A 55079-nucleotide genomic window follows, 5' to 3' on the forward strand; every position below is an offset into this window, starting at 1 on the left:
CGCATGGTCTGCCCCGCAGCGACCGCGACGACCGCAGGGAGGGCCCTGCCCGCGCCTGCACGCCAAGCGATGTGCTGCGCCCTGTCAGGCAGCCGAGCTTTCAGCAGGCGACGTAGCGTCTCACCTTCCCTTGGCAGATCCTAATCCGCCAATGAGCTGGCCTGATCCAAAGCTCTGATCTTTTGCGCAAACATAGCCGCTAGACTTGGAACATGTCGTAAAACTGTAAATATTTGGATTCTATTAAGCATTACGGGCAGCAATCAGGCGAAAATATGCAAATCGCACCGGTTGTCGGCTGCCAGCGGGGCGGCGATAAAATGGGCTTGAAAACCCGCAGAACCATGCTTTGATCTTACCAGCGTCTTCAATTTTGAAAGGGCCTTACCATGAGCAATCTGCATCAGGCCGCTTGTCATTGTGGGGCGGTGCAGTTTCAGGTCAGGCTGTGTGATGGATTTGACAGCATTCGGCGCTGCACCTGTTCCTATTGCCGGATGCGCGGCGCGGTTGCGGTCTCGGCGCGGCTGGAGGATATCAGCTTTGTGCAGGGCCAAGACAAGCTGACGCTCTATCAGTTCAACTCGAAGACCGCGAAGCACTACTTTTGCAGCTTTTGCGGCATTTACACCCATCATCAGCGCCGCTCGAACCCGCACCAATTTGGCATAAATGTCGCCTGCCTTGCAGGGGTAAGCCCGTTTGATTTTGCCGAGGTCGAGGTGAAAGACGGCGTCAATCACCCCGCCGATGGCGCGGGGGTGGCGGGTCTTGCAGGGGTGTTGCGCTTTGTTGCCACACAAGCTTAGACGGCGGCACGACGGCTGATATTGCAAAATGTCAAGGATTTCAGGGAATCCAGACCTTGGACGCGGAAAGAGGTTGCATTTTTCTGCAAAAGGCGGAAAGGCGCAGTATCTTAGGATCTTGGCTTTCGTCTTGGCCGCACTGTCCTTATATGAACGTGCCTGCATCACTTTGGTGAGTCGCGGGAAATTGTTATTTTGCGATCAAGGATCAGCTTAGAATGTCACTCCTCTCGAGCATCTTCTCGTCAGATATGGCGATCGACCTCGGCACAGCCAACACACTGGTCTATGTGCGCGGGAAGGGCATTGTTTTGAACGAGCCCTCGGTTGTGGCCTATCACACCAAAGACGGCAAAAAGCAGGTCTTGGCGGTGGGCGAGGATGCCAAGCTGATGCTGGGGCGCACCCCCGGCTCGATCGAGGCGATCCGGCCGATGCGCGACGGCGTGATTGCCGATTTCGAGGCTGCCGAAGAAATGATCAAACATTTCATCCGCAAAGTGCATCGGCGCACGACCTTTTCGAAGCCCAAGATCATCGTCTGCGTCCCGCATGGCGCCACGCCGGTTGAAAAACGCGCCATCCGCCAATCGGTGCTGTCTGCTGGCGCGCGGCGTGCAGGGCTGATTGCCGAACCGATTGCTGCGGCCATTGGCGCAGGCATGCCGATCACCGATCCAACCGGCAATATGGTGGTTGATATCGGCGGCGGCACCACCGAAGTGGCGGTTCTGTCCTTGGGCGACATCGTCTATGCCCGCTCGGTCCGCATTGGTGGCGACCGAATGGATGAGGCAATCATCAGCTATCTGCGCCGGCATCAGAACCTGTTGATCGGCGAAAGCACCGCCGAGCGGATCAAGACCAGCATCGGCACCGCGCGGATGCCCGATGATGGGCGCGGCTCGTCGATGACCATTCGCGGCCGCGATTTGCTGAACGGCGTGCCGAAGGAAACCGAGATCAATCAAGCGCAAGTCGCCGAAGCCCTGTCCGAACCCGTGCAGCAGATTTGCGACGCGGTGATGCAGGCGCTGGAAACCACCCCGCCAGATCTGGCGGCAGATATCGTTGACCGTGGCGTGATGCTAACGGGTGGCGGCGCGCTTTTGGGCGATCTGGATCTGGCGCTGCGCGAGCAGACCGGGCTTTCGATTTCGGTGGCCAACGAGCCGTTGAACTGCGTGGCCCTGGGCACCGGCAAGGCCTTGGAATACGAGCGGCAATTGCGCCATGTAATTGATTACGACAGCTAAAATTAGGCTGGGCCTTTGGATCGCTTTAGATAAAACGGGCCTTATATGGCAAAGATGCGCAGCACACCTGAAGAGTTTCACCGACCGCTGCGGCGGATTTTGGTTGCTTTGCTGGTGCTTGTGCTGCTGGCGGTATTTTTCCTGTGGCGGATTGATAGCCCAAGGGTCGAGCGGTTTCGTGCCGCCTTGATCGACCGCTTTGTGCCTTCGTTTCACTGGGCGATGGCGCCGGTGACTTGGGGGCTGGAAGTGGTGCAGGACTTTCAGTCTTATGCGCGGCTTTACGAGCAAAACCAGCAACTGCGCGAAGAATTGCGCCAGATGAAGGCGTGGAAAGAAGCCGCCCTTCAGCTGGAACAAAAGAACGCGCGTCTGCTGGATTTGAACCATGTGCGGCTGGACCCAAAGCTGACGCATGTGACGGGCGTTGTTCTGGCCGACAGCGGCAGCCCGTTTCGGCAATCGGTTTTGCTGAATGTGGGCGCGCGCGATGGCATCAAAGACGGTTGGGCGACGATGGATGGCATCGGCTTGGTCGGGCGGATTTCGGGGGTTGGGCATCAGACCAGCCGCGTGATCTTGCTGACCGACAGCAACAGCCGGATTCCGGTCACCATCCAGCCCTTGGGACAGCAATCGATTCTGACCGGCGACAATTCTGATCTGCCACCGCTGGAGTTTATCGAAGACCCAGACGCAGTGCGGCCGGGCGATCGGGTGGTCAGTTCGGGCGATGGCGGGATGTTTCCAGCCGGGCTTTTGGTGGGCACGGTAGTTTTGGGCACCGATAAGCGGCTGCGGGTGGCACTTGCGGCTGATTATCAGCGGCTGGAGTTTTTGCGGGTGCTGCGCAGCAATGCGCTGACCGCGATCATCGATCCTGGCGCGCTTTTGGCACTGCCGCCGCTGCAAGGTCCGCCCGCACCACCTGCGCCTTTACCGTCGAGCGCCGCCGAGGCGGGCAGCAATGGCTAGGGGCGATTTGCAATGATCGACGGGGCCACGCGTGAGATTTGGCTGCATCGGGTGATGTTTTTGGGCATAGCACTGGCAACTTTGTTTTGGCGCCTGCTGCCGCTGCCCTTGGCTGAGGCCGCCAGCTGTGCGCCCGAGGCCAGTTTGTGCAGGCTTTGGGTCTGGCTTGACCGCATGCCTGGCCCAGATCTGCTGCTGTGTCTGATCTTTGCTTGGACAATGCGGCGGCCCGATTATCTGCCGGTGCTGCTGATTGCGGCGGTGGTGTTTTTGGAAGATCTGCTGCTGATGCGCCCGCCGGGTCTGTGGACGCTGCTGGTGCTGATGGGGTCGGAATTTGTGCGCGGCCGCGTGGCTTTGACGCGTGAGTTAAGCTTTATGGTAGAATGGCTGTTGGTGACAGGGCTGATGTTTGCCATGATTGTGATCTATCGGCTGATCTTCGCGATGGTGCTTTTGCCGCAGGCAGGATTAGGCTTTGCTTTGGCTCAGCTGTTCTGGTCGGTGCTGTTTTATCCGGCAGTGGTCTATCTGTCGCGGGTGGTGCTGGATCTGCGCAAACCCGCGATGGGCGAAGTTGATGCCTATGGTCGGCGGCTTTAAGGAGGTTTGACCGCATGAGACGCACGCCTCGCGATACCGAAGCAAGCGCGCGCCGCGTCACGCGGCGGGCTTTGCTGATGGGTGCGGGCATGTCGGCCATGGTCGCGGCCTTGGGCGCGCGCATGCGGTTTCTGGGCGTCGATCAGGCGGCCGAGTTTCGTCTGCTGGCCGAAGAGAACCGCATCAACATCCGGCTGATCCCACCGGCGCGCGGCTTGATCCAAGATCGCAATGGCAAGTTGATCGCAGGCAATGAGCAAAACTACCGCGTCACCATCACCCGCGAAGATGCAGGCAAGACCGATGCCGAGGTCGAGGCCGTGCTGCACCGCTTAAGCCATCTTATTCCGATGACAAAAGACGATCTGGCCAGCACGATGAAAGATATCAAGCGCAACAGCGCCTTTGTGCCAATCATTGTGGCCGAGCGCTTAGATTGGCATGAATTGTCGCGCATTTCGGTCAATAGCCCTGCCCTGCCCGGTGTCTCGCCCGAGGTGGGCCTTAGCCGCGTCTATCCGCGCGACATCGATTTCGCCCATATCGTCGGCTATGTTGGCGCCGTCTCGGATAAGGATATCGCGGCGCAAGAAAGCCCTGATCCTTTGCTGCGTATCCCCAAATTTCAAATCGGCAAGATCGGGGTCGAACGCTGGATGGAGGACACGCTGCGCGGATCGGCGGGCACCAAGCGGATCGAGGTTAACGCCCTTGGTCGGGTGATGCGCGAACTGAGCCGCGAAGAAGGCGTCAAGGGTCGCGACCTGCGGCTGACCATCGACGCCGATGTGCAGAATTTCGTACAAGCCCGCTTGGGCGATGAAAGTGCGGCCTGTGTGGTGATGGATGTCACCAATGGCGATATTATTGCCGCGGTCTCGTCGCCGTCGTTTGATCCCAATCTGTTTGTGCGCGGGATCAGCCAAAAAGACTATTCCGCGCTGACCGAAAACGACCACCGCCCCTTGGCCAACAAGGTGGTGCAGGGGGCTTATCCGCCGGGCTCGACCTTCAAGATGGTCACCGCTTTGGCTGCCCTTGCCGAGGGTGCGATTGACGAAAACAGCACTGTGCGCTGCAACGGCTATTTGGAAGTTTCGGGCCGCAAGTTTTACTGCTGGAAACACTCGGGCCACGGCAAGGTGGATCTGAAAAAGTCTTTGGCCGAAAGCTGCGATGTGTTTTATTATGACACCTGCCAAAAGGTCGGCATCGACAAGATCGCCGAGATGGGCCGCAAGCTGGGCTTTGGCGCGCGCGCCGATCTGCCGATGTCGGCGATTTCCGACGGGCTGATGCCAGACCGCGATTGGAAGCAGGCGCGCTATAAAAAGGAATGGCTGATCGGCGACACCATCAACGCCTCGATCGGGCAGGGCTATGTTTTGGCAACGCCGCTGCAACTGGCGGTGATGGCCGCCCGTATCGCCAGCGGCACCGAGGTTGAACCGCGCATCATCCATTCGATCAACGATCAGCCGGTGCCAGTGCCCCCCGCCCCCAGCCTTGGGCTTGAAGGCGCCAAGCTGCGCGCGGTGCAAATGGCGATGTTCGAGGTGATGAACGGTCAGCATGGCACCGGCAAAGGGGCGCGGATTGCCGATGAGACCATGCAGATGTGCGGCAAATCTGGCACCGCACAGGTGCGCAATATCTCCTCAGCCGAGCGCGACTCGGGCGTGGTTAGCAATGACAATTTGCCATGGAAGCAGCGCGACCACGCTTTGTTTGTGGCCTTTGCCCCTGCCGACAACCCGCGCTATGCCGTTTCAGTCGTGGTCGAGCATGGCAGTTCGGGGTCAGGGGTGGCGGGGCCGATTGCGCGCGATGCCTTGCTGCGGGCGATGACGGGGGATATTCCGCCGCTCAGCGCCTATCCGCCTTCGCAGCGCGGCCGGATGGAGACTTTGCTGAACGCGCTCAAGCTGCGCCTGCCCGATGGCAGCCCGCCTGCGCCGTCAAAGGTATAGCCCGATGAGCTTTCTGGAATACCGCCTGAAACTTGCGCCAACCGGCTTTTCCAAGGTGTTTTACATCAATTGGGCGCTGATCTTGGTCCTGACGGCGATTGCGGCGATTGGCTGGCTGATGCTCTATTCCATTGCCGGCGGGCAGATGGATGTCTGGGCGCTGCCGCAGATCAAACGCTATGGCTTGGGCATGGTGATCTTGCTGGCAGTGGCGGTGGTGCCGATCTGGTTCTGGCGGTCGATGTCGGGGCTGGCCTATGCGCTTGGCATGGTGCTGTTGCTGATCGTCGAGTTCTTTGGCGTGGTCGGCATGGGCGCGCAGCGCTGGATTGATCTGGGCTTTATCCGCATTCAACCCTCCGAGCTGATGAAGGTCACTTTGGTGATGATGCTGGCGGCCTATTATGACTGGCTGCCGGATAAGAAAGTCTCCAAGCCGCTCTGGGTGCTTTTGCCGGTGCTGCTGGTGGTTGCGCCGACGATTTTGGTGCTGATGCAGCCCAATCTTGGCACATCAGTGATGCTGGTGGTGGCAGGCGGTGGGGTGATGTTTGCAGCCGGCGTGTCGCTTTGGTATTTCGCCGCCGTGATCGCCATGGTCGGCGGCACGGTCTTTGCGGTGATCTATTCCGAAGGCAGATCGTGGCAATTGCTGCATGATTACCAATACAAGCGCATTCACACCTTTTTGGACCCAAGTGCCGACCCCTTGGGTGCGGGCTATAACATCATTCAGGCCAAGATCGCGCTGGGGTCAGGCGGCTGGGGCGGCAAGGGCTTTATGCAGGGCACGCAAAGCCGGTTGAATTTTCTGCCCGAAAAGCACACCGACTTCATCTTTACCACGCTGGGCGAAGAGTTTGGCTTTGTCGGCGCCATCTCGCTTTTGGCGCTTTATACGCTGGTTTTGGTGATGCTGATTTGGGCGGCGGTGCAAAATAAGGATCGCTTCAGCCAACTGCTGATTGTTGGCGTTGCGATGAACTTTTTCCTTTATATCGCGGTGAACCTGTCGATGGTGATGGGGATGGCGCCGGTGGTCGGCGTGCCTTTGCCGCTGCTCAGCTATGGCGGATCGGCGACATTGGTGATCTTGGTGGCCTTTGGCTTGGTGCAAAGCGCGATTGTGCATCGGCCACGCTAAGACAGAACAGGAGACCCGCATGACGCTTTGCCTTTATTTCGCTGCCCCCGCCGTTTGGGACGAATACCGCGAGATTTTGCCCGCCCTGCTGGCAGAGGCCGGGATTGACGCCGAGGTGGTGACCAAGGCTCCCGAGCCTGCGGCGGTGGACTATATCCTTTACGCGCCCTCGGCCCCCTTGCAGGATTTCACCGCATTTACCCGCTGCAAAGCCGTGCTAAGCCTTTGGGCGGGGGTCGAGCGGATTGTCGGCAATGCGACGCTGACCCAGCCTTTGTGCCGGATGGTCGATACAGGTCTGACCGAGGGCATGGTGGAATGGGTGGTCGGCCATAGCCTGCGCCATCATCTGGGCATCGACCGCCATATCGTCAATCCGGGCCATCTGTGGGATCCGACCTGCCCGCCACTGGCGCGCGAGCGTCGGGTGGCGATGCTGGGGATGGGCGCGCTTGGCACCGCTTGCGCGCGCGCGCTGGCGGCGCTGAACTTTCAGGTTCAGGGCTGGAGCCGGACCGAGAAATCGGTGCCGGGCATCCCTTGTTTTCACGGCGAGGCGGGGCTGGAAGCCGTGCTGCGCGGCGGCGATATTGTGGTGACGCTGCTGCCCAAAACCCCCGAGACCGAGAACCTGCTGGACGCACGGCGGATCGGCTGGATGAAGCCGGGGGCGGTGATCTTGAACCCCGGGCGCGGCGCGCTGATTGACGATGCGGCCTTGCTGGCGGCGCTGGATGCGGGCGCCCTTGGCCATGCGACCTTGGATGTGTTTCGGGTTGAGCCTTTGCCCGCAGATCACGCCTTTTGGCACCACCCAAAGGTGACGGTGACGCCCCATATCGCCGCGGATACCCGTGCGACGGGGGCAGCAAAGGTCTTGGTCGAAAATATTCGCCGCGGCGAGGCGGGTGAGCCGTTCTTGCACCTTGTGGACCGCGCGCGCGGTTATTGAGGCGGCGCGCAGGCTGCGGCCAAGGCGGGGGGCTGTCTGCCCCCCGCGGGTTTGCGGGCGCAAACCCGTCCCCCCGAGGATATTTTTAGACAGATGAAGGGCGAAGTTAGCGGTATTTGCGAAACAGCCTGGTGCGGGCGTAGAGCGATTCCAGCCGCTGCATCCGCACGGCGGTGTCATCCCAGGTTTTGCTTTGCACCGAGGCCAGCAGGGTTTCGACCAGCACCATCAGGCTGACATTGCTGTCCCAGGCTGAGGGGGCCTCGATATGGCAGGCAAGGGTATGGCTGGCGAGGCTGGCTGCAGGCGAGACCCAGCGGTCGGTGATCAGGATGATCTCGGCACCTTGTTCGCGGGCCATCTCGGCGATTTGCAGCACGGCGTTTTCATAGCGGCGGATGTCAAAAACCAAAAGCACATCGCCCTGCTTCATATCAAGCAGCGCCGGGGCCCAGGTGGTGGCGCTGTCTGACAGAAGGGTGACTTCGGAGCGCACCACTTTCATCAGCGAGGTGAAGTAGTCGGCCAAGACATGGGTGATGCGGCCGCCCATGGCAAAGACATGGCGGTTGGGATCGGCCAGCAGCGCGCAGGCGGCATCGAATTCGGCATGGTCGATCTGGCCAAGCGTGGCTTGCAGATTGGCCATCACCGCATCGGCAAAGCGGTTCAGAATATGGGTATCGGGCACCCCCCCCGCCCAGCGGTCGTGTTTGCTGAGCGGCGAGACCAGCATCGCCTCAACCTCGCGGCGCAGGCTGGCTTGCACATCGGGATAGCCCTTATAGCCAAGCTTTTGCGCCAAGCGCACCACCGTCGGCGTCGAGACCTGCGAGGCCTTGGCCAGCAGCGTGATTGAGCCCAAGGCCGCCATCGGGTAATGTGACAAGATATGACTGGCCAATTGCCGTTCGGCGCGGGTCAGATCGGGCAGAGCGCTGCGCAATTGGTCTTCGAGGGTCAATTTTTCGGTCATGGCGGCTCCGCGTGGAACTATTGTTTCAGCACTTATACAAAAAGAAACATTCTTGACAGAATGCAAGCAAAAGAACAGCCTTGGGCAAAATAACAGGGATGACTCGCAGCCTATGAATGGCGCAGAGACCAGCTTGCGGTTTGAACCGCTGATCGAGAACGCGGCCGCGCAGGGGCGGTTTGTGTTGGTCTGCGAGCATGGCTCGAATGCCTTTCCCGAAGCTTGGGGCGATCTGGGGCTGACGGCGGCCGAGCGGGCAGCACATATCGCTTGGGATCCGGGCGCGCTGGATTTGGCGCGCGCGCTGGCGCTGCGGCTGGAGGCGGTTTTGGTGCATGCGCCGGTCAGCCGCCTGATTTACGATTGCAACCGCGCGCCCGATATGGCCGGGGCGATGCCTTTGCGCTCAGAGGTTTATACCATTCCGGGCAATGCCGCGATTTCGGCGCAAGAGCGCTTGGCGCGCACGCAGGCGGTCTACCTGCCTTGGGTGCAGGGGCTGCAGCGGGTGATTGCCGAGCGCATCGCGCTGGGGCTGCGCCCGGTGGTGGTGACGGTGCATTCCTTTACCCCGGTCTATCACGGTGTGGCGCGCGCGGTGGAGTTTGGCGTGATCCACGACGCCGATGACGCCCTTGCCCGCGCGGTGGTGGCGGTGGCTGCGCAAGAGACGCGGTTGAATGTGCAGCTGAATGCGCCCTATTCTGCCGCCGATCAGGTGACCCACAGCCTGCGGCTGCATGCGACGCCCTACGGTCTGCCCAATGTCATGCTAGAGCTGCGCAATGACCTGATCGCCACGCCAGAGCAGGTCTCGGATATGGCGGATCAATTGGCGGTGGTTTTGAACATGGGGCTGGTCGAAATTCAGCGGCAGGCCAAGGCCAGCTGAGGCGGGCGGGCGTCCGAGGGGGTGCTGCGGCATCTGTGCATTTGAAGCCCCAATTGATGGGGAAACTCAAAGGAGATCCGGATATGGCCGGTAATTTGACATTAGACGAGCTGAGTGCCGCGGTAAAAAGCGGCGAGATTGATACGGTTTTGGTCTGCGGCATCGATATGCAGGGCCGCTTGATGGGCAAGCGCTTTCATGCGGCGTTTTTCATTGATGGCGGCTGGCAAGAGACGCATTGCTGCAACTATCTGCTGACGGTGGATATGGAAATGACCACGGTGCAGGGCTATGCTTCAAGCTCGTGGCAGACCGGCTATGGCGACTATGTGCTAAAGCCCGATTTGGCGACGCTGCGGCGGATTCCTTGGCTTGAGGGCACGGCGCTGGTCTTGGGCGATACGCTGGACCATCACGGCCATGAGGTGCCCCACAGCCCGCGCGCGATCTTGAAAAAGCAGGTGGCGCGCGCCGATGCGATGGGCTTTGACGCGATGATGGCGACCGAGCTGGAGTTCTATCTGTTTGAGAACTCTTATGCCGATCTGCGCGATCAGGGCTGCCGCGATCTTAAGCCGGTTTCGGGCTATAACGAGGATTACCACATCTTCCAGACCACCAAGGAAGAGGATGTGATGCGCGCCATCCGCAACGGGCTTTATGGCGCGGGCATTCCGATTGAGAATTCCAAGGGCGAGGCCGATGCCGGTCAGGAAGAGGTGAACTACCGCTATTCCGACGCGCTTGATACTGCCGACAACCATGTAATTGTTAAGAACGGCATCAAAGAGATCGCCTTTGCCAAGGGCAAATCGGTGACATTCATGGCGAAATACGATCACCGCCGTGCGGGATCATCAAGCCATGTGCATCAAAGCCTTTGGACCAAGGACGGCAAGCCTGCCTTCTATGATCCGGCCGATAAATACGGCATGTCGGCGCTGATGAAGCATTTCGTGGCAGGCCAGCTGGCCTATGCCGAAGAGATGACGGTGTTTCTTGCGCCTTACGTCAACAGCTATAAGCGGTTTTCGATCGGGATGTTCGCGCCCACCAAGGCGGTTTGGTCGGCAGACAACCGCACTGCGGGCTTTCGGGTTTGCGGTGTCGGCAGCAAGGCGGTGCGGGTAGAATGTCGCATTCCGGGATCGGATGCGAACCCCTATCTGTCTTGTGCGGCTTTGCTTGCGGCAGGGCTTGACGGCATCGAGAAAAAGCTGGAGCTGGAGCCGGAATTGTCGGGCGATATGTACAACACCGATGGCATCCGCGAGATCCCGCATAATCTGCGCGATGCGGCGGCCAAGCTGAAAGGCTCGGCGATGTTGCGCGCGGCTTTTGGCGCGGATGTGGTCGATCATTACCACCACGCCGCGCAATGGGAGGTTTCGGAAGCCGACCGCGTGGTGACCGATTTTGAGCTACAGCGCCTGCTGGAGCGGGCGTAACACAATCGGGCGCGCAGGGGTTGCGCGCCTGTCCCAAAGCCGCGGTGCGCGATAAATGCACACCCTACGAGGTAAAAGATGACACCAATACAGCTGATATCGCCCGTTGACGGCTCGGTTTATGCCGAGCGGATGCCGCTTGCGCGTGACGCCGCCTTTGCCATGGCCGCCCGCGCCAAAGCCGCCCAACCGGCTTGGGCCGCGCGCCCCTTGGCCGAACGGATTGCCTTGGTGAAGGCCGCCGTCGCGGCCCTGAACGCCATGGCCCCGCGCGTTGTCGAAGAACTGGCCTGGCAGATGGGCCGCCCGACCCGCTTTGGCGGTGAATTTGGCGGCGTGAATGCCCGCACCGACTATATGTCAGAGATTGCAGCAGAAACTTTGGCGCCGGTGATGATTGAAGACAGCGCCGCCTTCCGCCGCTATATCGCGCGGCAGGCCTTGGGTGTGGTGTTTATCATCGCGCCTTGGAACTATCCCTATCTGACCACCATCAACACTTTGGTGCCCGCGCTGATCGCAGGCAATACCGTGGTGCTGAAACACGCCAGCCAAACCATGCTGGTCGGCGAGCGGATTGCCGAGGCCTTTCACGGCGCGGGCATTCCGCAAGATGTGTTCCAAAACGTGGTGCTGGATCACCCGACGACCGAGGCCTTGATCGGGGCGCGGGCGTTCAATTTTGTGAACTTCACAGGATCCGTCGGGGGCGGTCAGGCGATTGAACGCGCCGCCGCCGGCACCTTTACCCCGCTGGGTCTGGAACTGGGCGGCAAGGATCCGGGCTATGTCCGCGCCGACGCCGATCTGGAGGCTGCGGTAGATACGCTGATGGATGGCGCGATGTTCAACGCCGGCCAATGCTGCTGCGGCATCGAGCGGATTTATGTCCACGAAAGCCTTTACGATGCCTTTGTCGAAAAATCGGTGGCTTGGGTCAAGGCGCTGAAACTGGGCAATCCCTTTGACGCCGAAAGCACCTTGGGGCCGATGGCGAACAAGCGCTTTGCCGCCGTGGTGCGCGCCCAGATCGCCGAAGCCGTGGCCGCAGGCGCAAAAGCTCTGATCGACCCCGCGCTGTTTCCAGCCGATGACGGCGGCGCCTATCTTGCGCCGCAGATCCTGGTCAATGTCGATCACTCGATGCGGGTGATGATGGAGGAAAGCTTTGGCCCGGTGGTTGGCATCATGAAGGTCAAAGACGACGCCGAGGCTTTGGCCTTGATGAACGACAGCCCCTATGGCTTGACCGCCAGCGTCTGGACAACCGATTACGACACCGCCGCCGCTTTGGGCGAACAGATTGACACCGGCACGGTCTTTATGAACCGCGCCGATTATCTGGACCCCGCGCTGTGCTGGACCGGCTGCAAAGACACCGGCCGCGGCGGCAGCCTGTCTTATCTTGGGTTCCATTCTGTGACCCGTCCGAAATCTTATCATCTTAAGAAGGTGCAAAAATGAGCCATAGCGTTCCCAACCGGAACTGGTCTTATCCAACCGCAATCAAATTCGGCGTCGGCCGCATTGCCGAACTGGCCGAGCATTGCGCCGCTGCCGGGGTGAAAAAGCCGCTGTTTGTCACCGACAAGGCGCTGGCCTCTTTGCCGATCACCGCAGATGCCGTGGCTGTGCTGCAAACGGCGGGTCTTGGGGCTGCGGTGTTTTCCGAAGTCGACCCGAACCCGAATGAGACCAATATGGCCGATGGCATTGCCGTCTATCTGGCAGGCGGCCACGACGGCGTGATCTGCTTTGGTGGCGGCTCGGCCTTGGATCTGGGCAAGATGATCGCGCTGATGGCGCATCAGCGCGCCGATCTCTCGGTCTGGGATCTCGAGGATATCGACGATTGGTATACCCGCGCCGATGCAGATAAAATCGCCCCCATCATCGCCGTGCCCACTACGGCCGGCACTGGCTCTGAAGTGGGCCGCGCAGGGGTTTTGACCAATTCGCTGACTCATAAGAAAAAGATCATCTTCCATCCAAAATTGCTGCCGGTGGTGGTGATCTGCGATCCGGCCCTGACCGTGGGCATGCCGCGCTTTATCACCGCAGGCACCGGCATGGACGCGCTGGCGCATTGCCTCGAGGCCTATTGCTCGCCCTTTTACCACCCGATGAGCCAAGGCATCGCCTTGGAAGGCATGCGGCTGGTGTTTGAAAACCTGCCAAAGGTCTATGCCAACCCCAATGATCTGGACGCGCGCGCGCATATGATGTCTGCCGCCGCGATGGGGGCCGTGGCCTTCCAAAAGGGTCTGGGGGCGATCCACAGCCTCAGCCATCCGGTGGGCGCGGTCTATGGCACCCATCACGGCACCACCAATGCGGTGGTGATGCCGATGGTGCTAGAAATGAACCGCCCCGCGATCGAAGACCGCATCGTCAAAGCCGCAGCCTATCTGGGCTTTGAGGGCGGCTTTGCGGGCTTTCATGACCAGATCATGGAACTGCGGACCCTGCTGAACATCCCCGAAAACCTCTCGGCGATGGGGGTGCAGTTTGGCGATCTGGATATGCTGACCGAGATGGCGCTGGAAGATCCGTCTTGCGGTGGCAACCCGATTGCAATGACGCGCGAAAACACCCGCGCGCTGTTTGACGCCTGCATGTAACCCAATAAGGACCTGCGCCGATGCAACATCTGACCACAGAGATCGCAGTCATCGGCGCAGGTGTCATAGGCCTTGCCGTGGCCGAAGCCCTGCTGGCCGAGGGCCACGAGGTCACGCTGATCGACCCTGCCCCGCCCGGCATGGGGGCCTCTTATGGCAATGCAGGCACCATTGCCGATTATGCGGTGATGCCGGTGGGCACGCCCGATGTCTTGCGCAACCTGCCCTCCTTGCTGTTTGACAAGGACTCACCGCTTGCGATCCGGCGCGCGGCGCTGGCCTCGCTTGCGCCTTGGCTGCTGCGCTTTGCCCGCCAAAGCCTGCCAGCGGCGGCGGCGCGCAATGCCGCGGCAATTGCAGCCCTGGTGGCCGATGCCTGCCCGCGCTGGGAAGAGCTTGCCAGCCGGATTGGCGGCGCGCAGATTTTGCAGCGGCGCGGCTGCCTTTATATCTATGAAACCGCCCAAGGCTTTCAGGCCGCCCAAGCCGATATCGCCTTTCGCAAAACCATCGGCATCAGCGCCGAGATGATCTCGCCCCAAGCTCTGGCCGCGATGGAACCCGCCCTGCCAGATGTCGCGGGTGGCGCGACCTTCTTTCCCAAGGCCGTGTTCCTCTCTGACCCCGGACAGATGGTGCAGCTGTTGGCAGAACATGTCTTGGCACAAGCCACCTTCGTGCAGGCCGCAGCAACAGAACTGCACCGCAACGCGGGCGGCGTGCAGATCCGCGGTGCAGGCTTTCAACTGCAAGCCCGCAAAGTGGTGATCGCGGCAGGGGCGCACAGCCGCGCCTTGGCCCGCGCCGCAGGCGACCGCGTGCCCTTGGACACCGAACGCGGCTATCATCTGGAATGGGACATGCCGACCCCGCGACTGTCGCGCCCGACCTGCCCCACCTCGCGCGGCTTCTACCTTTGCCCAATGCAGGGCCGATTGCGTGTGGCAGGCACGGTGGAACTCGGCGGCCTCACCGCCCCACCCTCACCCCACCGCCTGAAAAAACTGGCCGAAGGCGCCCGGGCCATCTTCCCCGACCTCGGCGCGCCCGATCGCAGCTGGATGGGCTTTCGCCCCTCAATGCCCGACAGCCTACCTGTCATAGGCCCCAGTGCCGCAGGGGCAGAGGTGATCCACGCCTACGGCCACGGCCATATCGGCCTGACCCTTGCCCCGATCACCGCAAGCATCGTCTCAGATCTGGTGGCAGGCCGCCCGTCCGCAATCGACATCAGCGCCTATCGCGCCACGCGGTTTTAGCTGCACGGTCAAGATCGTCCTGACCCAGCGCGCGAGCCGTGCTGTTGAATGGATATTTAGACCAAGATGAAATTGGCAGGCTTTCATCTTGGCCTAAATATCCCCCGCGGAGCGTTCAGGTCGCACTGCCAAAGCCGCGCGTCAGATTACAGCGCGCCCAGTACCACCGGGGCCACTTCGTGCCAGCCGCGCCAAATCATATCGAGTGCTACATAGACAATGATGGCAAGGCCAAGATAGGCGATCCAGCGGTGTTTGTGCAAAAGCCGCGCGATGAAGCTGGCGGCGAGGCCCATCATTGCGATGGAAAGCACCAAACCGATCACCAGCACTGTGGGGTGTTCACGCGCAGCCCCTGCAACAGCCAAAACATTATCAAGGCTCATTGAGATATCGGCGATCACAATTTGAAGCGCCGCTTGGCGGAAGGTTTTGACCGGTGCGCCGCTGGCGATGCTGCCATCGCCGTTCAGATCTTGGCCTGAAATCGCCTCGGCTCCATCTGCGTCATGGCTTTCGCGCAATTCGCGCCACATCTTCCAGCACACCCAGAGCAGCAGCACGCCTCCGGCCAGCAAAAGTCCGACAACGGCCAGCAGTTTCGTGGTGAGCAGCGCAAAGCAAACCCGCAGCACGGTCGCGGCAAGGATGCCGACAAGAATGGCCTTGGCCCGCATTGCCTGCGGCAGACCTGCGGCGGCGAGCCCGATAACAATCGCATTATCGCCTGCCAGAACCAGATCAATTCCGATCACTTGCAGCAGGGCTAGAAATCCGGCGGAGGTGAAGATTTCCATGTCAGGCCCTGTGTTATTGTTGTGATCCTTACCTAAGGCTCCTGTTCCAAAACTGCAACCGTGCCGCGCGCGCTCTAGAGCATGCTGGAGACCACCTGATCTGGCGGGCGGTGGCCATCGGCAAAGGTCTTGATATTGATGATCACCTTTTCCCCCATCTCAAGCCGGCCCTCGACCGTGGCCGAGCCGATATGCGGCGAGAGCACGACATTGGGCAGTGCGCGCAGCGACGGGTTCATCTGGGTGCCATGTTCAAAGACATCAAGCCCCGCGCCTGCGATCTCGCCACTGGCAAGCCCGCGGGTCAGGGCATTCTCGTCTATCACCTCGCCGCGCGAGGTGTTGATGATCACCGCCGAAGGTTTCAGCAGTTTCAGCCGCCGCGCGTTCAGCAGATGAAAGGTCGAGGGCGTATGCGGGCAGTTGATCGAGATAATATCCATCCGCGCGATCATCTGATCGAGGCTGTCCCAATAGGTGGCCTCTAGTTCGGCCTCGGCCTCGGGGCGCAGGCGTTTGCGGTTGTGGTAATGCACTTGCAGGCCAAAGGCGCGGGCGCGGCGCGCCACCGCCGAGCCGATCCGCCCCATCCCCAAAATCCCCAGCCTGCGTCCGCCCAGACGTCCGCCCAGATGCGCCATCGGCGACCAGCCTTGCCATGTGCCCGCTTGCAGCTCCGCCAAGGCCTGCGGGATGCGGCGGGTCACCGCCAGCATCAGTGCCAGTGTCATATCGGCGGTATCTTCGGTTACCGTGCCGGGGGTATTGGTCACCAGAATGCCGCGTTGGCGCGCAGTGGCGACATCAATATGATCCACCCCCGAGCCGTAATTGGCGATCAGCCGCAGCTTGTCACCGGCTTGGGCGATCAGGGCGGCGTCGATATGATCGGTCAGCGTTGGCACCAGCACATCGCAGCGCCGCATCGCTGCGGCCAGCTCTTCGCGGCTCATCGTGGTGTCGGGGTCGCGCAATTCGACATCGAACAACTCTTTCATCCGCGTCTCGACTGCTTGCGGCAGACGGCGGGTCACGACAACGTTTAGACGGGTTGCGGGCATCTTGGCCTCCCTGCACTTCCAAATCGGTGTAATCTTTGTCAAGGTGACGACAAGCGGGGCAATCCACAAGCCCCCGTTCGCGCAAAGAGGCGGCAGGATGAATCGGAAACAGTTTTTATCAACGGCGCTGGCAGGCCTTGCTTTGGCATGGGCAGGCCCCGCTCGAGCGCAGGAATCGCAAGCCGATGAGGCCGCAGCCCGCACCGATGAGGCTTTGCAAGACCAAGACCCTGCGGCGGCGGCAAAGCCCGTGGTACGCGACCCCACCAAAGGCGCTGTCACCAATCTGCCGATCCCGCGCTATGTCAGCCTGAAGGGGCGCGAGGGCAATGCGCGGCGCGGGCCAAGCCTGACGCACCGGATTGACTGGGTGTTCAAGGCCTCGGGGATGCCGTTGAAGATCACCGCCGAACACGAGCATTGGCGCCGCGTCGAAGACCAAGAGGGCATGGGCGGCTGGGTGCATTACTCGCTTTTGTCGGGCGTGCGTACGGTTTTGGTGGTGCAAGACTTGGCCGAGTTCCACGACAGCCCCGAGGCGGGCGCAGCGGTCTCGTTCAAAGCCGAACGCAATGTGATCGGCAAGCTTTTGGAATGCAACCGCGATTGGTGTCGGGTCAGCACCGATGGTGATAAGGGTTGGATCTTGAAGACTGCGCTTTGGGGTGTCGATCCTGAAGAGATTTTGACTTAAACTCTGGCTTGCGCGGCTGTGGCCCAGCGCGTAGAGCGCGGGTTTTAGGGGCGAGGGCAGAATGAGCAGCGGCGAGAGTGTAAAGCTGAATCTTTCGGCGGGGTTAGCCTCGGTCGGTGTTGCGGCCATTTTGGTGGCGCTAAAGCTTTGGGCGCTTTCGGCGACGGGGGCTTTGTCGGTGGCGGCATCGCTTGCCGATTCGGCGATGGATCTGATGGTCTCGCTGGGGGCAGCCGCCGCTTTGGTCTATGCCGCAAAGCCCGCAGACGAGGATCACGCCTTTGGCCATACTTCGGCCGAAGATCTGGCGGCGCTTGGGCAGGCGCTGTTTGTGCTGATCTCGGCAGGGGTGATCACTTGGGCGGCGGTGGCGCGGCTGCTGGCGCCTGCGCCCGAAGCCCTGCGCGCGCAATCTGCGGGCATCGGGGTGATGGCGGCTTCGGTGGTGTTGACCTTGGCGCTGGTCTGGTGGCAGGGCCGGGTGGCGCGGCGCACTGGCAGCCGCGTGGTCGCAGCCGACCGGCTGCATTATCTGGGCGATCTGTTGCCCAATATCGGCGCGATCATCTCGCTTTGGGCGTCGCAATCCTTGGGCTTGGGGGCGATTGATTCCATCGTGGCCTTGGGCGCGGCGGGGCTTTTGGCGATTGGCGCGGTGCGCATCGGCAAGGGCGCATGGGACGCGCTGATGGACCGCACCGCCGACCCTACAATCGTCGAAGGCATTGCCGCCATTGCCCGCGATTGGCCGCAGGTGCATGGCTTTCACGACCTGAAAACCCGCACTGCCGGCAGTCGGGTGTTTGTGCATTTGCATATCGAGCTGGACGGCGCGCAGACCCTGCACGAGGCGCATGCGATTGGTGCGGCCCTGCGGCGAGCGATCTTGCAGGCCTATCCGCAGGCCGATGTGATCATCCACAAGGATGTGGCGCGCTAAACTTCGCCGCTTTTGCGCCAAAGCTCTTGCACAAACGCGGCTCTGCGGTGAGAGTGGCCTTATTACACAACCGTATAATAAGGCCTGCAATGACCGAACGCCGCTCCTTTCAGCGCGAAACCGAGGATCGCCGCCGCGATGATCTGATCGCGGCTGCGCTGGATCTGCTGGCCGAAGGCGGACCGCAAGCGGCAACGGTGCGGGCGATCTCGGCGCGGGCGGGGGTGACGGCAGGGCTGATCCGATATTACTTTGACAGCAAAGACGCGCTGACGCGGGCCGCATATGGCGTGTTCATGCAAAGGATGACGGCGCAAGCGGCGGCGGCCTTGCAGGGCGCGCCCAACGATCCGGCGATGCGTTTGGCGCGCTTCATTGTGGCCTCGGTCAGCGCGCCGGTGGTCGATGCGCTGGCGGTGGGGCTTTGGGCGGGGTTTCTGCACGAGACCCGCCGCGACCCCGAGATGCGCGCGGTGCATGCGGCAAGCTATCTGGGCTTTCGCGATCAATTGCAGGCGCTGATTGCCGATCTGCCGCAGCGCAGCACGGCGCTGGATGCCCGCCGCGCCGCGATTGCCTGCAACAGCATCATCGACGGCTTGTGGATGGAAGGCTCGCTTTTGCCCGAGGCTTTTGCGGCGGGCGAGGTGATTGAAATTGCACTGATCTCTGCGGGGGCAGTGCTGGGCGTCGACCTGCGGGCGGCGCATGAAACAGATCGGAACATGTGATGAAATATGCGAAAATCACCGAGCGTCTGGCCGATTTGGGCGGGGCGAAATGGGCGGTCCATGCCCGCGCCAAGGCAATGGCAGCGGCCGGAGAGCCGGTTATTCAGCTGACCATCGGCGAGCCGGATGTGCCCACGCCCGCAGCGCTGGTGGCCGAGGCGAAACGCGCGATGGATGCGGGGCGTTTGGGCTATTCCAACGGGCGCGGCGAGGCAGGTCTGCTCGAGGCTTTGGCCGCGCGCTATTCGGCACGGTCGGGGCGAGTGATTGCGCCCGATCAGATCACCGCCTTTCCGGGCACGCAAACCTCGCTTTACGCGGTGATGATGGCGCTGGTTGGCGAGGGCGACGAGGTGCTGCTGGGCGATCCGATGTATGCCACCTATGAGGGCATTATCGCGGCCACCGGGGCCAAAGTGGTGCCGGTGCCGCTGCGGGCCGAACATGGCTTTCGCATGCAGGCGGCAGATGTGGCGGCGCGGATCACCCCACGCTCGCGGCTGATTTTTCTGAACACGCCGCACAATCCAACCGGCGCGATTTTGCGCGACGCGGATATTGCAGCACTGGGGGCGGTGGCCAAGGCGCATGATCTGTGGCTGCTAAGTGACGAGGTCTATGAGGAAATGATCTTTGAAGGTGCTGCTTTTGCCTCGCCGCTGTCGCACGGCGATCTGGCCGAACGGGTGGTGGTTGCGGCCTCGATCTCGAAATCGCATGCGGCACCGGGGTTTCGCTCGGGCTGGTGCGTGGGGCCGCAGGAATTTGCCGACAGGTTGCTGCCGGTGGCCGAAACGATGCTCTTTGGCAATCAGCCCTTTATTGCCGATATGACCGCGCTTGCGGTCAGCGCGCCATCTGAAGTGGCGCGCGGCATGGCGCAGCGCTTTGGCAGGCGTGCGGGCATGATTTCGCAGCTTTTGGACGGTGTCGCGGGGCTGCGGGTGCAGCGCCCCGAGGCAGGAATGTTCACCGTGGTCGATATTCGCGCCACAGGCCTGAGTGGCGAGGCCTTTGCCGAGGCCCTGCTGAGCGAACAAAAGGTCGCCGTCATGCCGGGCGAAAGTTTTGGCGCGGGGCTGGCGGGCTGGATCAGGATCAGCCTGACGCTAGACGATGCGCTGATCAGCGAGGCCTGCGCGCGTATCCTGCGCTTTGTCGCCAGCCGGAGGGTCGCCGCATGAAAACCGTGGGCGAGCGTTTGATCGAAGGTCTGGCCGCGCGCGGCGTCGAGGTGGTTTTCGGCATTCCCGGCGTGCATACGGTCGAACTTTATCGCGGTCTGTCGGGCAGTTCGCTGCGCCATGTCACCGCACGCCACGAGCAGGGCTGCGGTTTTATGGCTGACGGCTATGCGCGGGTCTCGGGCAAGGTCGGGGTGGCCTTTGTCATCACCGGACCGGGGCTGTTGAACACGCTGACCGCAATGGCGCAGGCCAAGGCGGATTCGGTGCCGATCTTGGTGATCTCGGGGGTGAACCGGCGCGCCAGTTTGGGCAAGGGCCTAGGGCTGCTGCACGAGCTGCCGGATCAGGCGGCGATGATCCGCCCACTTTGCCCAACGCGCAGCCTTATGACCGCGCAGGATCTGCCCGAGGTGCTGGATTGGGCCTTTGCCAGCCTTGCCACCGGGCGGCCCGGCCCGGTGCATATCGAAGTGCCGACCGATGTGATGCCGCTGCCCTGCCCCGCGCTGCCCGCACCGCAAACACCGGCGCGCGCCGCGCTGCCCGATCTGACAGCCGCCGCCTTGGCGCTGAACGGCGCGCGCGATGTGGTTATTCTGGCCGGCGGCGGCGCGCGCGGCCACGGGGCAGCGCTGCAAGCCTTGGCCGAAAAGCTGGACGCGCCGGTGGTGCAGACCGTCAATGCGCGCGGGATCATGCACGGGCATGACCTGACGGTGCCGGCCTCGCCCAGCCTAGAGGCCGTGCGCGCGCTGGTGCGCAGCGCGGGGCAAATCTTGGCGATTGGCACCGAACTGGGGCCGACCGATTATGATATGTATGTCAACGGCGGCTGGCCCGATGTCTCGGCGATGATCCGCGTCGATATCTGTGCTGCACAGCTGGCACGCCAGCCAGCTGGCCAGCGCTTGGAGGGCGATGCGGGGGCGGTGATGGCGGCGCTGCTGGACATGGTTGCGCCTAAGCCATCGCAGGGCGCTCTGCGCGCCGCCACAGCACGCAAGGCGGCAAGGGCCGAGCTTGCAGATCTGGACCCACAGATGCCAGCGCGGTTGCAGATGGTCGAAGCGATCCGCAACGCATTGCCGCAGGCGCTGATCGTGGGCGACAGCACGCAGCCAGTCTATGCCGCCAATCTTTACTATGACCACGACCGCGCGGGCGGCTATTTCAATGCCGCCACCGGCTTTGGCGCTTTGGGCTTTGGCACCGGAGCCGCGGTTGGGGCTGCACTGGCGGCCCCCGATGCTCAGGTGGTCTGCCTGATCGGCGATGGCGGTTTGCAGTTTTCCTCGGGCGAATTGCGCACGGCTGTTGACGAAGGCTTGGCGATTACCTTTCTGGTCTGGAACAACGCGGCCTTTGCCGAAATCGCCGATGCGATGCGCGGGGCTGCGACCGAGGTGATCGGCTGCACCCCCTCGCCCTTGCAGATGGAGGCCTTCGCCAAGGCCTGCGATCTGCCCTTCACCGCGCTGCCGCCCGACCCCGAGGCGCTGACCCGGGCACTGGCGCAGCCACAATCGGGGCCGCGGATGATCGAAATTCGGGTGCCACGCTAGACCCTTTCTTTTGATCAAATTCTGCGGCATAAGCAGGGGAAGAATGCGGGGGTCATGATGTCTGATGCAGTTATCGCCGGAGTGCGCGCCGACCGTTTGGCGGGCCTGCATCTGCGCGAATCCAACCGCTTTGCGCAAACGCGCCCCAAGGCCAAGGCGGCTTTGGTTGCGGGGGCGGATGCGTTTTTAGACGGCGTGCCGCTGCATTGGATGCGCGATTGGTCGATGCCGCATCTGCCACTGATCGCCAAGGCCAAGGGCGCGCGGATCACCGATATTGACGGCTATCAGATCGACGATTTCTGTCTGGGCGACACCGGCTCGATGTTTGGCCATGCGCCGCCTGCGGTGGCCAAGGCCATTCGCGCCCAAGCCGGACGCGGGCTGACCTATATGCTGCCAAGCCCTGCCACGCTGGAGGCAGGCGCGCTGTTGAACGCGCGCTTTGGGGCGATGCGCTGGCAGATTGCCACCACGGCCACCGATGCCAACCGCTTTGCCATTCGGGTGGCCCGCGCGGTGACGGGGCGGCCCAAGATCTTGGTGTTCAACGGCTGCTATCACGGCACGGTGGACGATGTGATGGTCGAGCTGGCGGGCGGGCAAACCTGCAACCGTCAGGGGCTTTTGGGCCAAGTGGCCGATCTGACGCTGGGCGCGGTTTGTGTCGAATTCAACGATCTGGCGGCGGTCGAGGCCGCCTTGGCCAAGGGCGATGTGGCCGCCGTGCTGACCGAACCTGTGATGACAAACTCTTGCATGGTGCTGCCCGATGCGGGCTTTCACGCGGGGTTGCGGGCGCTGACCCGCGCATCCGGCGCGCTTTTGATGATAGACGAGACCCATACGATTTCCAGCGGCCTGGGCGGCTATACCCGCGTGCATGGGCTGGAGCCTGACATCTTTGTTGTCGGCAAATGCGTGGCAGGCGGCATGCCCACCGCCGTGTGGGGGCTGACCGAGGATCTGGCCGCGCGCTACAGCCTTGCCAATGCTGCCCGCGCGGCGGGGCATTCGGGCATGGGCACCACGCTTTCGGCCAATCCGATGCAATGCGCCTGCCTTGTCGCCACCTTGGACAAGGTGATGACGCAGGCCAATTATAGCCATATGGAGGCGCTTGCCGAACGGCTTGCCACGGGGCTTTCGCGGGTGATTGGCGCGCATGCAGCGCCTTGGCATGTGGTGCGGGTTGGCGCGCGGGTTGAATTTATCTGCGCCCCCGGCCCGCTGCACAATGGCACCGAGGCCGCAGCCGCTCATCAGCCGCAGCTGGAATCTGCGCTGCATCTGGCGCTGCTGAACCGCGGCAGCCTGATCGCACCGTTTCACAATATGATGCTGATCAGCCCCGCCACCAAAAAGCGGCAGGTTGATCGCCTGATCCAAGCCTTTGACGAAATCCTGACAGAATTATTCCGAGCATAGCATGACCCACTCCCCCTCTGGTTCCACCCTTGCCGAGGCCGAAGCCTTTTTGGCCGCCCACCCGCAGATCGAGGCCTTTGACATCGTGCTGCATGATGCCAATGGCATCGGGCGCGGCAAGATCATTCGGCGCCACGAGCTGCTGGGCATGTATAAGGGCGGGCGGCATCTGCCGATTTCGATCCTTGGCTTGGATATCTGCGGCGAAGATGTGCATGAAACCGGGCTGATCTGGGATGAGGGCGACGGCGACCGCCGGGCTTGGCCGATTCCGGGGACGTTGCGGGCGATCTATGGCTCGACACCGGCGCGCGGCGAGGTGTTGATGTCGGTCTATACGCTTGACGGCGCGCCGATGGCCGAAGACCCGCGCCACGCGCTGGCAGCGCAAGTGCAGGCCCTGGCCGCCGAGGGGCTGCATCCGGCAGGGGCCTTCGAGCTGGAGTTCTTCTTGCTGGAAAACGAGCGCGGCGCAGATGGCAAGATGGTGCCTGCGCGCGATGTCTTGGACGGGCGGCGCAATTCTAAAACCGATGTCTATTCGGTCGATCAGCTGCACGGCATGTTGCCGCTGTTCAACGATATTTATGCCGATGCCAAGCTGGCCGGGATCAAGGCCGAGACGCTTATTTCAGAATTCGCCCCCGGCCAATACGAGCTGACGCTGCATTACCGCGAAGATGTCATGCAGGCGGCAGACGATCTGCTGCGGCTAAAGCGCATCGTGCGCAGCCATGCGCGGCTGCATGGGGTGACCGCCTGCTTTATGGCGAAACCGAACGAAGATTACGCAGGCTCGGGGATGCATTTCCACGTCTCGATGCTGGATCAGGCTGGGGTCAATGTCTTTGTTGAAGCCAATGAGGGGCAGTATAACCCGACGATCCTGCATGCGATTGGCGGTCTGCGCGCCACCATGGCGGAATCGATGCTGATTTTCGCACCGCATGCCAATTCCTGGCGCCGCTTTGCCAGCAATTCCTATGCGCCGGTCAGCCCGACCTGGGGGGTGAACAACCGCTCGGTCGCCTTGCGGATTCCGGCAGGCGATATCCGCGCGCGCCGGATCGAACATCGGCCAGCGGGGGTGGATGCCAACCCCTATCTGGTGGCCGCAACCGTGCTTGCAGGCATTCGCCACGGCTTAAAGCATCAGATCGACCCCGGCCCCGAAACCACTGGAAACGGCTATGACGCCGGCCAAGACGCGCCTGCGATCCCGGTCGATTGGCGCTCGGCAATCGAGGCTGCAAAGGCCAGCGATTTCCTAAAGCAGGCCTTGGGCGAGGCGATGCACCGCACCTTTACCGCGATCAAAGCCGCCGAATATGCGCGGGTGATGCGGCGGGTTTCAGAGGTGGATTTCGACCTTTACCTGCACACGGTCTAGCGCTGATAGCGGCAGGCCGTGGCGCAGACAGGGCGACCTGCCTGCAAGGCCGCGGCCACCACCGCCACCGCCCGCGGGTCAAGCCCTATGGGCGGCAGGATGCGGCCCGCAAAGCCCGCCTGCGCCAAAGCCGCCGGAATATCTTGGGTGACATGCCCGCCTGCGGCCGCAAAAAACGGCAGGCAGATCTGACCAAACCCCGTCAGGCTGGCAAGCTGCGGGTCTTGGTCGATAAAGCCTGCGCGCACCTCGGCCCCGGTCTCGGCGCTGATCTTTTCGGCCAAAGCATAGGCGATATCCGAAGGCACACTGCTTTTGAACGAGCCATGCGCCGCCAAAATCACCTGATGCGCCCCGGTCTCGCGCACCAAAGTCACCGCCAGATCGGCAAGCGCTGGGTCGCAACCAAAGGGCTCCAGCACCTGCCAACCCAGCGCCCCGGCCTCGCGCAGCTTGGCAGGCAGATGCACGCGAGTGAACCAGCCGCCCGCCATGAACATCGGAAACAGCCGCCCCCCCGCGCCCAAGGCGGCCACGGCCTTGGCCAAGCCGCCCTCTTCGGCCAAAGTCACCGAGGCGATCTGCCGATCCGGGCAAAGCGCTGCAACCTGAGCTGCAAAGCGCGCAAGCTCGGCTGCCGCAGCGGCTGGCGCTGCGGGCTGGCCATGGGCGACGATCAGAACGGGGGGCAAGACGATTTCTGGCATCACAGGCTCCTTTTGCGCCGACCCTAGGGATTTGGCGCAAAGGTGCAAGGGCTGCGCTGACCGCTTGACAAGGCCCTGCGCGCAAGGCCCTGTGGCTGCACAGAGTTTGGGGCAGATATGACCGACGCGACGCTTGGATCTTTGCTTGGCTCGGCACCGCCGCAGATGGCGCAAGCCGATCTGGCAGCACTGGTGGCGCAGCACTACGGCCTGCGCGGCCCGCTGCGCGCCCTGACCTCCGAGCGGGATTTGAACCTGCATCTGGCCACGCCCGAACAGGGCTATGTGATCAAGCTTGCCAACCCCGCCGAACCTGCCGAGGTGACCGATTTTCAAACCCGCGCCCTGCTGCATCTGCAAGCCGCAGGCCTGCCGGTGCCGCGGCTGATCCGCAGCCTTGACGGCCAGACCCAAGTGCCCACCCCGCAAGGGATTTTGCGGGTACTGACCTATCTGGAGGGCACACCGCAGCACCTGACCCCGCGCTCGGATGCGCAGGCTGCCGATCTGGCGCGGATGGCGGCACGGCTGGCGCTGGGCTTGCAGGGGTTTTCGCATCCGGCAGCGGATTATGTGCTGCAATGGGATCTGAAACAGGCCGCCGCCTTGCAGCCCCTGTTGCCCGCGATTGCCGACCCTGCGCTGCGCGATTTGGCGGCCGCCACGCTTGCGCGCTACCACTCCGATATCGCCCCCGCCCTGCCCGATTTGCGCTGGCAGGTGGTGCATAACGATCTGAACCCGCATAACGTGCTTTGCGCCCCCGATGCGCCCGACCGCATCGCCGGAGTGCTGGATTTTGGCGATATGGTGCGCACGCCGCTGATCTGCGATGTGGCGATTGCGGCGGCCTATCAGCTGGACCCGCGCGCGCCATTGCACAGCCTCACCACCTTTGCCCGCGCCTATCACGCCGTGCTGCCGCTGACCGCGACCGAGCGCGCCTTGCTGCCCGATCTGGCGGCGACGCGGATGCTGACCACCATCGCCATCACCTCGGCGCGTGCGGCGCGCTATCCTGAAAATGCAGCCTATATCCTGCGCAATTTCGCCGCCGCCCGCGCCGGGCTGATCGCCTTGGCGGGGCTAGATCGCAGCAGCGTTTTAAAAGAACTGGAGCAGCTATGACCAATACCGGCCAAATGGTGAACGCCTATGTGGCAGGGCGCGGCAATCTTTCGGCCGAGGATCAAGCGCTGGTGGCGCGGCGCGTGCGCGCCTTGGGTCCGGCCTATCGGCTGTTTTACGAAACGCCGGTGCATCTGGTGCGCGGCGAAGGCGTTTGGCTTTATGACAAAGACGGCAAGGCCTATCTGGATACCTATAACAACGTGGCCTCAGTGGGGCATTGCCACCCGCATGTGGTGGCCGCAACCGCGCGGCAGGCGGCGGTTTTTGCCAGCCACACCCGCTATTTGCACGACACCGTGCTGGATTACGCCGAGGCTTTGCTGGCGCATTTCCCCAGCGATCTTAGCCATCTGATGATGACCTGCACCGGATCCGAGGCCAATGATCTGGCCTACCGCATCGCCTGCGCCCATACCGGCGGCACAGGGTTTATCGTCACCGACAACGCCTATCACGGCGTCACCCATACCATCGCCGGCATGTCGCCAAGCCTTGGCACTGGCGTTCCATTAGGCGAACACGTGCGGCTGGTGCCTGCGCCCAAAGGCACGGGCGATGTGGGCGCCGATTTTGCCGCAGGCGTGCAAGCGGCGATTGACGATCTGCTGCGCCACGGCATCAAACCTGCGGCGCTGATCGTGGATACGGTGTTTTCCTCGGATGGGGTCTTCGTTGACCCCGCAGGGTTCTTGCGCCCCGCAGCCGAGGCCATTCGCGCGGCAGGTGGGCTGTTTATTGCCGATGAGGTGCAGCCCGGCTTTGGTCGCACAGGCGAGGCGATGTGGGGGTTTCAGCGCCACGGCCTGATCCCCGATATGGTCAGTCTGGGCAAGCCGATGGGCAATGGCTATCCGGTGGCCGGACTGGTGATCAGGCCAGAGGTGCTTGCGGCCTTTGGCTCAAAGGCGCGGTATTTCAACACCTTTGGCGGCAATGCGGTGGCTGCGGCCACGGCGATGGCGGTGCTAGAGGTGGTGCAAAACGAACATCTGCAAGACAACGCCCGCGTGGTGGGGGCGGCCTTTGCCGAAGGCCTGCGCGGGCTTGCCAGCCGCTTTGATTGCTTGGGGCAATTGCGCGCGGTGGGGCTGTTCTTGGGCCAAGACATCATCCGTGACGGCGCGCCCGATGCCGCCCTGACGGGGCGGATCGTCAACGGCCTGCGCGAGGCGCGGGTGCTGATCTCGGCCACCGGACCGCAGGCGCATGTGCTGAAAATCCGCCCGCCTCTGGTGTTCTCGATGGAGAATGTCGATACCTTCCTGACCGCGTTTGAAGGCGTGTTGCGCAAACTTTAACCCAGATCGACCCAAAGCGGAAAATGATCAGATGCGATCTGCGCAGGCTCCGTCCAGACAGCGCGCAGTGCTGGCGCAAGGTCGGCCGTTACAAAGCAATGATCCAATTGGCGCAGGCGGTCTTGCCCAGCGATGTCTTTGCGGTGGCTGTGCAGGCTTTGGCCCAAATGCGCGGTGGCATCGACAAACCCGCCCGCATAGCGCGCGCCGGGGTGATAGGGGGTGGATCCTGTGATGCGGGCAAGCTCGGCACTGCCCGGCTCGCAGTTAAAATCGCCCAGCCAGATCGCCGCTTGCGGGCAGGCAGGCTCGGGCTGGCCTTCGGTCCAGTTGCGGCTTGGCTCGTCGTCGATACCGCTCCACGGGCCGCCGGTGGCCGTGGCGTTGTGGTGCAAGGCCAGCAAATGCTCAATCTGCATCAGCCGCTCCTGCACGCCAACATGCGCCAGATGGATCGAAAACACCCGCAGCGGCCCAAGCGGCGTGTCGATCATCGCCTCGAGCGCGGGGTTTTGCGTGTTCAGCGGCGACAGCATCCGCCGCATTGGCAACAGATGCAGCCGCGTCCACAGGATCGGCCAGCGCGACAGGATCATGGTGCCAAACTGCCGCCGCCGATTGACCACCCGCCCCTCTTGCAAGGTCGAGGCATCCATATCAAAGGCCGGACCATAGGCTGTGTAAAAGCTGGGGGCCATCGCCTCGATCAGCGCGGGTTGATCATCAAAGCCGCTGCGCGACCAATGCCGTTCCACCTCTTGCAGGGCAATGATATCGGCACCGTCAAACAGCCGCACAGCGCGCGACAGATCATAGATCCCGTCGCTGCCAAAGCCGTATTGGATGTTGTAACTTAGCAGTCTCATCGCGCGACATTCCCTTGCGGCAGCGGCGAAATCAAGCCTGACATTTTTAACACAAAGCAAAACCGCCCTGCTAGTCTGCCCGCAGGAGGAGACCAAATGACCATTTTCACCAGCCCTTTGCCGGATGTTGCCATCCGCGATGTCACCATCACCCAAGCCCTGTTTGCCGCTTTGGAAAAAGCGCCCGCGCGGGTGGTTTTGATCGACGGACCAACGGGCAAGGCCTGGACTGGCGCAGAGGTAATCGCAGGCGTCAAGGCGCTTGCAGGCGGGCTGAGTGCGCGCGGTTTTGGCGCTGGGCATCGGGTGGCGCTGATGTCGCCCAACAGCCCCGAATTTGCGGTGATCTTTCACGCCGTGGGCTGGGCGGGGGGCACGCTGACCACCCTGAACCCCACCTATACCGCCGCCGAAGTGCGCCATCAGCTGACCGATTCCGGTGCCGAGGTTTTGTTCACCATCGCCGCCTTTGAGGCCACCGCACGCGACGGCATGGCAGGCACAAACTGCCGCGAGCTGGTGATCATCGAAGCGATGCAGGCCTGGCACGGCCCCGCCCTGCCCGCGCAAGTGCCGGTCGATCTGGACGCGCATGTGTTTGTGCTGCCCTATTCCTCGGGCACCACGGGCCTGCCCAAGGGCGTGATGCTAAGCCACCGCAATCTGGTGGTGAATGTCGACCAAGGCCTTGCCGTGATTAAGATTTTGCCGGACGAGACCTTGGTGGCCTTCCTGCCGTTCTTTCATATTTACGGCATGAATGTGATGCTGAACACGCATCTGATCGCGGGCGCGCGGCTGATCTGCATGCCGCGTTTTGATCTGCCAGCGTTTTTGGGCTTTGTGCAGGACCACCGCGTCCGCATGGTGATGGCGGTGCCGCCTGTGGCCAATGCTTTGGCCAAACACCCGCTGGTCGACAGCTATGATATCTCAAGCCTTAAGGTCTTTGTCTCGGCCGCAGCGCCCTTGGGGGCCGAATTAAGCAATGCCTGCGGCGCGCGCACTGGGGCGATGACGATGCAGGGCTACGGGATGACCGAACTTAGCCCGATCTCGCATTTCTCGAATGAAGAGCGGGCGGTGGCCGGGGCGGTTGGCTTTACCGTGCCCAATACGTTTTGCAAAATCGTCGATGCGGGCGGCCAAGCGCTTGGCGTCGATGCCGAGGGCGAGCTGTGCATCAAGGGCCCGCAGGTGATGATGGGCTATCTGAACAACCCCGAAGCCACCGCGCGCACGATTGATGCCGAAGGCTGGCTGCACACCGGCGATATTGCCTGCTTTGACGCCAGCGGCCAGCTGTTTATCCGCGACCGGCTGAAAGAACTGATCAAGGTCAAGGGCTTTCAAGTCGCCCCTGCCGAGGTTGAGGCCGTGCTGCAAACCTATCCCGGCGTGTTGGATGCCGCCGTGATCGGCGTGGCAGATGATGAGGCAGGCGAAGTGCCAATGGCCTTTGTGGTGCTGGCCGCAGGGGTTGATCTGGGCGGAGTGGCGGCGCATTTGGCGGCTGAACTGTCGCCCTACAAGCAGCCAAAACATATCGAAGTGATTGATGCTATTCCGAAATCTGCCTCGGGGAAAATCCTGCGGCGGCTTTTGAAAGACGGTTTGGCCGCAAAATAAAGGACGACAACAATGATCACGGTTCGGGCCGTCAGGGCAGAGGATCGCGCCGCTTGGGATCTGCTTTATGCAGGCTATGCGGCGTTTTATAAGGTCGAGCAAACCCCGGCAATGCGCGATACGGTTTGGGGCTGGCTGCTGGACGCGGGCCACAGCAGCGAAGCTTTGGTCGCCGATCTGGACGGCGTTCTGGTAGGGCTTGCGCATTTCCGCGCCTTTGCGCGCCCGCTTTCGGCCAGCACCGGCGGGTTTTTGGACGATCTGTTTGTGGGGCCGGATGCGCGCGGCAGCGGTGCGGCCGAGGCGCTGATTGCAGCCCTAAAAGATCTGGGCCATGCGCGAGGCTGGACGGTGATCCGCTGGATCACGGCCGAAGACAACTACCGCGCGCGGGGGCTTTATGACCGCGTCGCCGATAAAACCAAATGGGCGACCTATGACATCAAACTTTAACCGCATCGACGCCGTCGCCGCTGATGCGCCAGAACTGGCAGGCTATGGCACCCATGCCGTCGGCGTGCGAACCGAGACGCTGGCCTATCGCGGGTTGGTGATCGAGCTGTGGTATCCAGCGGAATGTGACAGCGCGTTAACCAAAACGCCGAGGATTTATGACACGCTGTTAAGGGATGGCGTGACGCCCATTCGGCTAAAGGGGCGCGCAATCCGCGATGCTGTGGCGCTTGCGGGCGATTTTCCGCTGGTGATCTTGTCGCATGGCTATCCGGGCAACCGGCTCTTGATGGCGCATTTGGGAGAAACCTTGGCCAGCCGCGGCTACCGTGTTGCCAGCCTTGACCACAGCCTAAGCACCTATGCCGATAAGGGCGATTTTCTGCAGACGCTGATCCACAGACCCTTGGACACCCGCCATGCAGCCGACCATCTTGACGCGCAAGCCTATGCGATTATTGGCTATTCCATGGGCGGCTATGGCGCGCTGGTCTCGGGCGGGGCGGCGGTCTCGGAGGCCGCTGTGGCCGAATATGGCGCGGCTTTGGCGCAGCACATGCCCCCCGATGTTGACCCCCGCCTGCGCGCCATTGTGCCGATTGGCCCTTGGGGTCGGCATCGCGGCATCTGGGACGCGGCGGGGCTTGGCGGTCTGCGCGTGCCCGCGCTGATCATGGCCGGCAGCGCCGATGAGGTCTCGGGCTATGCCAGCGGCATGCGACTGATCTATGACGAGGCCCCCGGGGCGATGCTGCTGACCTTTGAAGGCGCGGGCCATAATGCCGCCGCCCCCTTCCCCGCGCCGCAAGAGGCGTTCACGCCCAGTGCAGCCCTCGATTTCCTGCCCGCAGACCATTACGCCGATGCGGTCTGGGATACGGTGCGGATGAATGGCATTGCCCAGCATTTCGCCACCGCCTTCTTGGGCCTGCATCTGAAACAGATCCCCGAGATGGCGCAGTATTTCAAAGATTTCAAAGGCTTTCCACCCGATGCCGCCAAGGGCTTGCGGCTGGAACAAAAGGCATAAGAAAAGGGCCCCCGCAGGGGCCCTTTGGCTTAGTGATCGGCCTGCGACGCGGCTGCGCGCAGATCGTCTTCATCGGCATTGGCACCGTTAAAGACCATGTTCAGCACAACCGCCGAAATCGTCGTCAACAAAATGCCCGAGTCGATCAGCGGATGGATCGAATGCGGCATCCATTGTTTGAAGTTTGGCGCGATCAGCGGGATCATGCCAAAACCAAGCGCGATTGCGACGATAAACAGGTTGTTGCGGTTAGAGGTGAAATCGACCCGCGACAGAATGCGGATGCCGGTTGCAGCCACCATGCCAAACATCACCAGACCCGCGCCGCCCAAGACGGCTGTCGGGATCGCCTCGGCCAAAGCGCCGACCTTGGGCACCAGACCCATCACGATCAGGATCAAACCGCCCGCCACGCAGACAAAGCGCGATTTGATGCCCGTGACGCCCACCAGCCCGACGTTTTGGCTGAAGGAGGTATAGGGGAAGGTGTTGAAGATGCCGCCAATCAGCGTGCCCAGACCATCGGTGCGCAGACCCGCCGAGAGCATCGGCTGGGTGACTTTGCGCCCCGTCATATCGCCCAGCGCAAGGAACATGCCGGTAGATTCGATCATCACCACGATCATCACCAAAACCATGGTGGCAATCAGGATCGGGTCAAAGATAGGCATGCCAAAGTGGAAAGGCGTGATCATCCCGAACCAGCCTGCATCGGCGACTTTGCCAAAGTGCATCATCCCCATCAGGGCCGCCAGCACGCAGCCAAACACAATGCCCAAAAGCACGGCGATATTGGCGACAAAGCCTTTGGCCACGCGCGAAATCGCGACGATGGCCACCAGCACGATGGCCGAAACCGCGATGCCAGAAAGCGGCGCATAGGCGGGGTTCGCAAGCTTGGGCGCAAGGGCAAGACCCTTTGGCAGCTCTGGAATGGCGGTGCCGCCTGCGGCGGCAAGATCGGCCACGGCTTTCAGCCAATCGGCATGGGCCGGATCAACAACTTGCGGCGAGGTTGGGCCGACGGGGTTGCCAAAGATCCAGTTGATGCCAATGCGCATCAAGGTGACGCCGATCACCAGAATGATCGTGCCGGTCACCACGGGCGGAAAGAAGCGCAGCATCCGGCTGACCAAGGGGGCGATCAGCATGCCGATGACGCCTGCGCCCATGATGGCGCCAAAGATCATCCTTGCGCCGTCAGGGCCGGGATTGGCGCCGGCAATCGCCAGCATTGGCCCGACAGAGGCAAAGGTCACCCCCATCATCACTGGCAGTTTGATGCCAAACCATTGCGTCGCACCAAAGCTTTGGATCAAAGACACCAGCCCGCAGACAAAAAGATCGGCCGAGATCAGAAAGGCCACATCGGCAGGATCAAGTTTCAGCGCGCGGCCAACGATCAGCGGCACTGCGATGGCGCCGGCATACATCACCAGCACATGTTGCAGCCCGAGGGTAAAAAGTTTTGGGGTGGGGAGAATTTCATCCACCGGATGCGTCTTGTCGCTCATGTTTTTCCAATCCCTTTGGGGCTTTTATAATGCCCTCTGCGCGGCCCCTTACGCGCGAGAGCGGGTTGCGAGACGGTCAGGCCTCGATCACGCTCCAGCTTTGCGGGTAGCGGAATTCTTCAAGATTGGCGGAAGCACCGATGCGGTCGACCACGGCGAAAAGGCCAGGGGCCTGCAGCGGTGTCAGCACGCCGTGCCAAGTGCCGCGGTGCAGGTTGATGCCTTGCGCGCCATTGCTCAGAAAGGCGCGCGGTTTGGCCTGCGGGCTGTCGGCGACGATGACCAGAAACGGGTGCTGCGACATCGGCAGGAAGGCTTGCGAGCCTTCGGGGTGACGCTCGATCAGATCAAAGGCGTAGGGCAGCGCGCGCGGCTGGGCCTGAAAGATCGAAATGCCGGCGCGGTTGGCCGCATCCAGTTCGGCGCCAAAATCAAGCCGGGCGCGGTCGTGGTGACGCTGGCAAAGGCCTGCGTTGATCAGGCGAAAATCGCCTGTGGCGTCAAGCACATCGCCGTAGGGGGCGAAGGCTGCGGCGGTGAGGGCTTCGGTTAAAATCTGCATGGCTTGCCTTTGTTGGACGCCTCGGGGGTTTCACACCCCCGAACCCCCGTGGGATATTTTCAGACAGATGAATTAGAGCGCGGGGCGAAAGCCGCCGGGCCCGCGCAGGCTGGCGTGGCGGTTGACGTCTTTGTAGAGCAGATAGCGGAAGGGGCCGGGGCCTGCGGCGTAGCATGCTTGTGGGCAGTAAGCGCGCAGCCACATGAAATCGCCGGCCTCGACCTCGACCCAATCTTGGTTGAGTTTGTAGACGGCCTTGCCTTCGAGCACATAAAGCCCGTGTTCCATGACATGGGTTTCTTCAAAGGGGATCACGCCGCCGGGTTGGAAGGTGACGATATTGACATGGCAGTCGTAGCGGATGTCGGTGGGGTCGACAAAGCGGGTGGTGCCCCAGGCGCCGTTGGTATTGGGCATGGTGTTCAGCGGCATGTCTTTTTCATTGGTGACAAAGGCCGGTGGTGGCGCCACGCCTGCGACGGGTTCGTAAAGCTTGCGGATCCAGTGAAAGCGGGCGGGGCTTGGGCCTTCGGCAAGCAGGGTCCATTTGGCCTGCGGCGGGATGAAGGCGTAGCCGCCTGCATCCAGTTCGTAGCCGATGCCGTCGATGGTCAGGGTTATGAGGCCTTCGGTGACAAAGAGGATATGTTCGGCCCCTGCCTCGGCGCAGGGCGCGTCGGAGCCGCCGCCGGGGGCGACCTCCATCACATATTGGCTGAAGGTTTCGGCAAAGCCGGACATCGGGCGGGCGATCAGCCAGAGCCGGGTTTCGCGCCAATGCGGCAGATAGCTGACCACGATGTCGGAAAAGCAGCCCTTTGGGATCACCGCATAGGCTTCGGTAAACACCGCGCGTCCGGTCATCAGCGCGGTTTGCGGCGGCAGGCCACCGGTGGGGGCGTAATATTGGGTCATGGCAGCAGGGCTTTCAGACGGAGTTCGGCGATACGTTCGACCTGCGCGCAGGCGGTGGCGAATTCGGTTACGGTGTCATGGCCGATGCGGGTTTCAAAGGCGGCAAGGATCGAGGCCTTGTCGTGGTCACGCACCGCGATGATGAAAGGAAAGCCGTGTTTGGCGGTATAGGCGGCGTTCAGGCTTTGGAAGCGGTCACGCTCGGCATCGGTTAGGGCATCGAGGGCGGCGGAGGATTGCTCGGCTGTCGATTCGGCGGTCAGCCGCTTGGCGGCGGCGAGTTTGCCTGCAAGATCAGGGTGCGCTGTCAGCACCGCCAAACGCTCGGCTGGGCTGGCGCTGCGGAACATGCGGGCCAGCGCATTGTGCAGGCCAAGCGCGCTGTCATGTGCGGGGCCAAGTTCAAGGTCAAAGGCGCGCTCGGCGATCCAGGGGGAATGTTCAAAGATGCTGCCAAAGCTGGCAACAAAGCCCGCGCGGTCCATCTGCGAGGGGCGCGCAAACCTTTGGTGTGGATGGGTTTTCGCCCAATGTTCAGCAATCTCGATCCGGCGTGGGAACCACACAGCTTCGTGGCTGCGGGCATAGTCCAGAAACCGCTTGAGCCCTGCGATTTTGCCGGGGCGGCCGATCAGGCGGCAATGCAGCCCGACCGAGAACATCTTGGCTTGGCCCGCCGCACCTTCGGCATAAAGCGTGTCAAAGCTGTCTTTGAGATAGGTGTAGAACTGCTCGCCATCGGTATAACCCGGCGCGGTGGCAAAGCGCATGTCGTTGGCTTCAAGCGTATAGGGGATCACCAGCTGATCGCGCGCGCCAACCTCGCGCCAATAGGGCAGATCGTCGTCATAGGTGTCAGAGATCCAGTCGAACTGGCCGGTTTCTGCCGTCAAATCAACGGTATTGAGCGAGCAGCGCCCGGTATACCAGCCGCGCGGCGGGGTGCCCACCACTTCGGTATGCAGCCGGATCGCCTCGGCGATTTGGGCGCGTTCTTCGGCCTGCGGCATATCGCGGTGATCTACCCATTTCAGCCCATGCGAGGCGATTTCCCAGCCTGCGGATTTCATCGCGGCAACCTGTTCGGGGTTGCGCGCCAAGGCGGTGGCGACCCCGTAGATCGTCACCGGAATGTTCAGCCCGGTAAACAGGCGGTGCAGCCGCCAAAAGCCCGCGCGCGCGCCGTAATCGTAAAGCGATTCCATATTCCAATGGCGCTGATTGGGCCAAGGGGCAGCGCCCGCGATGTCAGACAGAAAGGCCTCGGACTGCCCGTCGCCGTGCAGGATGTTGTTTTCGCCGCCTTCTTCGTAATTCAGCACCAGCGAGATCGCGATTTTTGCGCCATTGGGCCAAGCGGCATCGGGCGGGTTTTGGCCGTGGCCACGGAAATCGCGGGGGTAGCGCTGCATGTGGGGCTCCTGTGTATTCGCGTCAGACTACGCTGAAAACACTGAAACGTTTATCAATAATTGCAAGAAAGACCTTTCCGGCTTGGCATGGGTCGCAGAGCGCAGCAGATTTGGCTAGGGTTGCTGAAAATGGAGGCGAAAATGGCAGGACGAGTGACAACGCATGTGCTGGATACCGCGCGGGGCAAGCCTGCATCGGGGGTGAAGATCAGCCTGTTTCGGGTTGCCGATGGCCTGCATCATCTGCTGGGGCAAACCACCACCAATGCCGATGGACGCACCGATGCGCCGATGCTGGCGGGCGAGGCGCTGACGGTTGGGGTTTATGAGTTGGTATTCAGCGCAGGCGACTATCTTCGCGCCAGCGGGCAAGCGACGGGCGATGTGCTGTTTTTGGATGAGATTCCCATTCGTTTTGGCATCCCCGATGCAGAGGCGCATTACCATGTGCCTTTGCTGATAAGCCCCTTTGCCTATTCGACTTATCGCGGCAGCTAGGCAGGCCGGCAGGCGCGGTCTTCAGGCAATCAGATCGGGGATCTGGTCGCGGCAATAGGCGTGGATTGCACCGGCTTGGGTGAGCCAAATCGCATCACGCTGCGCGGCAATATGGCAGAGGGCGCGGCGTAGGTGGCGCAAGCGGTAGGGTTGCCCAACCAGATAGGGGTGCAGCGCAATACCCATTACAAGGGGTTGGCTTTGCGATTGTGCCAGCATCTCGTCAAAATTGTCGATAATCATATCGGCAAATTGCGCTGCCCCATCTTTACGCGCCACGATGGCGGGGATGTCGTTGATCTCTTGCGGATAGGGAATCGCCAAAAGCCTGCCTGCGCGGGTGTGCATCCAGATTGGCTGATCGTCCATGCACCAATTCAGCGTATAACCATAGCCTGCCTCGACCAAAAGATCAGGGGTTTGGGCGCTTTCGGCGATCCAAGGCGAAAGCCAGCCTTGCGGCGGCTTGCCTTCGGCTTGGGTCAAAATCTGTGTGGCCTCGGCAATCAAGCGGGTCTCGGCCTCGACTGTCAGCGTGCTTTGGCGCTCAGAATTGCTGCGGCCATGGCCGACAACCTCGTCGCCACGGGCGCGAAAGGCCGCCATCAGCTCGGGCGCATAGGCATAAAGCGCGCTGTTGGCGAGCAGGCTGACCGGCAGATCCAAGGCGTCAAACAAATCGCGCAGCCGCCAAGCGCCGACGCGGTTGCCATAATCGCGCCACGCATAGTTCAACACATCGGGCGCAGGGCCGCCCGGGGCCAGTTCGGCACCAAGCCCCTCGCCAAAGGCAAAATGCTCGAGGTTCAGGCCAATATAGACGGCAAGGCGTTGGCCATTTGGCCAAGAGTAATCGGGACGATTGGAGATCGGGCGATAGGCGTAGCGGCCATGATCGGCAAGACCGCTCATAACGCAGCCTCTGCCAAACCGGCCTTGTGCAGCAGAACTTCGGCGCTGTCGTTCCAGACATCACAGCGCAGGATCTTGCCGTCGCGCAGCTCGAATTTATCAAGATAGCGGTTGGTTTCAAACGCCACGCCATCGGGCCAAAGGCCATAGAGATAGCCGGTGTTATAGACATGCACTGTGCCGCTGTCGGGATCATAGGCTGCATCGGTGCGCAAAAACCGCTTTTTCACCCAAAGATAGCGCTTGGCATTGAAGGCCGCAGATTCGGTGGGGCCTGCCATGCGGCGACCGCCGGTGAAGATCAGCTCAAAATCGGGGGCAAGATAGGCTGATGCAGCGACGGGATCGGGGATCATCGATAAGGTCAGATAGGTCTCCACCACAGTTTTGGCTGCGGCGATGCGGGCTGCGATGTCAGGCTGATCCATCTTATCCTCGGGCTGTTTGGCCGTGATCCGGCGCTGACACCAGTCTCTGCCTGCGCGCGACAAGCGGAAGCCTGCGGCGCTGTCGCGGGTGGTGGTTTTGCGACGGCGGGGAATTTGGGGGCAGCTTTTGCAGGCGTTGCGCAAAACAGAGGCAGAAAACGCACGACCCAGCCCTATGTCAGGATGCGCCAAAGCCCGCAGCGGATAACCCGCTGCGGCTTTTGCGTTCAACATTTGGAATGTTGGTGGCGAGAGAGAGACTTGAACTCTCGACCCTACGATTATGAGTCGTATGCTCTAACCAACTGAGCTACCTCGCCACTGGCGCGGTGGGTAGTTTAGGCGGCGGGGAGCGTCAAGAGGGAAAGTGCGCAAATCGTGATTGGCCGCGCAAGGGGGGCTGTCTGCCCCCCTCTGGCTTTGCAAGCAAAGCCACCCCCCGAGGATATTTTTAGACAGATGAAGCGGCAGCCTCGCGCGGATGGGCCACACGGGGGCGGCCGGATGCGGTGGCGGTGACGGTGGCTTCGATGAACATCGGACTGCCTTCGACCTCGGCCTCGCGGATTTGGGCGGCGGTGGTCAGGCGCAGGTCTTCGGCGCCTGCGGCACGCGCGCGCGTGCTGGCTTCGAGCGTCATCGCGGTTTCGGCGGCGGCGAGGGCTGCGGCGCGGCTGGAGAACTGTTGCAGGCCTTCGGCGAAATGCACGGTGAAGCGGCCCTCGGAGGGGCTGGTGACGATGACCGAAGCGCGTTGGCTGATTTGGCCGACCACTGCGCCGATGGCATTGGCCACGCCTGCATGCTCGGGCAAGATCATCTGGCAGTTCAGCCGCGCCCCCACCGCGCCGTAATAGCTGGGCGCCGAGGCGCCAAGGCCGATCACTGGCACGCCAAGCCGGGCCTCGAGGTGCAGGATGCCGCGATGTTGGCCAAAGGCGGCTGCGGTCAACGGATGGCGGGCAAGGGTTTCGGGGGATTGGTCTGCGAAGGCCGTGTCTTCATCGAAGGCGGCTTCGAGCAGGCAATCGACGGTTTGCTGGGTCAGTTGATCAATGATGGCTTGGGCAAAGGCGGCGGGATCGGTCGAGAACCGTTCGCCCGCGCCATTGCGGCGGCGGCCCAGAAGCCGCAGCGCCTTTTGCGCGGCCGTGGTGTCCCAAGCCGTCAGCCCGCCTGCAACATGGCTGGCATCAGAGGGGGTCACCCCTGCGATCATCACAAGGCCACGGGCGACAAGCCGCTCTAGGGCTGCGACCTCAAGCCTTGTGGTCAGGGCCTGCGCCATCGGCATCGGGGCGGTGATTCGCGCCAGAACCGTGGCCTCGCGCGGGGTGAGACCGCCGGTTTGTCCTGCCATCGGCACCACAAAGCGGCCGTCGAATTCGCCTGCGGTTTCGGTGGCAAGGGCGCGGTCGAGTGCTGCATGCACAAGGCTTGGGTGTTGTTGGGCCAAAAGCGCCACGGGGATCAGGCGGCGCGGACCCAGCCGCAGCCCGCCGGTGAGGCCTTCGGTTTTCAGATGCACCTCGCTGTCGCCGCCAAGGCCAGTGGTGCGCATCGCCACCGCCTCGACCATGGTGCGAAAGCCGCCAACGCGCGCGCCTTGCGGGTCGATCTCGGGCAGGCCATCGCGCAGCAGGGCAACATCGGTGGTGGTGCCGCCGATGTCAGAAACCAGCGCGTCGCTTGCCCCGGTTAGCCAGCGTGCGCCAACGATGCTGGCGGCGGGGCCTGACAGGATGGTCTCGATCGGGCGTTCACGCACCATGGCGGCAGAGATTAGCGCGCCATCGCCGCGCACCACCATCAGCGGCGCCTGAATGCCACTGGCCGCCAGATGGCTTTCACAAGCGGCAACCAGACGGTCGATCATCCCGATCAGCCGCGCGTTCAGCACCGCCGTCAGCGCGCGTTTGGGGCCATTGAGCTGGGCGGAAAGTTCATGCGAGCAGGTCACAGGCCGCGCGGTGACCCGGCGAATCAGATCGCGGATGGTGATTTCATGCGCGGGGTTGCGGGTGGCAAAGCGGGCGGCGACGGCAAAGCCCATCACCTCGGGACCAAGCGCGCGCAGCTGGATCTCGAGGGCGGCCAGATCAAGCGGGGCGGCCTCGGTGCCGGCATGGCTGTGGCCGCCAGCGATGCGCACCACCGGATCGCCTTTCAGCGCCTCGGTCAGACCGCCGCGGTCGAGATCATCGGCGTCAAAACCCACAAAGATCAGCGCGACGCGGCCGCCTTGGCCTTCGACCAGCGCATTGGTGGCCAGCGTGGTCGAGAGCGAGACCAGCGCCACCTCGGCAGCGCTAACCCCCGATTCTGCCAGCGCGGCATCGACCGCACGGCCAATGCCCAGCGCCAGATCCCCGCGCGTGGTCAGCGATTTGGCCGAGCCGATGACGCGATCGGCAGCCTCATCCACGATCACCGCATCGGTATAGGTGCCGCCGGTATCGACGCCAAGAAAATAGGCCATGCTGCGCTCTCGTTTTGTTGCAGCTGGCAGATAGCGCGCGGCAGCGTTGGCGTCAGCCCTTAGAGCGACCTTTTTCGCCTAAAGGCGGCAGCAATTGACGTTTGCGGCGGTATGCTGCGGGAATGCCCAGCGTTTCGCGATATTTGGTGATGGTGCGGCGGGCCAGCGTGACGCCGGTGCTTTGCGCAAGCGCCAAAACCAAAGCGGCATCCGACAGGGGCGCATGACGCAGCTCGGCGCCGATCAGCAACGACAGGCGCGCGCGCAGGGCCGCACCTGAAACCACAGCTCCCCCCGACTCTGAGCCGCCCAGCGCCTGACTGAACAGGCTGCGCAGCCACCAAGTGCCATGCGGCGTGTCCAGACTTGCGCCCGCCACGACGCGGCTGATGGTGCTGTCGTGCAGCATCAAAGCCTCGGCCAGATCGGCCATGCTCATCGGCGCAAGCGCGGTTGGGCCAAGCCGCAGCGCTTCTTGCTGGCGTTGTACGATCTCGCGGCCGGCCAGCAAAAGCGTGGTATTGCGGGCCTGCACCATATGGGCGACGGCGCGCGCGGCGCTGAGGGCGGCGGCGCTGCCCGAAGCGCTGGCATCAACCTGCAAGCTGGGCAATGAGGCTCCGTTCAGTGTCACCGACCAGCCCGTGGCCACGCGCGCGACCAGCAGATCAGGCGGGCGGCGCTGGCTTGGGCCATCGGCGGCAAAATCGGCTCCAGGCTTGGGGTTCATGCTGCGGATCGCGGCAAGGCAACTGCGGATCTGCGGCTCGCTCAATTTGGCATGGCGAGCCAGCCGCGCAAGATCGCCACTGGCCAGCAGCTCTAGGTTTTGCAGCACGCGCTCCATCGCCTCGCTGAAGACGCCAGCATCCTTGGCTTGCAAAAGCAGGCATTCCGACAGGCTGCGGGCGAAAAGGCCAGCAGGTTCCAGCTGCTGCAACCGTGCCAGCACGGCTTCGATCTCGGCCAGCGGGCGGCGCAGGTCTTGCGCGATGGCAGCAGGCCGGCTGCCAAGCCAGCCCGAAGGCTCGAGTGCCTCGACCAGCGCAAGCGCGATGGGGCGTTGCGCAGGCGGCAGATCCAGCGCCTCGATCTGCGCCAGCACATGCGCAATCAGGCTGGGTGCCGCAGTGGCAAGCTCGGCCGCAGCCCCCAAACCTTGGCCCGAAAACACCCCAGACCAGCGCGGCAACCAATCCTGCGGCTCTGGCGCGGGGCCAAGCCGCAGATAGGGGTTCTCGGCGGCCTGTTCCTCAAGATAGCGGGTCAGGCCAGAGGCATCCATCCGCAGCACCGCAATCGAACTTTGCAGACTGGTGTTCAGGGCAAGCCGCTGGGTCTGGGTTAAACGAAGCTGTTGGCGGGTGTTCATGGCGCGAAACCTAGGCGCTGCCGGCCCCTGCTGCAACTGAAAGACGCAGGGGAATGCCATGGTCTTTACAGCCCGCCCCCGTTAAGATTGCAGTCAGAATGAGGGCAAGATGCGCAACGATTATCCCATAGTCAAAGATCTGGTGCTGATCGGGGGCGGCCATGCCCATGCTTTGGTGCTGCGGATGTGGGCGATGCAGCCCTTGGCAGGCGTGCGGGTGACGGTGATCAACCCCGGACCCGTGGCGCCCTATACCGGCATGCTGCCCGGACATATTGCAGGCCATTACAGCCGCGACGAGATTATGATCGACCTTGTGCGGCTGGCGCGCTTTGCCGGCGCGCGGGTGATCCTGGATCGGGTGATCGGGCTGGACCGCAACACGCGGCAGGTGATTTTGCAAAACCGCCCGTCGCTGTCTTATGATGTCGCAAGCCTTGATATCGGCATCGGATCTGATCTGCCGCAGGTCGCGGGCTATGACGCGCATGGCATCGCGGCCAAGCCCTTGGGTGATTATGCCGAACGCTGGGCCAGCTTTGTCGCCCGCGATCTGCCAAGCCCGCAAGTCGTGGTGATTGGCGCGGGCGTCGGCGGGGTCGAGCTGGCGCTGGCCTCGGCCTATCGCTTGGGCGGGCGCGGCAAGGTCACGCTGGTGCAGCGCGGGGCCAGTGCGCTGCCGCTGATCGGGCGCGGCGCGCGCAAGGCCTTGTTGCAGCATTTGGCGCAGGCCGGGGTGGCGCTGATCACCGGGGCCGAACCTGTGGCGATCGAGGCCGATGCGGTGCTGCTGAAAGACGGGCGGCGCTTGGCCTCGGATTTCACCTTGGCGGTGGCGGGGGGGCGGGCGCAAGACTGGCTGGCGCAAATCGGGGTCGACACCCACCACGGCTTTGTCACTGTGGGGCCGACGCTGCAAAGCTCGGATCCTGCGATTTTTGCCGCAGGCGATTGCGCGCATCTGGGCTTTGCACCACGGCCCAAGGCGGGGGTCTATGCCGTGCGCGAGGCGCCGGTTTTGCTGGCCAATCTGCGCGCAGCCCTCTCGGGCGGGCGGATGCGCCGCTACGCGCCGCAGCGCGATTACCTCAAGCTGATCTCGACAGGCGGGCGCGGGGCTGTGGCCGACAAATGGGGCCTGCCGCTGGATGGCGGTTGGCTTTGGCAGTGGAAAGACCGCATCGACCGCACCTTTATGCAGAAATTTGCCGACTACCCGCCGATGCCGCGCGATCTGCCCAGCGAGGCGGCCTTGGGCCTGGACGAGGCGATGGGCCCCAAGCCGCTTTGTGGCGGCTGCGGTGCCAAGCTGGGGGCGGCAGATTTGGCGGCAGCCTTGGCGGCGGTGCCCGCGCCTCAGCGCCCCGAGGTGCTGTCCGGGCGCGGTGATGACGCGGCGATTTTGGCCACCTCCAACGGGGTGCAAGTGCTGACCACCGACCATCTGCGCGCCTTTACCCAAGACGCGCGGCTGATGGCACGGATCGCGGCGCTGCATGCTTTGGGCGATGTCTGGGCAATGGGGGCCAAGCCGCAGGTGGCGCTGGCGCAGATCACCTTGCCGCCGCTCTCTTCTGCCAAGGGTGGCGAGATGCTGGCCGAGATCATGGCCGCCGCAGCCGAGGTCTTTACCGCGGCCGGTGCAGATATCGTCGGTGGCCACAGCTCGATCGGGGCCGAGTTGACCATCGGCTTTTCCGTCACAGGCCTTGCCGCGCGCGCCATTGCCAAAGGCGGCGCGCAGGCGGGCGATGTGCTTTTGCTCACCAAACCAATTGGCGCGGGCACGGTGATGGCGGCAGAAATGGCGATGCAGCGCCTGCCGCAGATGCTTTTGGGCGAGGCCGTGGCGCAAACGCTGGCGCAGATGTGCCTCTCCAATGGCCCAGCCAGCGCTTTGCTGGCGCCCTTTGCCCATGCGATGACAGATGTCACCGGCTTTGGGCTGGCGGGGCATCTGCTGGAAATCCTTGACGCCTCAAACCTTGCAGCCGAGGTTCATGCCGACCGCATTCCGCTGCTCAAAGGCGCGCAAGAGCTGGCAGCTTTGGGCGTGGCCTCCAGCCTCGCGCCTGCCAATCGCGCGGCAACGATTGGCCGGGTGTCAGGCGCAGATAGCCCGCTAAAAGCGCTGCTTTATGATCCGCAAACCGCAGGCGGTCTGTTGGCCGCCCTGCCCCGCGCGGCAGCCGACGCGCTGCTGCCGCAGCTGCACGCGCTTGGATATCAGGCCGCGATCATCGGTGCGCTTACAACCGGCACCGCGCGGATCACCCTGACCTGACGCCCGCCCCGCGCGCCAGCCTGAACCGATCCGGCGCAGCCGGACGGTGAGGACCAAACTTGCGGCGCAGCCGCACCTTTAGATCACCCTTGCAGCACGCGCGCGGCAATCTGATCGGCCAGCCGCGTCAGGTCGTCTGGCGCCAAACCCTCGGCCGTGACATCCTCATAACTTGCATCCATCCGTTCGCGATGCCGATTATAGCGCGGGTCGTAATGCTGCTGCATCAGCCCTTCGGCCAGAGTGGCAAAATCGCCCGCCAGCGCCTGTGCCTGCCAAAGCGCGATCTGCTCGGCGGAATGCACAGGCCGCAGCCGATCTATCACCGCCGCCAGACGCGGCCCATCCGCCACCATATCGGCATAGGCGCGCACCAGATACTGCGCCCGCGCCCGCAGCGGCGTGACAATCGCAAGCCTTGGGGCCGCGCGCATCGCCTTCCAAATCTCGGGCGGCAGGCTGACATTGCCCACCTTCGAGCTTTCGGCCTCGATCACCACCGGCCGCGCCGGATCCAGCCGAGAAATCGCCATCGCCAGCGCGCAATCAAAGGCCTTTTGGCTGGGCTGCGGCCCCATCGCCCCAAAAAGCGAGCCGCGATGATTGGCCAGGCCCTCTAGATCCAGCACCTGCACGCCGCGTGCGGGCAGCAGGTTCAGAATTTCGGTCTTGGCCGATCCGGTATTGCCATCCAGCACCACCACAGGGCAGGGAAAAGGCGTGTCGTAAAGCGCCTTGACCACCAGCGCGCGCCACGCCTTATAGCCGCCCGCGATGGTTTCCACCCGCCAGCCGACCTGCGACAGGATCAGCGCAAAAGACCCCGAACGTTGCCCACCACGCCAGCAATAGACCAAGGGCCGCCAGCCACCCGGCTTGTCGGCCAGCACGGTTTGCAGATGTGTCGCCACATTCTGCGCCACCAGCGCCGCGCCCAGTTTGCGCGCGGTAAAGGGATTGACCTGTTTGTAGATCGTGCCGACCTCGGCGCGCTGGGCGTCGTTCAACACCGGCAGGCTGATCGCATTGGGCAGATGATCTTCGGCATATTCCGCAGGCGCGCGGGCGTCGATGATGTCATCAAAGCCATGCGCGGCAAGGTCGGAAAGCGAGGTAAGGGTAATGGCCATGCGGTCTTCTATCTGCTGCGGCGGCTTAGCGGAAGAAGTCTTTCAACTTGGCCAAGGCGGTTTGCGGGTCTGCGGCTGCTTCGGGGGCGGGGGTTGCTGCGGCGGTGGGCTTTGATTTCGGCTCTTTCGCCAGCTTGGGCGCAGCGCTTGCAGGCTTTTCCGTGCCGGTCGAGGCTCGGGGCGGATTGGTGCGCAGCGCCACCGCTGTCATGAACTTGGCGCCATCGCCTGCGGCCAAGGCCTGCGCGCCATCCGAGATGCCGCGCAACAGATCCTCCAGCCAGATCTGATCGGCCTTGGCGAAATCATTCAGCACATAATTGGCCACCGCATCCTTATGCCCCGGATGACCAATGCCAAGCCGCACGCGGCCATAAGCCTCGCCCAGATGCGCATGGATCGAGCGCAAGCCATTGTGCCCCGCATGGCCACCGCCCTGTTTGACCCGACATTTACCGGGGGCAAGATCCAACTCGTCGTGAAACACCACGATATCGGCCAGCTCGACTTTAAAGAAATCAACCGCCGCGCGCACCGATTGGCCTGACAGGTTCATAAAGGTCTCGGGTTTCAGCAGAACCAGCTTTTCCGACCCCAGCCTGCCTTCGCTGACCATGCCCTGATAGCCGCGCCGCCAAGGCCCAAAGCCGTGATCTTCGGCAATCCGGTCCAAGGCCATAAAGCCGATGTTATGCCGGTTGCCCGCGTATTTCGCCCCGGGATTGCCAAGGCCTACAAAAAGTTTCATGCGCATCCCTGCCTGTTCGCCCGCAAAATGCCGCTTGGCCGCACGAATGGCAAGCCGCTCAACCAAGGGCTGTAGTTTTGTTCTGTTAACCCATTCGACTTTACACAGATTCCTTGATTGCGGATAACAGGGCGTGAATGTGAAAGGGTGACTTGGTGCGGACGACAGTTTTGGCCTCGATGCGTAACGAAGGGGCTTTTTTGGTGGAATGGGTGACCTGGTACCGGATGCTGGGCTTTGCCAATGTGGCCGTTGTCACCAACAATTGCACCGATCGCTCGCCAGAACTGCTGGATGCGCTCGAGGCCGCGGGCTGGGTGCATCATCTGCGCCATGATCTGCCCGCGGGCGCGCGCATCACCCGCGCCAAACTTGCCGCCGCGATGGAGTTGCGCGTGGTGCGCCGTGCGGAATGGCTGCTGATCTGCGATGTTGATGAATTTCTAGTAATTCATCGCGGCAAAGGCCTGTTGCCCGATCTGATCGACAGCGGCAAAGACCCCGCCTATGTCGGCATGTCGATCAATTGGCGGGTGTTTGGCACCTCGGGAGTCAAAAGCTTTGAAGATCGTCCGGTGCATCGGCAATTCGTCTATGCCTGCCCGCGCAACGCCTATGTCTCGCGCTTTGTGAAATCTATTTTCCGCATGCCGCGCCGCTTTGGCAAGCTGACCGAACACACGCCCTGTCAGATTGATCTGGCCAATTTCGGCAAGGCTTGGGGCGATTCTGGCATGGCTTGGGTCAATAGCGAAGGCCGCCGCCTGACCCGCTGGAGCCCGCTGAAAAGCCATATGACCGTCCTGCCGCCCAGCCATGTTACCCATAAGGTGGCGCAGATCAACCATTACACCCTGCGCTCGGCTGAAAGTTTTAGCCTCAAGGCTGGCACGCTATCGCCAGTGGCTTTGAATGATCGCTATACCGAAAAATATTTTGACGCCGCCGAGGCGGGAACCGAGGTCGATACCTCGGCCTTTCGTTATGCCGATGCGTTTCAGGCCGAATATGCCCGTGCCATGGCGCTGCCCGATGTTGCACGGCTGCATGCGCTGTGCTGCGCCGACCACATTCGCGCCATTGTCGAAAAGGCAGGTGGGCGGGCCGAAGACGACCCGCGCTACCAAGACTTTATCGAGCAGGCAGCAAAACTGGCTTAGGCCTTGGCTTCCAATGCCGCAATGCGAGCCGCGAGCGCTGCGTTTTCTTCGCGCGCCTTTTGCGCCATCAGCCGCACTGCGTCGAATTCTTCGCGGGTCACAAAATCGCGATCCGCAAGCCAGCGGTCGACAAAGCCCTTCATCGCGGTCTCTGCTTCGGTTTTTGCACCCTGTGCCACGCCCATCGCATTGGTCATCAGCTTGGACATATCGTCAAAAAGTTTGTTTCCGGCCGTCATTTGGGCCTCCTTTCGCTTTTGCCTAATATGGGGCGCGCGGGCTTTGCGCGCAAGGAGGGCTTTGTTGACAAGCCCGCGCCAAGGCATGACAAGACAGGCGATCCCAAATGCGAGCGCGCAGATGTCTTATATCGCCTTCCCCAATATTTCGCCCGAGATTTTCACCCTGCATCTGGGGCCCGTTACCTTTGCGCTGCGCTGGTATGCCTTGGCCTATATCGCGGGGTTGCTGCTGGGCTGGCAGCTGATCGTCAAGATGATCCGCACGCCGCGGCTTTGGGCAAAAGCGCCACCGATGGCGGCCGAGACGGTTGAAAACCTGCTGACTTGGGTGATCTTGGGGGTGATCCTGGGCGGGCGGCTGGGCTATGGGCTGTTTTATCAACCCGATCATTTCCTGTCGAACCCTTTGCAGGTGCTGCGGGTTTGGGAGGGCGGCATGTCTTTTCACGGCGGCTTTCTGGGTGTGGTGGTCGCAGGGGTTTGGTTTTGTAAACGCCACCGCATCTCTATGCTGCCCTTGGCCGATCTGATGGCGGCTGTCGCGCCGATTGGGCTGTTGCTGGGCCGGATCGCCAATTTCATCAACGCAGAGCTGTGGGGCCGCCCGACCGATCTGCCTTGGGGCGTCGCTTTTCCGGGCGAGGCTGCGCAGACCTGCGCCGGCGTGCTGACGGTCTGCGCCCGCCACCCAAGCCAGCTTTACGAGGCCGCACTTGAAGGCTTGCTGCTGCTTTTGGTGCTGTCTTGGCTGATCTGGCGGCGCAATTGGCTGCATTTTCCTGGCAGGATCGCGGGGCTGTTCTTTATCGGCTATGCCTGCGCGCGCTTCTTGGTCGAATTCGTGCGCCAGCCTGACGCGCAGTTTGTCTCTGATGGCAACCCCTTGGGCCTTGCGTGGCAGATGGCAGGCTATGGGCTGACCATGGGGCAGATCTTGACCCTGCCGATGTTTGTGGTCGGGCTGTGGTTTGTGCTGCGGGCCAAACGCGGATGACGCCACTGGCGCGCCTTTTGCTGCAAAGAATCGAAGCCAGCGGCCCGATCAGCCTTGCCGATTACATGGCCGATTGCCTGTTGCACCCGCTGCATGGCTATTACGCCACCCGTGACCCCTTTGGCGCGCAGGGCGATTTCATCACCGCCCCCGAGATCAGCCAGATGTTTGGCGAGCTTTTGGGCCTGTGCTTGGCGCAAGGCTGGCTTGATCAAGGCGCGCCCTCGGCCTTTACGCTGGCCGAACTTGGCCCCGGGCGCGGCACTTTGATGGCCGATGTCTTGCGCGCCACGGCCAAGGTGCCGGGGTTTCATGCCGCCGCCAATATCTGTCTGGTCGAAGCCTCGGCCAGCCTGCGCGCGGTGCAGCGCAAGACTTTGGCAGGCTATCGCGTGACTTGGTATGACCGCACCGAAGATCTGCCGCAGGCACCGCTGCTGCTGCTGGCCAATGAGTTTTTTGATGCCCTGCCCATTCGCCAATTCAGCCGGGAGGGTGCGGGCTGGGCTGAAACCATGATCGGCGCGCGCGAGGGCGTCTTGGCCTTTGGCCGCGGAGCCGCGGTGGCGGTGGCAGCGCTTGCGCACCGGCTGCAAGAGACGCCCCCCGGCACGGTGGTCGAGATTTGCCCCGCAGCCCCTGCGATTATCGACGCGATCTCGGCGCGGATTTCGGCGCAGGGCGGGCTGGCTTTGGTGATTGATTACGGCGGCTGGATCTCGCAGGGCGATACGTTTCAGGCGCTGCGGGCGCATCAGTTTTGCGACCCCATGGCCGCGCCGGGCGAGGCCGATTTGACCGCACATGTCGACTTTGAGGCCTTGGCCCGCGCGGCAGTTTGCGCCCATGCCTATACCACCCAAGGCGCGCTTTTGACGGCGCTTGGCCTGCACCAGCGCGCGGCGCAATTGGCGCGCGGGCTGACCGGCACGGCGGCAGATGCGCACCAAGCCGCCACGCGCCGCTTGACCGCGCCTGAAGAAATGGGGAACCTGTTCAAAGCGCTGGCGCTGTTTCCACAAGGCGCCCCTCCTCCTGCCGGATTTGCATGATGCTGGACCTAATCACCTCGCCCACCCTGACCCCAAAACACGGCTTTTTCACCCGCAGGGGTGGGGCCTCGTCGGGCATTTTTGCGGGGCTGAACTGTGGCGCGGGGTCAAGCGATCAGGCCGATATTGTTAGCATCAACCGCAAACGGGTGGCCGAGGCGATGGCGGTGCCGTTGGATCATCTGATCGGCGTGCATCAGGTGCATTCGGCCGATGTGCTGACCGTGACGGGACCGCTGGCGATAAGGCCGCAGGCGGATGCAATGGTCACGGCGACCAAAGGCGTGGCGCTGTCGATCCTGACCGCAGACTGCCAGCCGGTGCTGTTTGCCGATGCGCGCGCCGGTGTGATTGGCGCCGCCCATGCCGGATGGCGCGGCGCAAAGGACGGGGTGCTTGAGGCAACGCTTGCCGCCATGCAGGCTTTGGGCGCGCAGCGGCAAAACATTGCAGCGGTGATCGGCCCCTGCATCAGCCAAGCCGCCTATGAGGTCGGGCCAGAGTTTTTTGAAAGCTTTACCGACGACGACCCCGAGACCCGCCGCTTTTTCGCCCAAGGCAGCGGCAACAAGATGCAGTTTGATCTGCCAAGCTATGGCCTGTGGCGGTTGCGTGCGGCGGGGGTGGGACAAGCGGACTGGACGCGCCATTGCACTTACTCCGATCCCGAGCGATTCTATTCCTACCGCCGCACCACCCATGCAGGCGAGGCCGACTATGGCCGGTTGATCTCGGTGATCCGGCTGTAATCTGGGCAGAAACCTGACAGGCTTTGCCGCAGATTTGCCGCAGGATTTAAACGCTTGGCGCAACACTGGCGCTGATTGTTTCCAAGACCGCCGATAATTGAGGGAAATGCCCAGCTTTAATTTGGGCAGACCCGCCATAATTTGCCAAAATCCGCGATCCCATCTTTTGCAGTTTTTGCGATTTCGGTCCAATCGCTGCCGCATTGCCCAGCGATATTAGCCCTAACGAAGCATTTGGGTCCGAAAGGAATAGGCCATGAAAAAAGAACGCCGCTGGATGAAATCCGCAATCGCTGCAAGCGCTGAACCTCAGGTTGCTCTGCCTTGGACCCGCGGCCAGCGCCGCCGCCCCGAGGCGATGAAGGCGATTGCGGCGCCAAAATCCACCGCGCTTGCCGCGCGCTAAACATGTTCTGATTCGCATAAAAATGGCCGGACTTTGTCCGGCCTTTTTTCATTTTCACCAAAGCCTAGACCACAAAGCGCTGACACTGTCGCACAGGGGAAAACAATCGCGCCTAAGAGCAGCGACCGTCCTCACAAATAAGGCAAATATGAATAAACTTTGACAGAGCGGCGTTTTTTCGCCATGTTTAAGCCACAGATGTCCCTCTGTGAAAACAGCTGCCAAGCCATATGGTAAGACCGCTTCTGCCGAAGATGGCTCTCTGCTTGGTGCAACATGGTAATGCTTGGTTAAGGCGGCCCTGGTGTTCTCTGCACCATAGGGGCCGCCTTAACGTTTTAGGCTCCTGCGGCGTTTAGGCCTGCTTGGCCAGACGCTCTTCCAGCACCTCGAAGGGCAGACCAGGTTGATCTTTGGCGCAGCGGATCACCAGTGAGGTTTTCACATTGGCAACATTCTCGGCCTTCAGCAGATGCTCGGTCAAAAATGCCTGAAAGCTGGAAAGATCGGGGGCGACGCATTTCAGGATAAAGTCGATCTCGCCGTTCAGCATATGGCATTCGCGCACCAAGGGCCAAGCGCGGCAGCGCGCCTCAAAGGTCGACAGATCTGCTTCGGCTTGGCTTTGCAGCCGCACCATCGCAAAAACCTGCACCTCAAAGCCCATCTCGCGGCTGTCGATATCGGCGTGATAGCCTTTGATGTAGCCGGCCTCTTCCAGCGTGCGGACACGGCGCAGGCAGGGCGGGGCCGAGATGCCAACACGGCTGGCAAGCTCGACGTTGGTCATCCGCCCGTCCGCCTGCAATTCTGCAAGAATGCGGCGGTCGATCGGATCAAGCTTATTTCCGGCCATTTGGTTTCCCCTTTTCTGACCCTTTATCTAGGCCCAACCCCAGATTTGCGCAATATTCTTTCGTGGGCTGTCGAAAATCTTTGCAAAACTTCAGCGTCCTATCGCCGCAGCGGGCTTGCTTTGCAGGGCTTCCCCCGCTGGATCGCAGCGCTTATATCAGTGCAAACAGATATCGGAGAGCGCCATGACCCAGACCCGTCACACCAAAGTTCTGATTATCGGCTCGGGGCCTGCGGGCTATACGGCGGCGGTCTATTCGGCCCGCGCGATGTTGCAGCCGATCTTGGTGCAAGGCTTGCAGCCCGGCGGTCAGTTGACCATCACGACCGAGGTCGAAAACTGGCCCGGCGAAAAGCATATTCAGGGCCCCGATCTGATGGTGAACATGCAGGCCCATGCCGAGGCGATGGGCGCCGAAGTGATCAGCGATTACATCACCAGCCTGGATCTGAGCGCGCGGCCCTTTGTGGCACAGGCCGATTCTGGCACCACCTACACCGCGGATGCCGTGATCTTGGCTACGGGCGCGCAAGCGAAATGGCTGGGCCTGCCATCCGAGGAAAAGTTCAAGGGCTTTGGCGTTTCGGCCTGCGCCACCTGTGATGGCTTTTTCTATCGCGGCCGCGAAATCGCCGTGATCGGCGGCGGCAATACCGCGGTGGAAGAGGCGCTGTTTCTGACCAACTTTGCCTCGAAAGTGACGCTTATTCACCGCCGCGACACGCTGCGGGCCGAAAAGATCATGCAGGACCGTTTGTTCAAGCACCCCAAGATCGAGATGCTGTGGAACAGTGAAGTCACCGAGGTGGTCGGCACCGAATCCCCCTTGGGGGTGACGGGTGTCAGGACGCGCAACCTGCTGACGGGCGAAGAAAAGATCGTGCCTTGCGAGGGGTTCTTTGTCGCCATCGGCCACGCGCCAGCCTCGGAACTGGTGAAAGACCAACTGCCGCTGCATTCGGGCGGCTATGTGCAGGTCGAAGCCGGATCGACCCGCACCGCGATTGCGGGCGTCTTTGCGGCCGGTGATTTGACCGATCACATCTACCGCCAAGCCGTCACCAGCGCCGGCATGGGCTGCATGGCGGCCTTGGATGCCGAGCGTTTTCTGGCCGAACAGGAATAGAGCTTTGGGCCGCTTGCGGGCGGCCCAAACCCCTTAGCGCGGGCGCATCATCTTCAACAGCAAGCCGTCTTTGACCACAAACTGATGATAAAGCGCCATCGCCGAATGGCCCAGCACCAGCAGCATCATCGCATTCATCGCGATCACATGCAGGTCACCCGAAATCGCGATACCGCCAAACCAAGCGATCACCCCCAACGTTGGCACCAAAACCATCAGCGCATAAAGCGCACGGTGACCCCAAAGCGCGGCTTTGTCGGCCAGAGTGGTGGCCACCTCGTGCCAACCGCCTGACATCTGCCGCACCAAAAGCCGCAGCAAGGCCAGCACCAGCACAGACACCCCAACCCAGACATGAAAGCTGGCGGTCCAATCACTGACCGCCGCCCCACCCAGAGCGGCGTCAAAATCGCGCTCCATGTCGTCGCTGATCAGGTAATTTGCGGCAATAAGCACAGCAATCGCCCAATGCAGGGCAATTTGCAACGCAGAGTAAGATTTGGTCATCGGTCTATATCCTTGATGCGACGCGAGAAAACTTGGCTTCTAGCGCCAGCCCCTAGGCCGTGGCCACGGGGGCTGTCTATAAACCAGCAGGGCCAAAGCCCTTAGTGCAACCAAAGTTATAGGCCGACAGCCCCGCACTAATGCGCGTTGACGGGGGCAAAGTCGTTCTGACGCGCAAGGCTGAAGGCCAAATCGCGATTGGCCACCAATGCCAAAGGCTCGCCATCTTGGCTGTGGACAGAATAGACGGTTGTCGCACCGGCCATTTTTACTTTCAGCTCTTCGGGCAGGCCAGAAACGGCGACAGGGCGGACATAAACGATGCGGTCGGCACCTGCGGGCAAAGCATCATATGCGACGTTCATCATAGCCTCCTATTTCCGGCCAATGTGAATGGTCTGAACGATGGTATCGGGCAAAGAGCGGCGCAGATCTATGTGCAACAAGCCGTGATCCAGATCGGCCCCTGCCACCTCGACCCCATCCGCCAACACGAAAGAGCGCTGAAATGCCCGCGCCGCAATGCCGCGATGCAGGAAAACGCGGTCACTGGTGTCTTCGCCTTGACGGCCGCGCACCACCAATTGCCGATCTTCGACCGTGATCGACAGATCTTCGTCGCGAAACCCCGCCACGGCCAAAGTGATGCGGTAGGTGTGGTCCGAAGTCGCCTCGATGTTAAACGGCGGATAGCCTTCCGAAGCGGTTTTTGCAGTGCGCTCGACCAGACGTTCAAGCTGTTCAAAGCCCAAAAGAAAGGGATGCGCCCCAAAGGTAAGTTTCGTCATAACGATGTCCTTTCAAAAAGCGACATATGCGGGCCCATGCTGCGGCACCCGTGTTCCAAATATGGGGGCAGGCCCGCGCGACCGCAAGAGCAAGCAATTGCAAGAAAAACATCAATTACCGTGCGAATTTTACCCACGCGGGGGGCGAATCACTGTATCCTGCAAACTGACAGCAAGACTGGATCCCCTTCGCTATGAATGCCTCGCCCGAAATGAACTTTGACGATCTGCTGCGCGTGAAGCTGGCTGTGCTTCAGCGCGAGCATCGCGATCTGGACGAGGCCGTGCATGCGCTGGAAACCTTGGGCCGGCCCGATGTGCTGACCTTACGGCGGCTGAAAAAGCAAAAGCTGGCGCTGAAAGACCAGATCACCCGCATCGAAGACAAGCTGATCCCCAATATCATCGCCTGAATCCCTGCTTTTCCTTGCCTCTGCGGCCCTTTTCGATATGACACGGGCCAAGAACAACGCGGAGAGCGATATGAAGGTCGATGTCGGGATCATCATGGGAAGCCAATCGGATTGGCCAACGATGAAAGAAGCCGCGCTGATTTTGGATCAGCTGGGCATTTCTTATGAAACCAAGATCGTCTCGGCGCATCGCACGCCAGATCGGCTTTGGGCTTATGGCAAGGCCGCAGCGGGTCGGCTGCAGGTGATTATCGCAGGCGCAGGCGGGGCTGCGCATTTGCCCGGCATGATGGCCAGCAAAACCCGCGTGCCGGTGATCGGCGTGCCGGTTTTGACCAAGGCACTGTCGGGCGTCGACAGTCTTTATTCGATTTTGCAGATGCCCAAGGGCTTTCCGGTGGCCACCATGGCCATTGGCGCTGCGGGGGCTGCCAATGCCGGGCTGATGGCGGCGGGGATTTTGGCGCTGCAAGACCCATCGCTTGCCGCAAGGCTTGACGCATGGCGCGAGGCGCTTTCCGCCTCGATCCCAGAGGAGCCGAAAGATGAATAGCCTGCCGCTTGGTGCGACGATCGGAATTTTGGGCGGCGGTCAATTGGGCCGGATGCTGTCGGTTGCAGCCGCACGGCTGGGCTATCGCAGCCATATTTTCGAGCCAAGCGCCAACCCGCCTGCCGCCGATGTCGCCCATGCGCTGACCACGGCCAGCTATGACGATGCCG

The 55079-nt window shown here is 62.1% G+C and carries 55 protein-coding genes and 1 tRNA gene (1 of these 56 running past the window's edge); 35 read left to right on the forward strand and 21 right to left on the reverse strand.

From position 1 onward, the window contains the following. The first annotated feature begins 389 nt into the window (after window positions 1-389). The 7 genes from V7Q10_RS08605 to V7Q10_RS08635 all read left to right on the forward strand — a co-directional run bounded on the left by V7Q10_RS08605 (window position 390) and on the right by V7Q10_RS08635 (window position 7709). On the forward strand, window positions 390-809 hold the full coding sequence (locus V7Q10_RS08605) for a GFA family protein (protein WP_333868670.1): 420 nt from the start codon (window positions 390-392) through the stop codon (window positions 807-809). Window positions 810-1027: 218 nt separating this feature from the next. Beyond that, on the forward strand, window positions 1028-2065 hold the full coding sequence (locus V7Q10_RS08610; RefSeq protein ID WP_333868671.1) for a rod shape-determining protein: 1038 nt from the start codon (window positions 1028-1030) through the stop codon (window positions 2063-2065). Between the two features lie 45 nt (window positions 2066-2110). Then, a complete protein-coding gene (gene mreC / locus V7Q10_RS08615) occupies window positions 2111-3040 on the forward strand; it encodes a rod shape-determining protein MreC (RefSeq protein WP_333868672.1) in 930 nt (309 codons plus the stop codon). 12 nt (window positions 3041-3052) lie between these two features. Next, entirely contained in the window at window positions 3053-3643 is a 591-nt protein-coding gene (locus V7Q10_RS08620; RefSeq protein ID WP_333868673.1) for a rod shape-determining protein MreD, read from the forward strand. Window positions 3644-3657: 14 nt separating this feature from the next. Further along, the gene (mrdA, locus tag V7Q10_RS08625) at window positions 3658-5613 is read left to right on the forward strand and encodes a penicillin-binding protein 2 (RefSeq protein ID WP_333868674.1); all 1956 of its coding nucleotides are present in this window, start codon (window positions 3658-3660) and stop codon (window positions 5611-5613) included. A 4-nt stretch (window positions 5614-5617) separates the two neighbouring features. Beyond that, window positions 5618-6757: a rod shape-determining protein RodA gene (rodA, locus tag V7Q10_RS08630; RefSeq protein ID WP_333868675.1), complete on the forward strand. Its 1140-nt coding sequence runs from the start codon at window positions 5618-5620 to the stop codon at window positions 6755-6757. 19 nt (window positions 6758-6776) lie between these two features. Continuing rightward, the gene (locus V7Q10_RS08635) at window positions 6777-7709 is read left to right on the forward strand and encodes a 2-hydroxyacid dehydrogenase (protein WP_333868676.1); all 933 of its coding nucleotides are present in this window, start codon (window positions 6777-6779) and stop codon (window positions 7707-7709) included. 106 nt (window positions 7710-7815) lie between these two features. Here the strand turns inward: V7Q10_RS08635 and V7Q10_RS08640 are convergent, their stop codons facing one another. Beyond that, entirely contained in the window at window positions 7816-8685 is an 870-nt protein-coding gene (locus V7Q10_RS08640) for a MurR/RpiR family transcriptional regulator (RefSeq protein WP_333868677.1), read from the reverse strand. A gap of 112 nt (window positions 8686-8797) precedes the next feature. Here V7Q10_RS08640 and V7Q10_RS08645 point away from each other — a divergent pair, with 112 nt between their 5' ends. The 5 genes from V7Q10_RS08645 to V7Q10_RS08665 all read left to right on the forward strand — a co-directional run bounded on the left by V7Q10_RS08645 (window position 8798) and on the right by V7Q10_RS08665 (window position 14905). After that, a complete protein-coding gene (locus V7Q10_RS08645) occupies window positions 8798-9577 on the forward strand; it encodes an N-formylglutamate amidohydrolase (protein WP_333868678.1) in 780 nt (259 codons plus the stop codon). An 83-nt stretch (window positions 9578-9660) separates the two neighbouring features. Beyond that, complete coding sequence (locus V7Q10_RS08650) at window positions 9661-11025, forward strand: glutamine synthetase family protein (RefSeq protein WP_333868679.1); 1365 nt, start codon at window positions 9661-9663, stop codon at window positions 11023-11025. Between the two features lie 78 nt (window positions 11026-11103). Further along, window positions 11104-12489, forward strand: a complete 1386-nt coding sequence (locus V7Q10_RS08655) for an aldehyde dehydrogenase family protein (RefSeq protein ID WP_333868680.1) — start codon at window positions 11104-11106, stop codon at window positions 12487-12489. Further along, on the forward strand, window positions 12486-13646 hold the full coding sequence (locus V7Q10_RS08660) for an iron-containing alcohol dehydrogenase (protein ID WP_333868681.1): 1161 nt from the start codon (window positions 12486-12488) through the stop codon (window positions 13644-13646). The genes V7Q10_RS08655 and V7Q10_RS08660 overlap by 4 nt, the downstream gene beginning before the upstream one ends. Before the next feature lie 20 nt (window positions 13647-13666). Continuing rightward, window positions 13667-14905, forward strand: a complete 1239-nt coding sequence (locus V7Q10_RS08665) for an NAD(P)/FAD-dependent oxidoreductase (RefSeq protein ID WP_333868682.1) — start codon at window positions 13667-13669, stop codon at window positions 14903-14905. Between the two features lie 146 nt (window positions 14906-15051). Here the strand turns inward: V7Q10_RS08665 and V7Q10_RS08670 are convergent, their stop codons facing one another. Further along, window positions 15052-15702 (reverse strand): YjbE family putative metal transport protein, encoded by a 651-nt coding sequence (locus V7Q10_RS08670; RefSeq protein WP_333868683.1) that lies wholly within the window; start codon window positions 15700-15702, stop codon window positions 15052-15054. A 74-nt stretch (window positions 15703-15776) separates the two neighbouring features. Next, window positions 15777-16763, reverse strand: a complete 987-nt coding sequence (locus V7Q10_RS08675; protein ID WP_333868684.1) for a 2-hydroxyacid dehydrogenase — start codon at window positions 16761-16763, stop codon at window positions 15777-15779. Between the two features lie 97 nt (window positions 16764-16860). Between V7Q10_RS08675 and V7Q10_RS08680 the strand changes: the two genes are divergently transcribed. The 7 genes from V7Q10_RS08680 (at window position 16861) to V7Q10_RS08710 (ending at window position 24695) form a co-directional block, all read left to right on the forward strand. Next, a complete protein-coding gene (locus tag V7Q10_RS08680) occupies window positions 16861-17457 on the forward strand; it encodes an SH3 domain-containing protein (protein WP_333868685.1) in 597 nt (198 codons plus the stop codon). Window positions 17458-17518: 61 nt separating this feature from the next. After that, window positions 17519-18397 carry a cation diffusion facilitator family transporter gene (locus V7Q10_RS08685; protein ID WP_333868686.1) on the forward strand — a complete coding sequence of 293 codons (879 nt, stop codon included), beginning with the start codon at window positions 17519-17521 and terminating at the stop codon, window positions 18395-18397. Between the two features lie 89 nt (window positions 18398-18486). After that, window positions 18487-19128, forward strand: coding sequence for a TetR/AcrR family transcriptional regulator (locus tag V7Q10_RS08690; RefSeq protein ID WP_333868687.1), 642 nt, complete (start codon window positions 18487-18489; stop codon window positions 19126-19128). Then, window positions 19128-20312 (forward strand): pyridoxal phosphate-dependent aminotransferase, encoded by a 1185-nt coding sequence (locus tag V7Q10_RS08695; RefSeq protein WP_333868688.1) that lies wholly within the window; start codon window positions 19128-19130, stop codon window positions 20310-20312. The genes V7Q10_RS08690 and V7Q10_RS08695 overlap by 1 nt, the downstream gene beginning before the upstream one ends. Further along, the gene (locus V7Q10_RS08700) at window positions 20309-21877 is read left to right on the forward strand and encodes a 5-guanidino-2-oxopentanoate decarboxylase (RefSeq protein WP_333868689.1); all 1569 of its coding nucleotides are present in this window, start codon (window positions 20309-20311) and stop codon (window positions 21875-21877) included. Before V7Q10_RS08695 ends, V7Q10_RS08700 begins: the two co-directional genes overlap by 4 nt. A gap of 57 nt (window positions 21878-21934) precedes the next feature. Beyond that, window positions 21935-23305 carry an aspartate aminotransferase family protein gene (locus V7Q10_RS08705; protein ID WP_442885846.1) on the forward strand — a complete coding sequence of 457 codons (1371 nt, stop codon included), beginning with the start codon at window positions 21935-21937 and terminating at the stop codon, window positions 23303-23305. Between the two features lies 1 nt (window position 23306). Beyond that, window positions 23307-24695, forward strand: a complete 1389-nt coding sequence (locus V7Q10_RS08710) for a glutamine synthetase family protein (RefSeq protein WP_333868691.1) — start codon at window positions 23307-23309, stop codon at window positions 24693-24695. On the opposite strand, the gene V7Q10_RS08715 is transcribed toward V7Q10_RS08710, so the two are convergent. Then, window positions 24692-25402 carry a CbiX/SirB N-terminal domain-containing protein gene (locus V7Q10_RS08715; RefSeq protein WP_333868692.1) on the reverse strand — a complete coding sequence of 237 codons (711 nt, stop codon included), beginning with the start codon at window positions 25400-25402 and terminating at the stop codon, window positions 24692-24694. The genes V7Q10_RS08710 and V7Q10_RS08715 overlap by 4 nt on opposite strands. 117 nt (window positions 25403-25519) lie before the next feature. On the opposite strand from V7Q10_RS08715, the gene V7Q10_RS08720 reads away from it, so the two are divergent. Together V7Q10_RS08720 and V7Q10_RS08725 are read left to right on the forward strand one after the other, a co-directional pair. Continuing rightward, window positions 25520-26530, forward strand: coding sequence for a phosphotransferase (locus V7Q10_RS08720; protein ID WP_333868693.1), 1011 nt, complete (start codon window positions 25520-25522; stop codon window positions 26528-26530). Then, window positions 26527-27831, forward strand: coding sequence for an aspartate aminotransferase family protein (locus V7Q10_RS08725; protein ID WP_442885848.1), 1305 nt, complete (start codon window positions 26527-26529; stop codon window positions 27829-27831). The genes V7Q10_RS08720 and V7Q10_RS08725 overlap by 4 nt, the downstream gene beginning before the upstream one ends. Here the strand turns inward: V7Q10_RS08725 and V7Q10_RS08730 are convergent. Continuing rightward, entirely contained in the window at window positions 27828-28697 is an 870-nt protein-coding gene (locus V7Q10_RS08730; protein ID WP_333868694.1) for an endonuclease/exonuclease/phosphatase family protein, read from the reverse strand. The two genes, V7Q10_RS08725 and V7Q10_RS08730, sit on opposite strands and share 4 nt — an antisense overlap. A 96-nt stretch (window positions 28698-28793) precedes the next feature. On the opposite strand from V7Q10_RS08730, the gene V7Q10_RS08735 reads away from it, so the two are divergent. The 3 genes from V7Q10_RS08735 to V7Q10_RS08745 are packed head-to-tail and all read left to right on the forward strand — an operon-like array spanning window position 28794 to window position 31809. Further along, window positions 28794-30326 carry an AMP-binding protein gene (locus tag V7Q10_RS08735; RefSeq protein WP_333868695.1) on the forward strand — a complete coding sequence of 511 codons (1533 nt, stop codon included), beginning with the start codon at window positions 28794-28796 and terminating at the stop codon, window positions 30324-30326. A gap of 12 nt (window positions 30327-30338) precedes the next feature. After that, window positions 30339-30779, forward strand: a complete 441-nt coding sequence (locus V7Q10_RS08740) for a GNAT family N-acetyltransferase (RefSeq protein ID WP_333868696.1) — start codon at window positions 30339-30341, stop codon at window positions 30777-30779. Then, complete coding sequence (locus tag V7Q10_RS08745) at window positions 30763-31809, forward strand: alpha/beta hydrolase family protein (protein WP_333868697.1); 1047 nt, start codon at window positions 30763-30765, stop codon at window positions 31807-31809. The genes V7Q10_RS08740 and V7Q10_RS08745 overlap by 17 nt, the downstream gene beginning before the upstream one ends. 29 nt (window positions 31810-31838) lie before the next feature. On the opposite strand, the gene V7Q10_RS08750 is transcribed toward V7Q10_RS08745, so the two are convergent. The 4 genes from V7Q10_RS08750 to puuE form a co-directional block, all read right to left on the reverse strand. Then, window positions 31839-33323 carry a nucleobase:cation symporter-2 family protein gene (locus V7Q10_RS08750; protein ID WP_333868698.1) on the reverse strand — a complete coding sequence of 495 codons (1485 nt, stop codon included), beginning with the start codon at window positions 33321-33323 and terminating at the stop codon, window positions 31839-31841. 76 nt (window positions 33324-33399) lie between these two features. Then, a complete protein-coding gene (locus tag V7Q10_RS08755) occupies window positions 33400-33885 on the reverse strand; it encodes an ureidoglycolate lyase (RefSeq protein WP_333868699.1) in 486 nt (161 codons plus the stop codon). Between the two features lie 72 nt (window positions 33886-33957). Next, window positions 33958-34800 carry a bifunctional allantoicase/(S)-ureidoglycine aminohydrolase gene (locus V7Q10_RS08760; RefSeq protein WP_333868700.1) on the reverse strand — a complete coding sequence of 281 codons (843 nt, stop codon included), beginning with the start codon at window positions 34798-34800 and terminating at the stop codon, window positions 33958-33960. Further along, window positions 34797-36212, reverse strand: a complete 1416-nt coding sequence (gene puuE / locus V7Q10_RS08765; RefSeq protein ID WP_333868701.1) for an allantoinase PuuE — start codon at window positions 36210-36212, stop codon at window positions 34797-34799. Before puuE ends, V7Q10_RS08760 begins: the two co-directional genes overlap by 4 nt. A 141-nt stretch (window positions 36213-36353) precedes the next feature. Here puuE and uraH point away from each other — a divergent pair, with 141 nt between their 5' ends. Beyond that, window positions 36354-36710, forward strand: a complete 357-nt coding sequence (gene uraH, locus V7Q10_RS08770) for a hydroxyisourate hydrolase (RefSeq protein ID WP_333868702.1) — start codon at window positions 36354-36356, stop codon at window positions 36708-36710. Between the two features lie 21 nt (window positions 36711-36731). Here uraH and V7Q10_RS08775 read toward each other — a convergent pair whose 3' ends face one another. The 5 genes from V7Q10_RS08775 to rpoN all read right to left on the reverse strand — a co-directional run bounded on the left by V7Q10_RS08775 (window position 36732) and on the right by rpoN (window position 41901). After that, window positions 36732-37622: a polysaccharide deacetylase family protein gene (locus V7Q10_RS08775; RefSeq protein WP_333868704.1), complete on the reverse strand. Its 891-nt coding sequence runs from the start codon at window positions 37620-37622 to the stop codon at window positions 36732-36734. Beyond that, window positions 37619-38284 (reverse strand): hypothetical protein, encoded by a 666-nt coding sequence (locus V7Q10_RS08780; RefSeq protein ID WP_333868705.1) that lies wholly within the window; start codon window positions 38282-38284, stop codon window positions 37619-37621. Before V7Q10_RS08780 ends, V7Q10_RS08775 begins: the two co-directional genes overlap by 4 nt. Before the next feature lie 9 nt (window positions 38285-38293). Next, window positions 38294-38370: transfer RNA gene (locus V7Q10_RS08785), tRNA-Met, on the reverse strand. Between the two features lie 131 nt (window positions 38371-38501). Next, window positions 38502-40529, reverse strand: coding sequence for a hydantoinase/oxoprolinase family protein (locus tag V7Q10_RS08790; RefSeq protein ID WP_333868707.1), 2028 nt, complete (start codon window positions 40527-40529; stop codon window positions 38502-38504). A 52-nt stretch (window positions 40530-40581) separates the two neighbouring features. Further along, the gene (gene rpoN / locus V7Q10_RS08795) at window positions 40582-41901 is read right to left on the reverse strand and encodes an RNA polymerase factor sigma-54 (protein ID WP_333868708.1); all 1320 of its coding nucleotides are present in this window, start codon (window positions 41899-41901) and stop codon (window positions 40582-40584) included. Window positions 41902-42010: 109 nt separating this feature from the next. Here rpoN and selD point away from each other — a divergent pair, with 109 nt between their 5' ends. After that, complete coding sequence (selD, locus tag V7Q10_RS08800) at window positions 42011-44185, forward strand: selenide, water dikinase SelD (protein ID WP_333868709.1); 2175 nt, start codon at window positions 42011-42013, stop codon at window positions 44183-44185. A gap of 83 nt (window positions 44186-44268) precedes the next feature. Here the strand turns inward: selD and mnmH are convergent, their stop codons facing one another. Both mnmH and pth read right to left on the reverse strand, forming a co-directional pair. Continuing rightward, window positions 44269-45315 carry a tRNA 2-selenouridine(34) synthase MnmH gene (gene mnmH, locus V7Q10_RS08805; protein WP_333868710.1) on the reverse strand — a complete coding sequence of 349 codons (1047 nt, stop codon included), beginning with the start codon at window positions 45313-45315 and terminating at the stop codon, window positions 44269-44271. 25 nt (window positions 45316-45340) lie between these two features. Then, a complete protein-coding gene (gene pth, locus V7Q10_RS08810; protein WP_333868711.1) occupies window positions 45341-46063 on the reverse strand; it encodes an aminoacyl-tRNA hydrolase in 723 nt (240 codons plus the stop codon). A gap of 155 nt (window positions 46064-46218) precedes the next feature. Here pth and V7Q10_RS08815 point away from each other — a divergent pair, with 155 nt between their 5' ends. Continuing rightward, window positions 46219-47223: a glycosyltransferase family 2 protein gene (locus tag V7Q10_RS08815; RefSeq protein WP_333868712.1), complete on the forward strand. Its 1005-nt coding sequence runs from the start codon at window positions 46219-46221 to the stop codon at window positions 47221-47223. Here V7Q10_RS08815 and V7Q10_RS08820 read toward each other — a convergent pair. After that, a complete protein-coding gene (locus V7Q10_RS08820) occupies window positions 47220-47462 on the reverse strand; it encodes an accessory factor UbiK family protein (protein WP_333868713.1) in 243 nt (80 codons plus the stop codon). The genes V7Q10_RS08815 and V7Q10_RS08820 overlap by 4 nt on opposite strands. Before the next feature lie 121 nt (window positions 47463-47583). Between V7Q10_RS08820 and lgt the strand changes: the two genes are divergently transcribed. The 4 genes from lgt to V7Q10_RS08840 all read left to right on the forward strand — a co-directional run bounded on the left by lgt (window position 47584) and on the right by V7Q10_RS08840 (window position 50666). Continuing rightward, the gene (gene lgt / locus V7Q10_RS08825) at window positions 47584-48459 is read left to right on the forward strand and encodes a prolipoprotein diacylglyceryl transferase (RefSeq protein WP_333868714.1); all 876 of its coding nucleotides are present in this window, start codon (window positions 47584-47586) and stop codon (window positions 48457-48459) included. Next, window positions 48456-49511: a class I SAM-dependent methyltransferase gene (locus V7Q10_RS08830; RefSeq protein WP_333868715.1), complete on the forward strand. Its 1056-nt coding sequence runs from the start codon at window positions 48456-48458 to the stop codon at window positions 49509-49511. Before lgt ends, V7Q10_RS08830 begins: the two co-directional genes overlap by 4 nt. After that, a complete protein-coding gene (gene pgeF / locus V7Q10_RS08835) occupies window positions 49511-50260 on the forward strand; it encodes a peptidoglycan editing factor PgeF (RefSeq protein ID WP_333868742.1) in 750 nt (249 codons plus the stop codon). The genes V7Q10_RS08830 and pgeF overlap by 1 nt, the downstream gene beginning before the upstream one ends. A 256-nt stretch (window positions 50261-50516) precedes the next feature. Next, window positions 50517-50666, forward strand: coding sequence for a hypothetical protein (locus tag V7Q10_RS08840; RefSeq protein ID WP_333868716.1), 150 nt, complete (start codon window positions 50517-50519; stop codon window positions 50664-50666). 355 nt (window positions 50667-51021) lie between these two features. On the opposite strand, the gene V7Q10_RS08845 is transcribed toward V7Q10_RS08840, so the two are convergent. Beyond that, complete coding sequence (locus tag V7Q10_RS08845; RefSeq protein WP_333868717.1) at window positions 51022-51522, reverse strand: Lrp/AsnC family transcriptional regulator; 501 nt, start codon at window positions 51520-51522, stop codon at window positions 51022-51024. A gap of 184 nt (window positions 51523-51706) precedes the next feature. Here V7Q10_RS08845 and trxB point away from each other — a divergent pair, with 184 nt between their 5' ends. Beyond that, window positions 51707-52648, forward strand: a complete 942-nt coding sequence (trxB, locus tag V7Q10_RS08850; RefSeq protein ID WP_333868718.1) for a thioredoxin-disulfide reductase — start codon at window positions 51707-51709, stop codon at window positions 52646-52648. Window positions 52649-52681: 33 nt separating this feature from the next. Here trxB and V7Q10_RS08855 read toward each other — a convergent pair whose 3' ends face one another. The 3 genes from V7Q10_RS08855 to V7Q10_RS08865 all read right to left on the reverse strand — a co-directional run bounded on the left by V7Q10_RS08855 (window position 52682) and on the right by V7Q10_RS08865 (window position 53943). Beyond that, the gene (locus tag V7Q10_RS08855; protein ID WP_333868719.1) at window positions 52682-53155 is read right to left on the reverse strand and encodes a cytochrome b; all 474 of its coding nucleotides are present in this window, start codon (window positions 53153-53155) and stop codon (window positions 52682-52684) included. A 137-nt stretch (window positions 53156-53292) separates the two neighbouring features. Continuing rightward, window positions 53293-53520, reverse strand: coding sequence for a DUF1150 family protein (locus V7Q10_RS08860; protein ID WP_333868720.1), 228 nt, complete (start codon window positions 53518-53520; stop codon window positions 53293-53295). A 9-nt stretch (window positions 53521-53529) separates the two neighbouring features. Then, window positions 53530-53943 (reverse strand): Hsp20 family protein, encoded by a 414-nt coding sequence (locus V7Q10_RS08865; RefSeq protein ID WP_333868721.1) that lies wholly within the window; start codon window positions 53941-53943, stop codon window positions 53530-53532. Window positions 53944-54137: 194 nt separating this feature from the next. Here V7Q10_RS08865 and V7Q10_RS08870 point away from each other — a divergent pair, with 194 nt between their 5' ends. The 3 genes from V7Q10_RS08870 to V7Q10_RS08880 all read left to right on the forward strand — a co-directional run. Continuing rightward, window positions 54138-54356, forward strand: coding sequence for a YdcH family protein (locus tag V7Q10_RS08870; protein ID WP_333868722.1), 219 nt, complete (start codon window positions 54138-54140; stop codon window positions 54354-54356). A 70-nt stretch (window positions 54357-54426) separates the two neighbouring features. Beyond that, window positions 54427-54909, forward strand: coding sequence for a 5-(carboxyamino)imidazole ribonucleotide mutase (purE, locus tag V7Q10_RS08875; RefSeq protein WP_333868723.1), 483 nt, complete (start codon window positions 54427-54429; stop codon window positions 54907-54909). Beyond that, window positions 54902-55079: the start of a 5-(carboxyamino)imidazole ribonucleotide synthase gene (locus V7Q10_RS08880; protein ID WP_333868724.1), read on the forward strand. It continues 893 nt past the right edge of the window; 178 of the gene's 1071 nt are visible here — the first part of the coding sequence; the start codon lies at window positions 54902-54904; its stop codon lies off the right edge, out of view. The genes purE and V7Q10_RS08880 overlap by 8 nt, the downstream gene beginning before the upstream one ends.

Source organism: Cypionkella sp., assembly GCF_036782355.1.
In the GTDB taxonomy this organism is placed as follows: domain Bacteria; phylum Pseudomonadota; class Alphaproteobacteria; order Rhodobacterales; family Rhodobacteraceae; genus Cypionkella.

Coding starts and splice junctions, on each gene's coding strand:
- rodA (WP_333868675.1), top strand. CDS start 5,618: ATGAGCTTTCTGGAATACCGCCTGAAACTTGCGCCAACCGGCTTTTCC.
- rpoN (WP_333868708.1), bottom strand. CDS start 41,901: ATGAACACCCGCCAACAGCTTCGTTTAACCCAGACCCAGCGGCTTGCC.
- mrdA (WP_333868674.1), top strand. CDS start 3,658: ATGAGACGCACGCCTCGCGATACCGAAGCAAGCGCGCGCCGCGTCACG.
- V7Q10_RS08645 (WP_333868678.1), top strand. CDS start 8,798: ATGAATGGCGCAGAGACCAGCTTGCGGTTTGAACCGCTGATCGAGAAC.
- V7Q10_RS08750 (WP_333868698.1), bottom strand. CDS start 33,323: ATGAGCGACAAGACGCATCCGGTGGATGAAATTCTCCCCACCCCAAAA.
- V7Q10_RS08830 (WP_333868715.1), top strand. CDS start 48,456: ATGACGCCACTGGCGCGCCTTTTGCTGCAAAGAATCGAAGCCAGCGGC.
- V7Q10_RS08640 (WP_333868677.1), bottom strand. CDS start 8,685: ATGACCGAAAAATTGACCCTCGAAGACCAATTGCGCAGCGCTCTGCCC.
- V7Q10_RS08620 (WP_333868673.1), top strand. CDS start 3,053: ATGATCGACGGGGCCACGCGTGAGATTTGGCTGCATCGGGTGATGTTT.
- V7Q10_RS08780 (WP_333868705.1), bottom strand. CDS start 38,284: ATGTTGAACGCAAAAGCCGCAGCGGGTTATCCGCTGCGGGCTTTGGCG.
- V7Q10_RS08665 (WP_333868682.1), top strand. CDS start 13,667: ATGCAACATCTGACCACAGAGATCGCAGTCATCGGCGCAGGTGTCATA.
- trxB (WP_333868718.1), top strand. CDS start 51,707: ATGACCCAGACCCGTCACACCAAAGTTCTGATTATCGGCTCGGGGCCT.
- V7Q10_RS08865 (WP_333868721.1), bottom strand. CDS start 53,943: ATGACGAAACTTACCTTTGGGGCGCATCCCTTTCTTTTGGGCTTTGAA.
- V7Q10_RS08655 (WP_333868680.1), top strand. CDS start 11,104: ATGACACCAATACAGCTGATATCGCCCGTTGACGGCTCGGTTTATGCC.
- V7Q10_RS08760 (WP_333868700.1), bottom strand. CDS start 34,800: ATGACCCAATATTACGCCCCCACCGGTGGCCTGCCGCCGCAAACCGCG.
- V7Q10_RS08740 (WP_333868696.1), top strand. CDS start 30,339: ATGATCACGGTTCGGGCCGTCAGGGCAGAGGATCGCGCCGCTTGGGAT.
- lgt (WP_333868714.1), top strand. CDS start 47,584: ATGTCTTATATCGCCTTCCCCAATATTTCGCCCGAGATTTTCACCCTG.
- purE (WP_333868723.1), top strand. CDS start 54,427: ATGAAGGTCGATGTCGGGATCATCATGGGAAGCCAATCGGATTGGCCA.
- uraH (WP_333868702.1), top strand. CDS start 36,354: ATGGCAGGACGAGTGACAACGCATGTGCTGGATACCGCGCGGGGCAAG.
- V7Q10_RS08650 (WP_333868679.1), top strand. CDS start 9,661: ATGGCCGGTAATTTGACATTAGACGAGCTGAGTGCCGCGGTAAAAAGC.
- V7Q10_RS08820 (WP_333868713.1), bottom strand. CDS start 47,462: ATGACGGCCGGAAACAAACTTTTTGACGATATGTCCAAGCTGATGACC.
- V7Q10_RS08860 (WP_333868720.1), bottom strand. CDS start 53,520: ATGAACGTCGCATATGATGCTTTGCCCGCAGGTGCCGACCGCATCGTT.
- V7Q10_RS08680 (WP_333868685.1), top strand. CDS start 16,861: ATGAATCGGAAACAGTTTTTATCAACGGCGCTGGCAGGCCTTGCTTTG.
- V7Q10_RS08755 (WP_333868699.1), bottom strand. CDS start 33,885: ATGCAGATTTTAACCGAAGCCCTCACCGCCGCAGCCTTCGCCCCCTAC.
- V7Q10_RS08735 (WP_333868695.1), top strand. CDS start 28,794: ATGACCATTTTCACCAGCCCTTTGCCGGATGTTGCCATCCGCGATGTC.
- V7Q10_RS08790 (WP_333868707.1), bottom strand. CDS start 40,529: ATGGCCTATTTTCTTGGCGTCGATACCGGCGGCACCTATACCGATGCG.
- V7Q10_RS08660 (WP_333868681.1), top strand. CDS start 12,486: ATGAGCCATAGCGTTCCCAACCGGAACTGGTCTTATCCAACCGCAATC.
- V7Q10_RS08710 (WP_333868691.1), top strand. CDS start 23,307: ATGACCCACTCCCCCTCTGGTTCCACCCTTGCCGAGGCCGAAGCCTTT.
- V7Q10_RS08720 (WP_333868693.1), top strand. CDS start 25,520: ATGACCGACGCGACGCTTGGATCTTTGCTTGGCTCGGCACCGCCGCAG.
- V7Q10_RS08695 (WP_333868688.1), top strand. CDS start 19,128: ATGAAATATGCGAAAATCACCGAGCGTCTGGCCGATTTGGGCGGGGCG.
- V7Q10_RS08730 (WP_333868694.1), bottom strand. CDS start 28,697: ATGAGACTGCTAAGTTACAACATCCAATACGGCTTTGGCAGCGACGGG.
- V7Q10_RS08840 (WP_333868716.1), top strand. CDS start 50,517: ATGAAAAAAGAACGCCGCTGGATGAAATCCGCAATCGCTGCAAGCGCT.
- selD (WP_333868709.1), top strand. CDS start 42,011: ATGCGCAACGATTATCCCATAGTCAAAGATCTGGTGCTGATCGGGGGC.
- V7Q10_RS08745 (WP_333868697.1), top strand. CDS start 30,763: ATGACATCAAACTTTAACCGCATCGACGCCGTCGCCGCTGATGCGCCA.
- V7Q10_RS08675 (WP_333868684.1), bottom strand. CDS start 16,763: ATGCCCGCAACCCGTCTAAACGTTGTCGTGACCCGCCGTCTGCCGCAA.
- puuE (WP_333868701.1), bottom strand. CDS start 36,212: ATGCAGCGCTACCCCCGCGATTTCCGTGGCCACGGCCAAAACCCGCCC.
- pgeF (WP_333868742.1), top strand. CDS start 49,511: ATGCTGGACCTAATCACCTCGCCCACCCTGACCCCAAAACACGGCTTT.
- V7Q10_RS08845 (WP_333868717.1), bottom strand. CDS start 51,522: ATGGCCGGAAATAAGCTTGATCCGATCGACCGCCGCATTCTTGCAGAA.
- V7Q10_RS08690 (WP_333868687.1), top strand. CDS start 18,487: ATGACCGAACGCCGCTCCTTTCAGCGCGAAACCGAGGATCGCCGCCGC.
- mreC (WP_333868672.1), top strand. CDS start 2,111: ATGGCAAAGATGCGCAGCACACCTGAAGAGTTTCACCGACCGCTGCGG.
- V7Q10_RS08685 (WP_333868686.1), top strand. CDS start 17,519: ATGAGCAGCGGCGAGAGTGTAAAGCTGAATCTTTCGGCGGGGTTAGCC.
- V7Q10_RS08775 (WP_333868704.1), bottom strand. CDS start 37,622: ATGAGCGGTCTTGCCGATCATGGCCGCTACGCCTATCGCCCGATCTCC.
- V7Q10_RS08700 (WP_333868689.1), top strand. CDS start 20,309: ATGAAAACCGTGGGCGAGCGTTTGATCGAAGGTCTGGCCGCGCGCGGC.
- mnmH (WP_333868710.1), bottom strand. CDS start 45,315: ATGGCCATTACCCTTACCTCGCTTTCCGACCTTGCCGCGCATGGCTTT.
- V7Q10_RS08670 (WP_333868683.1), bottom strand. CDS start 15,702: ATGGAAATCTTCACCTCCGCCGGATTTCTAGCCCTGCTGCAAGTGATC.
- V7Q10_RS08705 (WP_442885846.1), top strand. CDS start 21,935: ATGTCTGATGCAGTTATCGCCGGAGTGCGCGCCGACCGTTTGGCGGGC.
- V7Q10_RS08605 (WP_333868670.1), top strand. CDS start 390: ATGAGCAATCTGCATCAGGCCGCTTGTCATTGTGGGGCGGTGCAGTTT.
- V7Q10_RS08855 (WP_333868719.1), bottom strand. CDS start 53,155: ATGACCAAATCTTACTCTGCGTTGCAAATTGCCCTGCATTGGGCGATT.
- V7Q10_RS08610 (WP_333868671.1), top strand. CDS start 1,028: ATGTCACTCCTCTCGAGCATCTTCTCGTCAGATATGGCGATCGACCTC.
- pth (WP_333868711.1), bottom strand. CDS start 46,063: ATGAAACTTTTTGTAGGCCTTGGCAATCCCGGGGCGAAATACGCGGGC.
- V7Q10_RS08715 (WP_333868692.1), bottom strand. CDS start 25,402: ATGCCAGAAATCGTCTTGCCCCCCGTTCTGATCGTCGCCCATGGCCAG.
- V7Q10_RS08870 (WP_333868722.1), top strand. CDS start 54,138: ATGAATGCCTCGCCCGAAATGAACTTTGACGATCTGCTGCGCGTGAAG.
- V7Q10_RS08635 (WP_333868676.1), top strand. CDS start 6,777: ATGACGCTTTGCCTTTATTTCGCTGCCCCCGCCGTTTGGGACGAATAC.
- V7Q10_RS08725 (WP_442885848.1), top strand. CDS start 26,527: ATGACCAATACCGGCCAAATGGTGAACGCCTATGTGGCAGGGCGCGGC.